Genomic DNA, 56,143 nt, shown 5'->3' with positions numbered 1-56,143 from the left:
CGCGACGACCTGCTGGCCGGCGGTTGCGCGCTGGTGTCCTGTTTCATCCGCGAGCCGGAATTCGTCGGCCAGACCAAGGACCGGCTGGCCACCAGCGAGGCGCAGCGCCTGGTCGAAGGCGCGGTGCGCGACCATTTCGACAACTGGCTGGCCGCGGATACGAAATCGGCCGGCGCCATCCTGGATTTCCTGGTGCTGCGCGCCGAGGAGCGGCTGCGCCGCCGGCAGGAAAAGGAAACCGCCCGCAAATCGGCCACGAAAAAGCTGCGCCTGCCCGGCAAGCTGGTCGATTGCTCGGCCACCAATCGCGACGGCACCGAGCTGTTCATCGTCGAGGGCGATTCGGCGGGCGGCAGCGCCAAGATGGCGCGTGAACGCACCAGCCAGGCGCTGCTGCCCTTGCGCGGCAAGATCCTGAACGTGCTGGGCGCGGCATCGTCCAAGCTTGGCTCGAACCAGGAAATCGCCGATCTCTGCCAGGCGCTGGGGGTCGGCATGGGGTCACGCTTCAATGTCGACGACCTGCGCTATGACAAGATCATCATCATGACCGATGCCGATGTGGACGGCGCCCATATCGCGTCGCTGCTGATGACGTTCTTCTTTACCCAGATGCGGCCGCTGATCGACAAGGGGCACCTGTATCTGGCCTGCCCGCCGCTTTACCGCCTGACGCAGGGGGCGCAGCGCATCTATGTCGCCGACGATGCCGAAAAAGAGGCGTGGCTGGCCAAGGGGCTGGGCGGCAAGGGCAAGATCGACGTGCAGCGCTTCAAGGGCCTGGGCGAGATGGACGCCAAGGACCTGAAGGACACGACGATGAATCCCAGGACGCGCAAGCTGATCCGCGTCTCGATCGACGAGGAGGAAAGCGGCGAAACCGGCGACCTGGTCGAGCGGCTGATGGGCAAGAAGCCCGAACTGCGCTTTCAGTTCATCCAGGAAAACGCCCAATTCGCCGATACCGAGGAACTGGACGTGTGACGCAGGCCCGCCCGGTTGCGCCGCGTATCCCAGGGGGGCGACCGAAACGGACGGTGGCCGGTCAGAACCGCATGCCAAGCGAAAAGCTTGCACCCTTGCTGCCGATGCCGAAGCTGGCGGCGCCAAAGGTGAACCCGACCAATGCGCCGGTCCAGACCTGCTGCGGCGTGTGTTCGCCGGCGTGAACGCGGCTCCAGCCGGTCAGCCCGGCCGCGCCATAGGCCATGGCGCCGGCTTCGGGCTGGTCGTCGAAGCATTTGCCCGCCAGGTCGGCGGCGCCGAAAAAGGCCGCCGCGGTATGGCCCGATGGAAAGCCTTTGCCCCCGCCCGAGGGGCGGCGCGCGACGGGCCGGCCGTCGAACAGTTCCTTCATTCCCCAGACCAATGCCGCCTGAAGAACGCCGCGCACCGCGAAATCTTCCAGCCTGCCCTGGTCTGCGGCGCAGGCGGCAGCCCCCAGCGGCAGGCCGTATTTCATCGCCGTGCCGAATTTCTCGAACGGGTCGGCGGCGGCGGGCGGGGCCGTCAGCGCACAGCCGCAGATCGCGGCCCAGGCCCAGGCGCGGCTCATGCGTCCAGCCGGATCACCCGGTCCATCCGTGCCGCCAGATCCAGGTTGTGGGTGGCGATCAGCGCGGCAAGCCCGGTTTCGCGCACCAGCGCCATCAGCATGTCGAAGACCTTGTCCGAGGTCGCGGGGTCCAGGTTCCCCGTCGGCTCGTCCGCCAGCAGCAGCGCCGGCCGGTTCGCCAGCGCCCGGCAAAAGGCCACGCGCTGCTGTTCGCCCCCCGACAGTTGCGCCGGCCGGTGATCGGCGCGATGCGTCAGCCCGACCTGGCCCAACAGTTCCAGGGCCCGCGCCCGCGCCGGACCCTGCGCCACGCCATTGGCCAGTTGCGGCAACATGATGTTCTCGGCGGCCGAAAATTCCGGCAGCAGGTGGTGGAATTGATAGACGAAGCCCAATTCCCTGCGCCGCGCCTCGGTCCGGGCCCGGTCGCTTTCTTCGGCCATGTCGCGGCCCCTTAGCCGCACCCGGCCGGAATCGGCGGTGTCCAGCAGGCCGGCGATGTGCAGCAGCGTGGATTTTCCCGCCCCCGACGGCGCGACCAGCGCCACGACCTCGCCCGGCGCGATCGTCAGCGACAGGTGCGACAGCACCGGGATCGGCGCGGGGCCGCCCAGGCCATAGGTCTTGCAGATATCTTCAAGCACCAGGATGTCATTCATAGCGCAGCGCCTCGACCGGGTTCATGCGCGCGGCGCGGCGCGCGGGAAAGATGGTGACGATGAATGACAGCACCAGCGACAGGGCCGCGGCGCGGAAGATGTCCCAGGCGCGCAGGTCCGCGGTCAGGTGATAGATGCCGCGCACCTCGGGCTGCCAGGCATTGCCGCCGCTGAGCGCGTTCAGCGCCGCCATGATGTGATCGACGTTCAGCGACAATGCCACCCCCAGCACCACCCCGGCGATGGTGCCGATCACCCCGGTAAAGGCGCCGCAAAGGAAGAACACCCGCAGGACCGAGCCCTCGGTCAGGCCCATGGTGCGCAGGATGCCGATGTCGCGGCCCTTGTTCTTGACCAGCATGATCAACCCCGAGGTGATGTTCATCGACGCGATCAGCACCAGGATCGACAGGATGAGGAACATCACGTCATCTTCCATGTCGAGCGCGGCCAGGAAGGAACCCGAGGCGTCGCGCCAGGTCCAGATCTGCCCGCGTTCGCCCGCCTCCTGCAAAAGCGGCGCCGTCCAGTCGTCGATCCGCTCGGGGTCGGCGACGAAGACGCCGATCTCATCGGCTTGGCCCTCGCGGTTGAAGAAGCTTTGCGCGGCGACCAGCGGCATGTAGATGCGGGTCTGATCGACGTCATAGCGCCCGGCCGAGAAGATATAGACCACCTCGAAGGATTCGACCCTGGGCGTGGTGCCGAACGGGGTCTTGGCGCCATCGGGCGCGACCAGTTGCAGCCGGTCGCCGACGCCCAGCCCCAGATCGCGCGCCATGCCGATGCCGATGGCGATGCCCTGGTCGAAATCGTCCAGGTTCCCCTGCGCGCTTTGCGGATCGGCAATACCCGCCATCCCTCGGAGCGCGTCAAGCGCGATGCCATGGACATCGCCCAGGCCGGCGGCATCGCCTTGCCGCGCCATGACTTGCGCGCGCACCGCCGGAACGGCGCGGGTCACGCCGGGGATCTGCGCGATCCGGGCGGCGAGCGCATCGTAATCCTCGATCCGGCCGGGGGTGACATAGGTTTCCTCGGTCAGTTCGTTATAGATCTGGGTGGGGGCGTAATAGACGGTGCTATGGGCATTGGCGCCCAGGATGGTGTCGACGAATTCGGCACGAAAACCGGCCCGAACCGCCAGGGTGGCGATCAGCGCCATCACCCCCAGGGTGATGCCGATCAGGCTGATCCAGGTCATCACGCTGACCCCGCCTTCGGCCCGGCGCGCGCGCAGATAGCGCCAGGCGATCATGAATTCGTAACGCGAAAACGGGGCGGGGCTGGCCATCGCTCACCTGTCTGTTGGGTGGCGCCTGATTGGCCTTTCGCTGTTGATAATGCAAGCCAACAAGGGCGTGACCGGCGCGCGTGTCACGGCTTGGGGCGATCGTCCCATTCCGAACTGAGGATCCGCGCGGCGTCCCCCTTGGGATCCTCGTATTGCCGGCCGCGCAGCGACCAGATGAAGGCCACAAGGCCAAGCCCGCCAAGGCCCAGCGAAACCGGAATCAGAAGGCCCAGGATTTCCATGCTTCCTCCTTACCGCAGCCGCAGCGCGTTCAGCGTCACGCTGATGGAACTCAGCGACATGGCCAGCGCCGCCATCAGCGGCGTCGCAAAGCCGGCAATGGCGATGGGCACCGCCACGATATTGTAGATCAGCGAAATGGAAAAGTTTTCCTTGATCCGGGCGCGCGCCTGGCGCGCCAGCACCAGCGCCTCGGCCACCGGGGCCAGGTCGCTGCCCATCAGCACCATGTCCGAGGCGGTGCGCGCCGCGTCCAGCGCCGAGGCGGGCGAGATCGAGACATGCGCCTCGGTCAGGGCGGCGGTGTCGTTGAGCCCGTCGCCGACCATCAGCGGATGCAGCCCCTGCCGGCGCATCTCGCGCAGGGTATCAGCCTTTTCGACCGGGGTGACGCCGGCGCGCCATTCCGCGATACCCAGCCGCTGCGCCAGATCCTGGACCACCGGCGCGGCGTCGCCCGAAAGCAGCATCACCCGCCGGCCCGAGCCGAGGATCTGCGCCACGCAAGCCTCGGCGCCCGGCCGCAGCCGGTCCGAGAATTCCAGCCGGATCGGCGCGCCCTGCCCCGCTTCCTGGCCCAAAGACAGCCAGCTTGCCGAAAGCCGCGCATCGCCATGATCGGCGCCCAGCCAGTCGGCACGGCCCAGCCGCACCTCGCGCCCCTGCCAGGTTCCCGAAATGCCGTGGCCGGGCACCTCGCGCAGATCGGCAAGCGCCGCGGCTTCGGTTCCCGCGTCGCGCAGCGCCTGCGTCAGCGCCTGCGACAGCGGATGGCTTGACCCCTGGGCCAGAGCCAGGGCCACGGGCCGCGCCGCAGCGGGGATCGGGTCCAGCGAGACCAGTTGCGGCACGCCCATGGTCAGGGTGCCGGTCTTGTCGAAAACCACCGCATCCACCTCGGCCAGGCGTTCCAGCGCCGAGCCGTCCTTGATCAGCATGCCGCGCCGGAACAGCCGCCCGGATGCCGCCGTAACCACCGCCGGCACGGCCAGGCCAAGCGCGCAGGGGCAGGTGATGATCAGCACCGCCGCCGCCACGTTCAGCGCCAGCCGCAGGTCGCGCGTGGCGAAATACCAGCCCAGAAAGCTGCAAAAGGCCAAGAGATGCACCAGCGGCGAATACAGCCGCGAGGCCCTGTCCGCCAGCCCGGTATAATGGCCGCGCGCCGATTCCGCCGCCGCGACCAGCGCCGTCAGCCGCGCCAGCGAACTGTCGCGCCCGGCCGCCGTCACCCGCATGACCAGCGGGCCGGTCAGGTTCACCTCACCGGCCGACAGGGACAGGCCCGGCGCGGCGGCGACCGGGATGCTTTCCCCGGTCAGAAGCGAGCGGTCGATCTCGCTGCGCCCTTCGGTGATCTCGCCATCGGCGGGGACGCGGGCGCCGGGGCGGATGCGGATCAGGTCGCCCGGCGCCAGTTCGGCCACCGGCACCGGCTCGTCGCCCTGGGCCGTGACGCGAAAGGCGCGCGGCACCTCCAGCGCGGTCAGCTCCTCGGCTGCGGAACGGGCGACGGCGCGGGTGCGATAGTCCAGGTAACGCCCGATCAGCAGGAAAAAGCACAGCATCACCGCCGCGTCGAAATAGGCGTGGTGGCCCGATTGCACCGTCTCGTAGACCGAAATCGCGCTGGCCAGGATCAGCGCCAGCGAGATCGGCACGTCCATGCCCAGCCGCCCATGCCTAAGCGCCCGCCAGGCGCTGGCAAAGAAGGGCTGGCCGGCAAAGGCCACGGTCGGCAGGGCGATGGCGCCGGAAATCCAGTGGAACATGTCGCGCGTCGCGTCTTCGGCCCCCGACCAGACCGCGACAGACAGGATCATGATGTTCATCATCGCGAAGCCCGCGACGCCGATGCGCATCAGGATGTCGCGGCCCTGCCGGTCGGCGGCGCTGGCGGAAAGCGCGGCGGGGTCAAGCTCATGCGCTTCGTAGCCGATGCTTTCGACCAGCGGGATCAGTTCTTCGGCGCTCATGCCCGGCGCATCCACGGTCACGCGGCGCAGCGTCAGGTTGACCCGCGCCTCGCGAACGCCGGGATGGCGGTTCAGCTCCCGCTCGACATCGGTGATGCAGACCGCGCAATGGATGGTCGGCAGCGACAGGACGACATCGCCCTGTCCGCCCTGGGCGCCGGCGATACGCTGCGCCAGCGGCGCGGCGTCGCAGGCCGGACAGGCCGACAGCCGGGCGTCGTGGTCGTGCAGCGTGGCGTCCGTCATCTCAATCCACCCGATTGCCTAGGTAATGGTCGATGCGCTGGCGGAAGACGGTGCCATCCGGCGCCGTCGCGGTCAGATGAATGTTCCACAACCCCGGTTCGAGATCCAGCGGCGCGTGGAACAGCCCGCCGGTATAGGAAAATTCGGGCCGTTGGTCGTCGCGCACATGGGTGGGACGGCCGATCGTCACCTCCAGCGCCTGGACCGGGGCCGGAAGGCCCTGGGCGTCGCGGATCGCCAGCGCCAGTTCGCGCCCGTCATATTCCGGCGTCACGGTCCAGTTCAGCGCCATCTGCGCATCGCGGTCGCGGTCGAAGCTTTGCGAGGCGACATAGCTGTTCTTGACCTCCAGCCCCGGAAAGGTGCCGACGGCCTTGAACGCCATGAACAGGTTGACGGCGATGATGGTGCCAAAGGCGCCCAGGGTGATGATCAGCACATGGCGGCCGGTCAGTTCGCGAGGCATCATTCGCTCCTTCCGTGAAAGACGGTGCCGATATGGGTCTTGCGGCCATCGGTGGCATCCCCGACCCAAAGCGTCAACTCTGTCTGCCCGGCCCTGGCCAGCGCCGAATCGTTTTCCGCGGTGATGTAGACGCGCTGCGTATGCGTGCTGTCGGCGGGCACGCTGACCTTGGCATCGGGCAGCCCTTCCAGCGTCACGGCGACACCTTGCGGCACGGTGCCGTCGGGTCCGGCAACCGAGACGGTGAAGTCACGCTCGCTTCCCTGCTTGTTGCGCAGGCGCAGGGCATAGGTGTTGCGGATCGCGCCATCGGCCATGGTGACGTAAAGCGGATTCCTGACCGGCGTCACGTTCAGGTCAAAGGGCGAGCGCAGGAACAGCGCCACCACCAGCGCCACACCGATCCCCGACCAAAGCGTGAAGTAAAGGATCGTGCGCGGTCGCAGGACATGCTTGAAAAGCGATTTCGGGGCATCGCCGGCACGTTCGGCCGCCTCGTCGCGCAATGCCATGTAGTCGATCAGGCCACGCGGCTTGCCGATCTTGTCCATCACCTCGTCGCAGGCGTCGATGCACAGCGCGCAGGTGATGCATTCCAACTGCTGGCCGTCGCGGATGTCGATGCCCATCGGGCAGACGTTCACGCAGGCCATGCAATCGATGCAATCGCCCTTGGCTCCGCCGTCGGAGCGGGTCGCTTCGCCCTTGTGCAGCTTGCCGCGCGGCTCGCCCCGCCAGTCGCGATAGGCGACTGTCAGCGTGTCCTCGTCCATCATCGCGGCCTGGATGCGCGGCCAGGGACAGGCATAGACGCAGATCTGTTCGCGCGCGAAGCCGCCGAAAACGAAGGTCGTGGCGGTCAGGATGCCCATGGTGATATAGGCGACGGGATGGGCCTGTCCGGCCAGCAGGTTGCCCAGAAGGGTCGGCGCATCGGTGAAATAGAAGATCCAGGCGCCGCCGGTCGCAAGGGAAATCCCAAGCCAGAGCGTCCATTTGGTCATCCGCAGCCGCAGCTTGCGCAGGTTCCACGGCGCGTTCCACAGCCGCAGGCGGGCGTTGCGGTCGCCCTCGACCCAGCTTTCGGTCAGCAGGAACAGGTCGGTCCAGACGGTCTGCGGACAGGCATAGCCGCACCAGACCCGGCCCAGGGCCGATGTGAACAGGAACAGGCCCAGGCCCGCCATGACCAGAAGGCCGGCGACGAAATAGAATTCATGCGGCCAGATCTCGATCCAGAAGAAATAGAAGCGGCGGTTGGCAAGGTCGATCAGCACCGCCTGATCGGGCAGGCTTGGCCCGCGGTCCCAGCGAATCCAGGGGGTGATGTAATAGACCCCCAGCGCCAGCGCCATGATGATCCATTTCAGGTTGCGGAACCATCCGCTGACCTTGCGGGGGAAAATGGGTTCTCTGGCGGCATAAAGACGTGGCGGGTCGATGTCGGGATTCGACATGGTTGGCTCCTGTTGCGCGGGGCTCGGGTATAAAGCCTGGCAGAGAAGGCGCATTGATCTGCGTCAATCGCGGGCGGGGCCGAGCATAGCGATGCGAAATCCGGGGGACATGGGCCGAATTGTCGCAGCCTAGATGACCCCGCGCCGCCACGGCTTGGATGGGGCGAATTGCCGCAGACCGGATAAAAAACAGCCCGAACCGGCTTGCGCACGGCCCGAGCCTTGAGATTTGATAAGAACACCGGCCCCCCTTGGAAACGCGCGAACAGGACGGGGGGCCGGTGCCACCGGGGCCGGTTTCCCGGTCCCGGATCTGGGTGTTCTCTTACTCGCCGCCGCCCAGGCTGTGGACATAGGCGGCGACGGCGACGATATCGGCCTCGGACAGGCGGCCGGTCCAGGACGGCATGACGCCGAAGGGGCCGTCGCGCACGATCCGGGTGACCGTCGCCGTATCGGAACCGTAAAGCCAGACGGCGTCGGTCAGGTCGGGCGCGCCCTGGGAACGGTCGCCGGTCCCGTCCTCGGCATGGCAGGACGAGCAGTTGTCGGCAAAGACCATCTCGCCCTCGGCGGCCAGGGCCGCGTCATGGGGCAGGTCGCCCAGGGCCAGCACATGGTTGACCACCTGGCTGATCTGGGTGGCGTCCAGCAGCTCGTCGATGCCAAAGCGCGGCATTTCCGAATAGCGGGTATCCCCATCCAGCGGATCGCGGATGCCATGCATCACCGTGGTGTGGATATCCTCGACCGTGCCGCCCCACAGCCAGTCATTGTCCAGCAGCGACGGGTAGCCGGTGGCCCCGCCGGCGCCCGAGCCGTGGCACTGCGCGCACCAGGTGCGGAAGATCGCCCCGCCGGCATTGGCGGTATAGTTGGCCAGTTCCGGGTCGGCGGCGATGTCTTCCAGCGGCGTTTCGACCAGCTTGGCCTGGATGGGCGCATTCGCCTCGTTGAAGCGCTGGATTTCGGCGGCCACGTCCGAACGGTAGTTCTTGCCCAGCAGACCCTGCGTCGGCCCGTTCAGCAGCGGGATGGCAGGATAGGCGAAGACATAGAACACCGCCCAGACGATGGTGGCGTAAAAGGTCCACAGCCACCAGCGCGGCAGCGGGTTGTCATACTCCTCGATCCCGTCCCAGCTATGTCCGGTCGAGGGCACCTCGACCACCTGCCGCCCGCCCTTGCGGTTGCGCACCACGCGGGTGGCGCCGGGCCGCGGCGTGACGGGGGGGTGCAGCGGATCGCCGCCGGGTCCCTCGGGCGGATGGGCAAGGATGTCCGCCTTGTGGCCCTGATCGGCGGCCTGGCGCTCCAGCTCGATCCGGTTGTCGGGATTCTGCGGGCTGTTGTGCGGGTCGTCGTTCTCGGCCATCACTCGACCTCCTTCTCGCCCGCCGGTGCGGGTTTCGTCTCGTTGCGAAAGATGCTTTCGGCCGCATCGCGGTGCAGAAGGCGCGAGCCCGGCCGGAGGGCGAAGACGATCGCCCCCAGGAAGAACAGCACCAGCAGCAGAAGCACCCAGCTGTCGGCAAGTTCGCGCAGGAAGGAATACCTGTCCATGGCGGGCCTCAGCGGTTGGGGTCGGGTTCGAAGGTCGAGAAATCGACCATCGTGCCCAACACCTGGAGATAGGCGATCAGTGCATCCATTTCCGACACGCCGGGTCTGCGGTCGAAATTGCGCTGCTGCGCGCCCGGATAGCGTTCCTCCAGGCCCGAGGCATCGGCGTCCGGGTCGGCCTGGGCGCGGAAGTCTTCGACGGCCGAAGCGATCATCACCTCGTCATAGGGCACGCCGACCAGGCTGTCGGTCTTCAGCCGCTGCGGCATGTTCGAGGCGTCCAGGGGACGGTCCAGCAGGAAACCGTATTTGGGCATGATCGATTCGGGCACCACCGCCTGGGGATTGACCAGGTGGTCGATATGCCATTCGTCCGAATAGCGGCCGCCGACGCGGGCCAGGTCCGGCCCGGTCCGCTTGGAGCCCCATTGGAACGGATGGTCATACATCGACTCGGCCGCCAGGCTGTAATGGCCGTAGCGCTCGACCTCGTCGCGCATCGGACGGATCATCTGGCTGTGGCAGACATAGCAGCCCTCGCGGACATAGATGTCGCGGCCCTTCAGTTCCAGCGGAGTATAGGGGCGCATCCCCTGCACCTTTTCGATGGTGTTTTGCAGGTAGAACAGGGGTGCGATCTCGACGATGCCGCCGATGGTAACGACCAGGAAGGAAAAGACCAGCAGCAGCGTGGCGTTCTTTTCCAGGACCTTGTGCTTTTCAAGAATGGCCATGATCCGTCCTCACTCTGCCGGGACCGCGACCGTGGTCGCCTGGGTCTTGGGTTGCCTGGCGACGGTGGCCCACAGGTTGTAGCACATGATCAGCGCGCCGGTCAGATACAGCACCCCGCCCATACCGCGCACCACGTTCATCGGGAATTTCGCGGCGACGGTGTCGGCAAAGGCGTTGACCAGGAAGCCCTGGCTGTCGACCTCGCGCCACATCAGCCCTTCCATGATGCCCGAGACCCACATCGAGGCGGCGTAGAGCACCAGTCCGATGGTCGCGAGCCAGAAATGCCAGCTAACCAGCGCCGTGGAGTAAAGCCGGTCACGTCCCCAAAGCCGCGGCGTCAGATAGTAGAGCGCGCCAAAGGTGATCATGCCGTTCCAGCCCAAAGCACCGGAATGCACATGGCCGATGGTCCAGTCGGTGTAATGGCTCAGCGAGTTGACGGCCTTGATCGACATCATCGGCCCTTCAAAGGTCGCCATGCCGTAAAAGCCCACGGCCACCACCATCATGCGGATGACCGGATCGGTGCGCAGCTTGTCCCAGGCGCCCGACAGCGTCATCAGCCCGTTGATCATGCCGCCCCAGCTGGGCATCCACAGGATGATCGAGAACACCATGCCCAGGGTCGAGGCCCAGTCGGGCAGCGCGGTATAGTGCAGGTGGTGCGGACCGGCCCAGATGTACAGGAAGATCAGGGCCCAGAAGTGGATGATCGACAGCTTGTAGCTGTAGACCGGACGCTCGGCCTGCTTGGGAATGAAGTAATACATCATGCCCAGGAAGCCCGCCGTCAGGAAGAAGCCCACGGCATTGTGGCCATACCACCATTGCGTCATCGCATCCTGCACGCCCGAGAAGAGCTGCACCGATTTCGAACCAAAGGGGCTGACCGGGATCGTCAGGTTGTTGACGATATGCAGCATGGCGATGGTGACGATGAAGGACAGGTAGAACCAGTTCGCCACATAGATATGCGGCTCTTTCCGCTTCAGGATCGTGCCCAGGAACACGGCCAGGTAGACGACCCAGACCACCGTCAGCCACCAGTCGGCATACCATTCCGGTTCGGCATATTCCTTGGACTGGGTGGCGCCCAGGATATAGCCGGTCGCCGCCAGCAGGATGAAGAGCTGGTAGCCCCAGAACACGAACCAGGCCGCATTGCCCCCCCAGAGCCGTGCCGCCGAGGTGCGCTGCACCACATAGAACGAGGTCGCGATCAGGGCGTTACCGCCAAAGGCAAAGATCACCGCCGAGGTATGCAGCGGCCGCATCTTGCCGAAATTGGTGTAGCCCATGGTGATGTCGCTGAGGTTCAGCGCCGGGAAGGCAAGCTGAAAGGCGATGATCACCCCGACCAGGAAGCCCACGACGCCCCAGAAGGCGGTGGCGATCACCCCGGCCCGGACCACGTCGTCCATATATTGCGTCTCGGGATGCGGCTCCAGCGACGGTTGTGCATTGCCCATCTGGCGCAGCACCCGCAGGAACATGATCCCTGCTGCCAGCATGATGATCAGCGCATTCACCAAATACGCGGGATCATCGGGTCGCGCATAGTTGGCCGCGATCGCGGCCAGCACCGCGACCGTCCCAAGCGCGATCAGCTTGATGGTATCCAACATGAATTCGTGTCCTTCATCCTGCGCCAAAGCCGGCCGTTTACGCATGGGGTGCGGTGGAATCGCGGCTCCGACAGCTTGTTCTAACGTCACACGGTTTCGTGAGACTTTGATCTGCGTCAAACGGTCCTTGCTGGATAGGTGTAAAATCCCGATTTACCCGGACAGGATGTCGCAGGTTGCCGGCGCGGCGGTTGTGCTTCTGTCGGATGCAGATGAAACTCGCGACGAAACCGCGAAAGGAGAGGGCCCATGGGCTATAAGACGATCCTGACCGTTCTGACCGCGACCGACCAGCAGCGACAGCTGGATTCGGCCATTGCCATGACCCGGCGCGAGGATGCGCATCTTGACGTGTTCTGCCTGGGGGTGGACCATACCCAAAGCGGTTATTACTACGCGGGCGCCTCGGCCTATGTGTTCCAGGAATCCATCGACAAGGCGGTGGCCGCGGCCGGCGACCTGGAGGAAAGGGTCCGCGACCGGCTCGACCCCGAGGACATCCGCTGGTCGGTCGACTCGGCCGTCGCGCAGGTTGGCGGGCTGTCGACGCTGGTGGGAATGCGCGCGCGTTATGCCGATCTTGTGGTGCTGAACCGCCCCTATGGCGAAGGCGCGCCCGCCGATGCAGAAGCCGTGACCGAGGCCGCGCTTTTCGAAGGGTCGGCGCCGGTGCTGATCGTGCCGCAGGAATTGAAAGAGCCCTTCGGCCGCAAGATCATGATCGCCTGGAACCAGTCGAACGAGGCGCTGGCCGCCGTGCGCCGCGCCCTGCCGCTGCTGGTCGCGGCCGACAGCGTCGAGATCACGGTGATCGACCCCTCGCCCAACGGGCCCGAACGCTCTGATCCGGGCGGCGCGCTGTGCCAGATGCTGACGCGCCACGGCGTCAGGGCGGAAATCGCGGTGCTGGCCCGCACCCTGCCGCTGGTCAGCGACATCCTGAATCGCCGCGCGACCGAGATCGGCGCTGACATGCTGGTGATGGGCGCCTATGGCCATTCCCGGTTCCGCCAGGCGATCCTGGGCGGCGCAACCCGCAACATGCTGGAAAAGGCGCAGGTTCCGGTCCTTATGGCGCGCTAGGCGCGCCTGGCCGCCCTTCGGTGCCCCCTGCCCGGTCGCGGGGCCGAGATCCCGGCGGCCGCGGCCGCCCCAGTGCCGTCAGCTTAACGGCCCGCCGTCCGAATCGTCGCCGCTTTCCGTGACCAGCCGCACGAAAGACGGCACGATCACCCGCCGCTTGCCGTCCAGTTCGATCACCCCTTCGCGCTTGAGCGTGCTCATCTGCCGGCTGACGGTTTCCAGCGTCAGGCCCAGGTAATCCGCCATCGCTTCGCGCGTCAGCGGCAGTTCGATGACGATGCGCCCTTCCGGCCGGCGCTTGACCAGGGCCGCCGCACGCCGGGCCAGGATCACCAGCAGCGAGGCGATCTTCTCGCGCGCGGACTTGCGGCCCAGAAGCAGCAGCCAGTCGCGGGCGGCGTCCAGTTCGTCCAGCGTCATCTCCAGCAGGCGGCTGGCGATGCGCGGATTTTCGATCAGCAGCTTTTCAAAGGGCTTGCGGCGAAAGCAGCACAGCATCAGGTCGCTGGTGGCGGTGACGGTATAGGCCGCCACCTCGCGTCCCGGCCGGCCAAGGAAGTCGCTGGGCAGCAGCAGGCCGACCATTTGCGTGCGCCCGTCCTCAAGCTGCTGGGTCAGCCCGGCCATGCCGGCAATGACCGAGGCGACGAAATCCATGCGGTCGCCGGCCCAGACCACGACCTGTCCCGCCTCGTAGCGGCGATAGAACTTCATCCCCTCCAGCTCGGCAAGTTCATCGCCTTCGCAATGGGCACAGACCGCCCGATACCGGATCGGGCAGATCTCGCAGGGCTGCTGCGTCGCGCAGAGGGCGGCGTCGTGGGGCATTTGATTTGGGTCAAGGTCCTGGCGCGTGGTCAGGGCTAGCTATAGCAACATGGAACAACAATCGCAACTTGAGCGGCTGGGACTGTTTGACGCGCGCGTGCCGCGCTATACCAGCTATCCGACCGCGCCGCATTTCACCCCCGCCGTGGGCGAGCCGGTCTTTCGCGACTGGATTGCCGCGATCCCCGCCGGCGCCGCGATCTCGCTCTATATGCATGTGCCGTTCTGCCGGCGGCTGTGCTGGTTCTGCGCCTGCCGGACCCAGGGCACCCAGTCCGACGAGCCGGTGCGCGCCTATGCCAAGGCGCTGCTCGCCGAGCTTGAGATGCTGAGATCGGCCCTGGCGCCCGGCGTCAAATTGTCGCGGCTGCATTGGGGCGGCGGCACGCCGACCCTGATGCCGCCCGACATGATGCGCCAGGTCGCCGGTGCGGTCCTCGATGTCTTTCCGCTGGCCGAGGGCGCCGAATTCTCGGTCGAGATCGACCCGAACGAGATCGACGAGGCGCGCATGGACGCCCTGGCCGAGGCGGGGCTGACCCGCGCCTCGATCGGGGTGCAGGATTTCGATCCCGAGATCCAGAAGGTCATCGGCCGCGAGCAAAGCTTCGAGGTTACGAAGCGCGCCGTGGACATGATCCGCGACCGCGGCATCGCCAGCCTGAACGCCGACATCCTTTACGGCCTGCCGCATCAGGACCCGCGCCGCATCGCCGAATCGGTGCAGAAGCTTTTGGCGCTTTCGCCCGACCGGGTGGCGCTTTACGGCTATGCCCATGTGCCCTGGATGGCCAAGCGCCAGGTGATGATCCCGTCCGAGGCCCTGCCCGATCCGCATGGCCGGCTGCGCCTGTTCGAGACCGCGCGCAAGCTGTTCCTGGCCGATGGCTATGACGAAATCGGCATCGACCATTTCGCCCGCCCCGGCGACGGGCTGGCCCGCGCCCAAAAGGCCGGGCTGCTGCGGCGCAATTTCCAGGGCTATACCGACGACCGGGCCGAGGTTCTGGTGGGGCTGGGCGCTTCGTCCATCTCGCGCTTTCCCCAGGGCTACGCGCAGAACGCCCCCGCCACCGGCGCGCATCTGGCCAAGATCCGCGCCGGGCGCTTCTCGACCACGCGCGGCCATGCCTTCTCGGCCGAGGATCGCTGGCGCTCGCGCATGATCGAGGCGCTGATGTGCGATTTCGAGATCCGGGCCGAGGAATGCATCCGCGACCACGGTTTCGACGCCGAAAGCCTGGCCCAGGTCTTCGCCCCCGTCGCCGCGCATTTCGGCGAGATGGTGGAAACCGACGCCGCCGGCCTGCGCATCACGCCCAAGGGGCGGCCGCTGACCCGGATGATCGCCCGCATGTTCGACGGCTACGACATGGCGGCATCGGGCCATTCCGCCGCGATATAACGGCAGCGGCGCGGGCCGCCACGGCCCGCCGCCCTTGCCGCTTCGCCGCATACCCCCTGCGGCCGCGCCGCGCCGATCAGGGCGCGCTTAGTGCGCCTGGGCCCAGTTCAGGCCATGGCCGGCATCGACGATCAGCGGCACGTCCAGCCGCACCGCCGGATCGGCCGCGCCCTGCATGATGCCGCGCGCCGCCTCGATCAGCTCAGCCACCGCGCCTTCCTCGACCTCGAAGACCAGTTCGTCATGCACCTGAAGCAGCATCCGCGCCGGCAGGTGGCGGATGGCGTCGGGCATGCGGATCATGGCGCGGCGGATGATGTCGGCCGCCGCCCCCTGGATCGGCGCGTTGATCGCCGCCCGCCGCGCGCCGCCGGCCGCCGGCCCCGACTGGTTGATGCCCGGCGTCATGATGCGGCGGCCAAACAGCGTGCGCACGAAACCGTCCTGCTTGGCCCCGGCCACGGTGCGGTCCATATAGGCGCGGATCTCGGGGAAACGCTCGAAATAGGTGTCGATGAAGGACTGCGCCTCGGCCCGCGGAATGCGCAGGTTGCGCGCCAGGCCGAAGCCTGAAATGCCATAGATCACCCCGAAATTGATCGCCTTGGCGCGACGCCGGACGCTTGGGTCCATGCCTTCGACCGGCACGCCGAACATCTGGCTGGCCGTCATGGCATGGATGTCGATCCCGTCGCGGAAAGCCTGCTTCAGCGCCGGGATCTGCGCCACATGCGCCAGGATGCGCAGTTCGATCTGGCTATAGTCCAGGCTGACCAGCCGCATCCCCGGCCCGGCGACAAAGGCCTCGCGGATGCGCCGCCCCTCCTCGGTCCTGACCGGGATGTTTTGCAGGTTCGGATCGGTCGAGGCCAGCCGCCCGGTCTGCGCCCCGGCGATGGAATAGCAGGTATGGACCCGCCCAGTCTCGGGGTTCACATGCAGGGGCAGCGCATCGGTATAGGTCGATTTCAGCTTGGAAATCGCCCGCCAGTCCAGCACCCGGCCCGGCAGTTCGTGGCCTTCGGCGGCCAGGTCCTCCAGCACCTCGGCGCCGGTGGAATAGGCGCCGGTCTTGCCCTGCTTGCCCCCCGCCAGGCCCATGCGCTGGAACAGGATCTCGCCCAACTGCTTGGGGCTGCCGACGTTGAAGGGGCCACCGGCCAGTTCATGGATCTCGGCCTCCAGCGCCGCCATCTTCTGGGCAAAGGCGCTGGACATGCGGCGCAGGTGATCCGAATCGATGCGGATGCCGGCCATTTCCATATCGGCCAGCACCGCGACCATCGGCCGCTCCAGCCGCTCATAGGCGGTGGCGACATGGTTCGCGGCCAGCCGGGGGCGCAGGTGATGCCACAGCCGCCAGGTCACCTCGGCATCCTCGGCGGCATATTCGCTGGCCTTGTCGATGGCCACCTGCGAGAAATTGATCTGCGCCTTGCCCGAGCCGATCAGTTCCTTGATCGGCAGGCAGCGATGGCCCAGATACAGGTCGGCCAACTCGTCCATGCCGTGGTTATGCGCCCCGGCGTTCAACGCATAGGACAGCAGCATGGTATCGTCCAAGGGCGCCATGCGGATGCCGTGCCGGGCCAGCATCTTCCAATCATACTTGATGTTCTGGCCGATCTTCAGCACCGCCGGATCTTCCAGGACCGGCTTCAGCATCGCCAGCGCCCGCTCGCGCTCCATCTGCCCCGCAGCCCGCGCGCCCGAGCCGAAAAGGTCGGCGGCGCCGTCGACATGGCCCAGCGGCAGATAGGCCGCCCGCCCCGGCCCGGTGCAAAGCGAAACCCCGACCAGTTCGGCCTGCATGTCGTCCAGCCCGGTGGTCTCGGTGTCGATGGCGACCACGCCCTTCTCGGCGATCTCGGCCAGCCATTCGGCCAGCACCGCCTCGTCGCGGATGGTGACGTAAAGGCTGCGGTCGATGGCCGGCAGCTCGACCGCCGGCGCGGCGGCGGGGCCGGCGACGGCAGCCGGCACCGGCGCCGCCTCGGCCATGGTCGGCGCCTCGGTCCCGAAACGTTCGGCCACGCGCTTGGTCAGGCTGCGCAGCTCCATGCGGGCCAGGAAATCCAGCAGCGCCTCGGGTTCCGGCTCGCGGATTTCCAGGCTCTCCAGGTTGAAATCCAGCGCCATCCGGCAATCCAGTTCGACCAGCCGCCGCGAGATGCGGATCTGCTCGGCATGGTCGATCAGCGTCTGGCGGCGCTTGGGCTGCCGGATCTCCTCGGCACGCGCCAGCAGAGTTTCAAGATCTCCGTATTCCTCAATCAGTTGCGCGGCGGTCTTGATGCCGATTCCCGGCGCGCCCGGCACGTTGTCGATGGAATCGCCGGCAAGGGCCTGCACATCCACCACCCGCTCGGGGCCGACGCCGAACTTCTCGCGCACCTCGTCGGGGCCGATGGGCTTGCCCTTGATCGGGTCCATCATCTCGACCCCGCCGCCGACAAGCTGCATCAGGTCCTTGTCGCTGCTGATGATCGTCACACGCCCGCCGGCATCGCGCGCCTGGCAAGCCAGGCTGGCGATGATGTCGTCGGCCTCGAACCCCTCGGTCTCGATGCAGGCGATGTTGAAGGCCCGCGTCGCCTCGCGGGTCAGGGGGAATTGCGGGCGCAGATCCTCGGGCGGCTCGGGCCGGTTCGCCTTGTAGAGCGGATAGATGTCATTGCGAAAGGTCCGCGCCGAATGGTCGAAGATCACCGCGGCATGGGTCGGCTGGTCGGATCCCTTGCCGTCCTGAAGGTATTTCCACACCATGTTGCAAAAGCCCGCCACCGCCCCCATCGGCAGCCCGTCCGAGCGGCGGGTCAGCGGCGGCAGCGCGTGATAGGCGCGAAAGATAAAGGCCGAACCGTCGATCAGGTGCAGGTGATGGCCCTTGCCGAATCCGTCCGTCATATGCGCCCCATCCTATAGCCGACCTTGAAAGGCCCCTTACTGCCACGAAGCGCCGCCGGGGCCAAGGCCGCGGCCCCGCCTTCTTTCGTGCCCAAATATCCCCGCCGGAGGCCGGCAACCGCGCCGCCCCGGCAAGGCCGCAATCCGCAAGCGGCGCGCCTAGTGATCGTCCTGCGCGTGCTCGCGGTCGATCACGAAGCGCTTGTCGCAATAGCCGCAATCCACCCAGCCGGTATCGCGCGGAATCGCCAGCCAGACCCGCGGATGGCCCAGGCCCCGCGCCTCGTCGCCGTCGCAGGCGACCTTCCAGGTGGTGACGGTCTGGATCTCGGGGGCCGGGATGGTCATGGCGGTTCCTTGAGCTTGGAGGACAAACGGGGTTAAACCGGCGGTGATCATAAGGAACGCCAAGAGCCGATGCCAGCCCCCAAGCCCAGCCCGAACGCCATCGAAATCAGCGGTCTGACCAAGACCTATGCCGCCGCCGGCCAGGCGCCGGCCAAACATGCGCTCAGGGGGCTCGACCTGGCGATTCCTGCCGGCTCCATCTTCGGGCTCCTGGGACCGAACGGCGCCGGGAAATCCACCACCATCAACATTCTGGCCGGTCTGGTGCGCAAGACCTCGGGCAAGGTGACGATCTGGGGCTTCGACCAGGACGTGAACCCGCGCCAGTCCCGCGCCGCCATCGGCGTCATGCCGCAGGAACTCAACATCGACCCCTTCCTGTCGCCCCGCGCCAGCCTGGAGGTGCAGGCCGGGCTATACGGCGTGCCCAAGCGCGAACGCTGGACCGACGATCTGCTGGAACTGGTGGGGCTGACCGAACAGGCGGAAAGCTATACGCGCAACCTCTCGGGCGGCATGAAGCGGCGGCTGCTTCTGGCCAAGGCGCTGGTGCACCGGCCGCAGATCCTGGTCCTGGACGAGCCGACGGCGGGCGTGGACATCCAGCTGCGCGAGATGCTGTGGCGCAACGTGCGCAGGCTCAACGACCAGGGCATGACCATTATCCTGACCACCCATTACCTGGAAGAGGCCGAGCAGATGTGCGATCGCATCGCCATCGTCGACCGGGGCGAGCTGGTGCTGTGCGAAGACACCGCCGCCTTGCTGGGGCGGGCCGATTCCAAGACGCTGGTGGTCGATACCGGCGCAGATCGCGCGCTGCCCGCCCTGCCCGAAGGGGTGCGGGCCGAGCGGCGCGACGACGGAAGGCTCGCGCTCAGCTACGCGCCCTCGCGCGTTGCCGCGGACGGGCTGATCGATGCGCTGCGGGCGGCCCATCTGCCGATCCGCGACGTGGCGGTCGAGGCGCCGGACCTGGAGGATGTCTTCGTCCAGCTGACCTCTCGCCCGGCGGCTCAGCCCGGCTGAACCATCCGGCCCATGTCCCGGCCGCCCAGGATATGCATGTGGAAATGCGGGACTTCCTGAACGCCATGCTCGCCGGCATTGGTGATGGCGCGGAAACCCTGCCCGCCATCCAGCGCCACGCCCAGCTCGCGCGTGGCCTGGGCCAGGGCGCGGTGGAAATCGACGATCTCGGCATCCGGCGCATTGGCGGCGAAATCGTCATAGCTGACATAGGCGCCCTTGGGGATCACCAGCACATGCACCGGCGCCTGCGGCCGGATGTCGCGGAAAACCAGCGTATGCTCGGTCTCCAGCACGGTGTCGTTGGGGATCTCGCCGCGCAGGATGCGGGCAAAGATGTTGCTGTCGTCATAGGCAGGCATGCAGGCTCTCCTCAATCGCTGAACAGGTGGTCGGTCCGGGCAAGCGCCAGCCCGGTCTCGGCCGGCACGTCCAGGAAACGCGCCAGTTGCGCGGCGTTCTCCTCGGCATGACGCCAGGGGGCCATGGAATGAAGCCCGGCAAGATCCATGTCGCGCAGCCGCTCGGCCTCGTGCTCCAGATCGGCGCGCACCATGGGCAGCAGCCGCTCGATCACCTCGGGGGCCGTCTCGCTGCCGGCCAGCCCCACGCGGGCGATATGGCCGCGCAGATAGTCGTCGTCGAACTGTGAATCGATCAGCAGGACGCGGGTATCCGCCTTGTCCGAGGTCAGGTCCTGGATCAGGTGCAGCGCCGAAGGGTCAAGGCACAGCACCAGCCGGTGCGATTCGAAATGCTGAAACAGCAGCCGGATCAGCGCCCGGCGGTGGCGGTCGCGCTTTTCCAGGGTGGTTTCGACCCCGCCCAGGTCCGGCAGATGCGCCTCGATCTCGTTGAAGACGAAATCCACCGCCGGGATCGCGGTGTGGCGGCGGATCGCATCGGTCAGCCGCTTGGCCACATGCCATTTCTTGGCCACCACCAGAAGCAGCGAGTTATCACGGCCCAGGCTGCCCTCGGCTTCCCAGAACCGCTGGCCGAAGCGCCGCCCGACCCGGCCGCGGGCGGTGACAAAGCGAAACAGCCCCGTCGCCTCGTTCGAGATCGGGAAATGCACCCCGCCGGCCGTCCACAGCGCCCCCAGCCGCTCGCGCAGGCGGATCGCCTCGGGGCTGATCTTGCGCGCAAACAGGTAGTTCTGCCCCAGCAACAGGTCGTAATGGTCGTTATAAAAGGTGACGGGCATGCCGTAATCGGTAAAGACCAGATAGGTGAGGGTCCGCGAACGGATCTCGCGCCGGGGCACGACATGGGCCACGATGGTCTGGAAAAAGGTCTCGTCCGGGATCCAGGTCGTCGCGAAGAACCCCATCACCTCGGGGCGGCCGGCGCAGAAATTCAGCACCTTCTCGACCGTCTGGCGGCGCAGGCACCACCATTGCGAGCCGATCATGACCTGGATGTCGGCCGGCACCGCGCGGGTCAGGCCGAATCGCTTTTGCAGCTCGTAGCTGGTATAGAACAGCCATTTCTGCGTGCGCTCGTTGAACCAGTGCCGATAGACCAGCCGCTCTTCCTTGAAGCCGGTCTTGATCCAGTCCGATTCGAAGAAATCGAAATTCTCGATATAGTCGCAATCCTCGCCGTCCAGAAAGCCATGGGCGTATTCGGCCGACTTGATCGGCATGCAATCCCCGGACAGCATGTAGAAATGCGTGGCCAGCGGAAAGGCGGCGACGGCGGCGCGCACCGCCTCCAGCGTGGCGCCGACCAGCGACCATTCGCCCCAGCCGCATTTCCAGCGCCGCTGCGCAAAGACCACCGAAGGGTTGTCGGCCAGCGCCGCGCGGATCATCTCGAAATCGCGCATATTGGCCCGGCCGTCGAAATGGATCGAGACGTAATCGCCCGAGCCGGTCAGCCGGCGGGCCTGCGCCACCACCCCCTTGGGATCCTTGTGGCAAAGCAGAATGAAGGCGATACGGGCCATCCAGATACTCATACGGTCCGCGGCGGCGGGAAACGCTCGCCGGCAGTTGAAACTCTGCCGGTGATTTGCTTTGTGTCCTTACCGATTTTGGCCGGGGGAGCAACCCGGCCCTGCCCCCGCTCGGGCCGGGTGCAGGTTTTGTTGAAGGGAAAGATCGAAATGGGTTTTCCGGGAACCTGGATGACGGAAAGCGAAAGCATGGTCTATCGCGTCGTCCCCAAATGCGCCTGCTCCTCCATCGGGCAGATCATGTTCCATTCCGACCACGGCCGCTATTTCGACGGCGACATCCACGATTCCACCACCGGGCTGCACAAGTGGAACCAGCCCGAAAGCCAGGCGCTGATCGAAGAGAACGTCAAGGCGCACAAGGCCCTGACCTTCACCTGCGTGCGCAACCCCTATGCGCGCGTCCTGTCCTCGTTCTTCGACAAGATCGCCGGCATCCAGCGCAACGGCAAGCGCTATCGCGGCAATCTCGTGCCGCAGCTGATGCAGCGCTACGGCGTCGATGTCGGCAGCGCCGAGAACGGTTTCGAATTCGACCAGGTCGCCAGCTTCCGCCGCTTCCTGCTGTTCGCCCGCGACACCATCCGCTGGCGCCGCCCGATGGAACCCGACATCCACTGGTCCGCCATGTCCGGCCATATCGCGACCTTCATCGTGAACGGCGGGCGCTACGACCAGATCTTCTTCACCGAGAAATTCAACGAAGGCATGCAAAAGGTGTTGGACGCGGCACCCACGCCGGTCAAGCTGGACGTGAACGAGGTGCCGAAATTCAACGAGTCCGAAGGCCACGGGCCAAAGCGCGCCCATAAGGTCAGCGACTATTTCGACGACCTGTCGCGCCACCTGGTCTGGGAGATCTACAAGAAGGACTTCCAGCTCTTCAAATACGACTTCGACGATCCCGACAACAAATTCCCCAAGGCCGAGGTCGACCTGGACGAGGTCCATGCAAAGCTGGGCCGCTAGCGGCTGCGGCGCCGCCTCGACCCCGGCTTCTTTCGTGCCCAAATATCCCCGCCGGAGGCAGCGGCGCGGCAGCGCCGCTTCTCTTGCAGTTTTCCCTTGCGCAATACGAAAATCCCGCTATTTTCCCGCCTTCATTCGACCGGCGGGGGTATCCCGGACCGCGGCCCCCGCCTTGTGAGCAGTTTTCGCAACTTGCGGCCCGCGGCTTCCTGGCCTATGCCCGCCCAGAACCGAACCCCGAATCCGGGGCTGCCCAAGCCGGCTGCCCCCCGAACCCTTGAGGTTGAGACATGGCCGTCCCTCAGAACCGAGTTACCCGCTCCCGCCGCAACATGCGCCGTTCGCATGATGCGCTTGTCGCCGGCAACCCGAACGAATGCTCGAACTGCGGCGAACTGAAGCGCCCGCATCACGTCTGCCCGTCCTGCGGCCATTACGCCGACCGCGAGGTCGTGGCCCAGGCCAATGAGGTCGACCTGGACGAAGACGCGGCCTGAGCGGATCGACCGCGGATATGGCTTCGGCAGATTCCAGCACTCCGCCTCGCGCCCCTGGCGACGGGGGCGGCGTGGTGATCTCGGTTGACGCGATGGGGGGCGACCGCGGCCCGGCGGCGGTGGTCGCCGGCATGGCGGAAAGCGCCGGAAAGAATTCCGACATCCGCTTCATCGTCCACGGCCCGCGCGCCGAACTGGAACGGCTGATCGCCCGCCGCGGCGATCTGGCGCAGCGTTGCGACATCCGCGACGCCGGCGGGGTCGTGACCATGGGCGACAAGCCCAGCCAGGTGCTGCGCAAAGGCGAGGGCACCTCGATGTGGTCCGCGCTCGAATCGGTGCGCCAAGGCGAGGCGACCGCCGCCGTCTCCTGCGGCAATACCGGGGCGCTGATGGCGCTTTCCATGCTGCGGCTGCGCAAGCTGCCGGGCGTGAACCGTCCCGCCATCGCCTGTCTCTGGCCCTCGCGCAATCCGCAAGGCTTCAACGTCATGCTCGACGTCGGCGCCGATATCCGCGCCGATGCCCAGGACCTGCTGACCTATGCGCTGATGGGCGCCTCTTATGCCCGCAACGGTTTCGGGCTGGAGCGGCCGCGCGTCGGCCTGCTCAATGTCGGGACCGAGGATCACAAGGGCCGGCCCGAGCTGAAACAGGCGCATGAGCTGATCCCCACCACGGCGCAGGCGGCGAATTTCGACTATGTCGGCTTCGTCGAGGGGGGCGACCTGCCCTCGGCCCGCGTCGACGTGATCGTCACCGACGGCTTTACCGGCAATGTCGCGCTGAAGACCGGCGAAGGCACCGCCAAGCTGGTGGGCGAATTGCTGAAAGAAGCGTTCGGCAAATCGGTGATGTCGAAATTTGCCGCGCTTCTGGCGATGGGTTCGCTCAAGCGGCTGCAAAAGCGCATCGACCCGCGCCGCGTCAATGGCGGCATATTCCTGGGGCTGAACGGGACGGTGGTGAAATCGCATGGCTCGGCCGATGCGACCGGCGTCTCGGCGGCGATCAAGCTGGCCTTCCGGCTGGCGCAGTCGGGCTTTCAGGACCGGCTGGCGGTCCGCGTGGCGCAATCCGTCGCGGCGGCCGGCGAAATCAAAGGCAGCAATGAAAGCGAGGCGTCCTGATGCGGCGTGCGATCGTCCGGGGAACCGGCCATTACCTGCCCGAGCGGGTGGTCGAGAATAGCTGGTTCGAGGACAAGCTGGACACCAGCGACGAATGGATCCGCGCCCGCACCGGGATCGAGCGGCGCCATTTTGCCGCCGACGACCAGCGCACCAGCGACCTGGGCATCCTGGCCGCGCAGGCGGCGCTGGCCGATGCCGGGCTTGAGCCCGGACAGATCGACGCGGTGATCGTGGCCACCTCGACCCCCGACCTGACCTTTCCCTCGGTCGCGACCATGGTGCAGGCCGGGCTGGGCATGCGGCACGGCTTCGCCTATGACCTGCAAGCGGTCTGCGCGGGCTTCGTCTATGCGCTGGCCAATGCCGATGCGATGATCCGCGCGGGCCTCGCGCAGCGAGTCCTGGTCATCGGGGCCGAGATTTTCAGCCGCATCATGGACTGGACCGACCGCGGCACCTGTGTGCTGTTCGGCGACGGCGCCGGCGCGCTGGTGCTGGAGGCGGCCGAGGGCCAGGGCTCCTCCGCGGATCGCGGCATCCTGGCAACCGACCTGAACAGCGACGGGCAATATCGCGACCTGCTTTACGTCGATGGCGGCGTCGCCAGCACCGGCACTGCCGGCCACCTGCGCATGCAGGGCAACCTGGTTTTCCGCCACGCGGTCGAGAAACTGGCTGATACCGCCCATCGCGCGCTGGACCGCGCCGGGCTGGACGCGGACCAGGTGGACTGGCTCGTGCCGCACCAGGCCAACCTGCGCATCATCGAGGCGACGGCCAAGCGCATGCGCCTGCCGATGGAAAAGGTGGTGCTGACGGTGGCCGATCACGGCAACACCTCGGCCGCCTCGATCCCGCTGGCCTTGTCGGTCGCCAATGCCCAGGGCCGCTTCAAGCCCGGCGACGTGCTGGTGGCCGAGGCGATCGGCGGCGGCCTCGCCTGGGGCTCCGTCGTGCTGCGCTGGTAGGCCGGCACCTATTTCAGCTGCGAATCCTTCGATCCGCGCCGGTTGATCCCGGCCCTTGGCCGCCAGGCCTTGTCGCGCCCCGATTGGCAGGCGACGCATAGCCGGACGCCGGGAATCGCCCGTCGCCGCGCCTCGGGGATGGGCTCGTCGCATTCTTCGCAAATGGCTGCGCTTTCCTGCGCGACACGCTGCGCATTGCGCAGCCGCATCCGCTCGATCGCTTCCTGCGTGGAAACCTCGATCTGCTCGTTCACCGCATCGTCGCGCGCCCAACCGCCAGCCATGTCACCCCGTCCCGCTTGCCCTTTCCCTTTCAAGATAGGCGCTGATTGCCGCAGTTCCAAGCAGGCGACCGGCAGCCATACGCGGGTGCTTGCGGATAAAGCGCGAATAACGCGGAACAAAATCCGCCGGCAAGGGAACGGAATCGGGCCGGGGTTGTTGACTCGGGGCCGTAAAGAAATCATCCTTCGCACCATTCAAGAGGTTTCCGAGATGAGCGACTCTACCCTGACCCGCATGGACCTGGCCGAGGCCGTGTTCCGTGAGGTAGGACTGTCCCGACACGAATCGGCCCAGCTTGTCGAAAGCGTGCTTGGCCATATCTCCGATGCGCTGGTGCGCGGCGAGCAGGTCAAGATCTCGTCCTTCGGCACGTTTTCGGTCCGCGACAAGAACGAACGCATCGGCCGCAATCCCAAGACCGGGGAAGAGGTGCCGATCACGCCGCGCCGGGTGCTGTCCTTCCGGCCCTCGCATCTGATGAAGGATCGGGTGGCGGCCGGCAACAGGCGCAAGGGCCGATGAGCAAATCCCCCGACGCCTTCCGCTCGATCGGAGAGGTCTCGCGCCTCGTGGGCGTCGCGCCGCATGTGCTGCGGTATTGGGAATCGCAATTCACCCAGCTTGCTCCGGTGAAACGCGCCGATGGCCGGCGCTATTACCGCCCCGACGACGTGCGCCTGGCCGCCGGGCTTTGCCAGGTGCTGCGCGAGGAAGGGCTCAGCATCCGCGGCGCCAAGCGGCTGATCGCCGCCGATCGCGGCGCCGCGCTGCGTGCCGTGGGCGCCGCCCGCCTAGGAGAGGCGCCGGGCGACGCCGACCCGCCCGCCCCGGCGGTGCGCCTGATGCGGCCCGACCCCCCGCCTGCCGCAAAACCGCCGCAGCGGGTCCGGCAGGCCGAATCGCTGCCGCTTTTCGACGCGCGGCCTGCCCCACCATCCGCCGCGGCCCCATGGCTGGACCGGCTGGTCGGCGCTGCGCTAGCCTTGCGCCAGCATGAATTTCAGGGCAAGCCGCTGCCGCCGCAGGCAAAATCCCTGCGCGATGCGCTCGCCGGCCTGCGCTGACCCGCGTGGCCTGCCACTTTTCGCCCCCCGGCGGCCGCCGGCGCAGGACAATCGAAATTCTTGCCGAATTTTCCGCGCTTGGCCCCTTGTGCTGGCCGCCCGCTTCGCTCTATATGCCCCTCGTCGGGCCGTGGCGCAGCCTGGTTAGCGCGTCCGTCTGGGGGGCGGAAGGCCGCGAGTTCGAATCTCGCCGGCCCGACCATTCCGAAAACGCCCATCCCCAACCGGGGGTGGGCGTTTCCTGTTTCCGAAAGGGTTTCGCGTGAACGGTGTCCTTCCCGATACGACCCTGCGCCAGTTGATCGCCAATGGCGCGATCTCGGCCAGCCGGCCCATCCTGCCCGAACAGGTCCAGCCCGCCAGCCTGGACCTGCGCCTGGGCACCACGGCCTGGCGGCTGCGCGCCTCGTTCCTGGCCGGGCGCGGCCGCAAGGTCAGCGACCGGCTGCGGGATTTCGAGATGCACCGCATGGACCTTGCCGGCGGCGCGGTGCTGGAAAAAGGCTGCGTCTACCTGGTGCCGCTGATGGAGCGGCTGTCCCTGCCCCAGGGCCTGGACGCGGTCGCCAATGCCAAAAGCTCGACCGGCCGGCTCGACCTGCTGACGCGGCTGGTCACGGACGAAGGCACCGAATTCGACCGCCTGCCCCAGGGCTATGACGGCCCGATCTATGCCGAAATCTGCCCGCGCAGCTTTTCGGTCCTGGTGCGGCCGGGGATGCGGCTGAACCAGTTGCGGCTGCGACAGGGCCAGGCCACGCTAAGCGATGCCGAATTGCGCGACCTGCACGGGCGCGAGCCGCTGGTGACGGGCGCGGCGCTGATCGACGACGGGCTGGGCTTTTCGGTCGACCTGCGGCCGCAGTCCGGCGACCTGGTCGGCTATCGCGCCCGGCCGCATAGCGGGGTCATCGATCTTGACCGCATCGGCGCCTATCAGGCGCGCGATTTCTGGGACGCGTTGCGGACCACCGACGGCCAGCTGATCCTCGACCCCGGCGCATTCTATATCCTGGTCAGCCGGGAATCGGTGGCGATCCCCCCCGATTACGCCGCGGAAATGGCGCCTTATCTGGCGATGGTGGGCGAATTCCGGGTCCATTACGCCGGTTTCTTCGACCCAGGTTTCGGCCATGGCAGCGCCGGCCAGGGGGCGCGCGGGGTGCTGGAGGTGCGCTGCCACGAGGCGCCATTCGCGCTGGAACACGGCCAGACCGTCGGCCGGCTGGTCTATGAACGAATGGCCGCGCGGCCCGAGCGGCTCTATGGCAGCGGCATCGCCTCGAACTACCAGGGCCAGGGCCTGAAACTGGCCAAGCAGTTCGCCTGATCCCCAGCCTTTCCATTCTTCCGTGGCGAAATATCCTGGGGGGCCGCGCGCCAGCGCGGTGGGGGCAAAGCCCCCTGCTAACGCAGCCGCCGGGTGATCCGGGCGGCCTGCCGGGCGCGCTTGACCGCTTCGCGCGCGGCCCTTTCGCGGCTTCTTTGCTGCGGCGTCTGCTTTTCCCCCGGCTTGGGCGCGTTCATCCTGCGAATGCCCCAATTCAGCATCCGGTTGCTTGCCATGCGGATCAGCATATTGATAATGCCGTTCATATTCATCTTCTTACGTTCCGTTGTTCATTCACTTTCGAATAAATCCTCGGCCTGGCCGCCGGTCTCTTCGTCCGTTTCGCCATCGAACAGCCCCGGCGCCAAGCCCTCGCCCGGCGGGCGGGAATCCAGCAGGCCGGCGGCCCGCAATTCCGCCAGGCCCGGCAGGTCGCGGGCGCTTTCCAAGCCGAAATGATCCAGGAAAACCTCGGTCACGACGAAAGTCACCGGCCGCCCCGGCGTCTGGCGGCGGCGGCCGATGCGCACCCAGCCCAGTTCGATCAGTTGGTCCAGCGTGCCGCGGCTGACGGCGACGCCGCGGATCTCTTCGATCTCGGCGCGGGTCACGGGCTGGTGATAGGCGATGATCGCCAGGGTCTCGGTCGCGGCGCGCGACAGGCGCCGGCTTTCGACGACGCTTTCCTGCATCAGAAAGCCCAGGTCGGCGGCGGTGCGAAAGGCCCAGGCGTCGCCCGCGCGCGCCAGTTGCACCCCCCGCCCCTCGTAGCGGGCGCGCAGCGCGCGCAGCGCCTCGGCCGCGTCGCAGCCGGCGGGCAGGCGGGCGGCGATCTCGCGCGCGCTCATCGGCTCGGCCGCGGCGAACAGGATCGCCTCGACCATGCGCTCCTGCTCGGCCGGGGGCGGCGGCGGGAAACGCTGCGGATCGGGGGCTGGATCGTCGCGGCTCATTGCGGCCGCCTGCGGATGGTGATCGGCGCGAAACTGCCCGCCTGGGCGATCTCAAGCCTGCCCTGGCGCGCCAGCTCCAGCGTGGCGGCAAAGGTCGCCGCGGTGGCCGAGCGGCGGCGCTGCGGGTCGCCGTCCCAGCCCTCGGGCAGGAAATCGGCCAGTTCCGTCCAGCCCCCGGCATAGCCGATCAGCCCGCGCACCCGCTCCAGCGCCTGTTCCATGCTCAGCACGTCGCGGCGGTCAAAGGCATAGGGCCGGAACTCGTCGCGGGTGCGCAGCCTGGCATAGGCGCGCATCAGGTCGATCAACCCGGCCTGCCAGGCGACCTGGCGCTGGCGGGCAACGGTTTCGGGCGCGCCGCGGGCGAAACGGTCCTGTCCCAGCCGGTCGCGGGCCATCAGCCGCGCCGCCGCCTCGCGCATGGCATTGAGCCGCTCAAGCTGAAAGGCCAGATGCGCCGCCATGTCCTCGGCGCTGGGGCCTTCGGCCTCGGGGTCGGGCGGCAGCAGCAGGCGCGATTTCAGATAGGCAAGCCAGGCCGCCATCACCAGGTAATCCGCCGCCAGTTCGATGCGCAGCGCGCGGGCCTTGTCGACAAAGGCCAGATACTGGTCGGCAAGCTCCAGCACCGAGACCTGCATCAGGTCGACCTTTTGCGTGCGCGACAGGGTCAGAAGCAGGTCCAGCGGCCCTTCGAAGCCGGAGACGTCGACGACCAGCACCTCTTCGGCGCGGCGCTCGGCCGCCGGCTGCGGCGCGAGCCCCGGCAGATGCGGCGCCGGATCCGTCCGGGGATCCGGCTGGGCGCGCGCCTGGGGGTCGGGCACGGGGGTCAGGTAGGGCACCTTGGTCATGTCGCGTCCAGGCAAGGGAACCTGCGCAGAATCCGCCATAGGCCGGGCTTAGTCAACGGGTCAAGCCGCCGGCCCGGCAAGCGCCGCCAGTTCGGCCCGCAGCGCCGCGGCCTCATGCGGCACCGGCGCGTCGCGCAGGGCCAGGGCCGCCTGGCCCCGCGCCACGGCGCGCGGCGCCATGGCGCCGGCGGCCGCGACGATCTCTTCCATCTGCGCCACGGTTTCGTTGCAGGACAGCACCAGGTCGCAGCCGGCGGCAATGGTGGCGGCGGCGCGCGCGGCCAGGCTGCCCGACAGCGCCTGCATGCCGATGTCGTCGGACATCAGCAGCCCCTCAAAGCCGATCTCGCGCCGGATCATCCTGACCACCGGGGCCGAGGCCGTGGCGGGCGCGTCGTCCAGCGCGACAAAGCGGATATGCGCGGTCATCGCCATGGGCAGGTCGGCCAGCGCGCGAAACGGGGCAAAATCCGTGGCGCGCAGTTCTTCCAGCGACGCCTCGACCACCGGCAGGTCCTTGTGGCTGTCCACCCGCGCCCGGCCATGGCCCGGCATGTGCTTGATGACCGGCAGCACCCCCGCGGCCAGCATCGCCTGCGCCGCGATGCGGCCCAGGCGGATCACCGTGCCGGCATCGGCGCCAAGGCAGCGGTCCTTCAGGAAGGGATGCGTGTCGTCGCGGGCGATGTCCAGCACCGGGGCGCAATCGGCATCTATGCCCACGGCGCGCAGTTCCTGCGCCATCAGGTGATGATGCAGCCAGATCGCCCGTTCGCCGCGTCCGGCCTGGACCAGGGGCGCGGGCCAGTCGGTCCAATGCGGCGCGCGCAGGCGTTGGACGCGCCCGCCTTCCTGGTCGACCAGCACCGGCGCGTCGCGGCCCAGGGCATCGCGCAAGTCGCCGGTCAGCCGGCGCAGGCGGTCGGGCGTGTCGACATTCCGCGCAAACAGGATAAATCCCCAAGGGTCGGCGGCGCGAAAGAAATCGCGCTCGGCCCGGCTCAACTCCGGGCCGGCGATGCCGCCAAGAATCGTGGCGCTGGTCACGTCAGCGGCTCAGTTCGCGGTGGCGGGGATGCAGTCCACGCCCTCGGCGATCAGGGCGGCGCAAAAGCGGCGGGCGTCGTCCTTGGAGGCGAAGCCCGCGGCGCGCAGCCGCCAGAAGCTGCGGCCGTTCGCCTTGTGCTCCTGGACCACCAGGCCCTTGCCGGCGAACAGCGCAGAGAACTTGCCCGATACGCGGTCCCATTCGCCCCGCGCCAGCGCGTCGCTGTCAAAGGCGCCGATCTGCACCAGCGGCGCGCCCGGCGCGACCTGGGCCGGGCTTTGGGCCGGGGCTGCGGCTTGCGGCGCGGCATCGGGGCGGGTTTCGGGGGCGGCAGCGGCCGGTGTGGGCGCGGCATCGCTTGCGACCGTCGCCGCGGCGGCCATGCGGCGCGGACGCGGCGCCGGGCGCGAGGATTGCGCGATGGCGGCGGGCGTCGCCCCGGCCTCGGCCAATGCCGTGGTGATGGCGGTGTCGCGGGTCTGGTTGCCGGCCAGGTCGGTCACGACCTCGTTGACCGGGGCCTCGGCCGCCGGGGCGTCCGAGATCACTGCACTGGCCACGGATTGCGCCGCGGGATCGGCCTCGGTCGGGGCCTCGCCGTCGGGGCGGGCGATGACGCGGGCGGTTTCCTCCAGCAGCGGCAATTCGACGGGGTGCGAAGGCTCTTGCGCCGTGGCGCCGAACTCGCCCATGGCCACGTCCTGCGGCTCCAGCCCGGCGGGCTGCGGCGCGATGGCCACGCGGTCCACCGGCTGCGCGTCGGCGCCGGCTGCGACCGAGTTCACGGCCAGGCCGGTGCGATGGGTCAGTTCGCCGCCCGGATTGTCGGGCGCGGTGCGGGCCTCGCCCTCGACCGCGCGGATCACCGGCACGCCCGAGACGTCGCGGACCACAAGCTTGTAGCCCCAGACCGCCAGGATCACGATCAGCCCGACCGAGACCAGCGCCCCCAGGTAATGCGTCAGCCGCGTGACCCGCCCCAAAAGTGACGGCGAATCGACCAGCGACTCGGCGTCCGAGCGATAGGGCTGGTCGTCCCAGCCGCTTTCCTGCCAGTCCTGATCCTGCCAGTCGCCGGAATGGCCCTGTTGCCCATCGGCATGGGAATAGTCATGCGACAGCCCATGGGGCTGCGACCCGTCAAACCCGCCCGAAGAGCGGAAATCTACTACCGTCATTCCTGCCTGCCTGCCGGTTGTCCCGACGCTGCTTGTTCAACTGCTCGCCCCGGCAGGCGCCGTTTCTCAGCGCATTTCCTTGGCCGGAGTGACACCCAAGATACCAAGACCGGCCGAAATGACAACGCCGACGGACCGCAGCAGGGCGATTTTCGCCGCCGTGGCCTGCATGTCGCCCTCTTGCAGGAAACGCAGGGCCGGTTCGTCATTGCCGCGGTTCCAAAGCGAATGCAGCTCGGACGCAATATCGTAAAGGAAAAACGCGATCCGGTGCGGCTCGTGCGCGCGAGCGGCGATCTCGACCGTGCGTGGCCATTCTGCAACTTTGCGCGCCAGTTCCAGCTCGGCCGGATGCGCAAGCTGCGCCAGATCCGCCTGCGCCAGCGCCGCGTCCAGGGTGTCGACGCCCATCTCGGCCGCCTTGCCCAGGACCGAGTTCACCCGCGCGCTGGCATATTGCACATACCAGACGGGGTTGTCCTTGGACTGTTCCAGCACGCGGGCAAAGTCGAAATCCAGCGCCGCGTCGTTCTTGCGCGTCAGCATGTGGAAACGGGTCACGTCCGCGCCCGCCTGCTCGACCACGTCGCGCAGGGTGACGAAGGTGCCGGCGCGCTTGGACATCTTGAAGGGCTCGCCGTTCCTGAACAGCCGCACAAGCTGGATCAGCTTGACGTCCAGCGGCACCCGGCCGTCCGACAGCGCCTTGACCGCCGCGGTCATGCGCTTGACATAGCCGCCATGGTCGGCGCCGAACACGTCGATCAGCGCGTCATAGCCGCGCTCGATCTTGTCCCAGTGATAGGCGATGTCGGGGGCGAAATAGGTCCAGGCGCCGTCCGATTTCTTGACCGGCCGGTCCACGTCGTCGCCATGCGCGGTCGAGCGGAACAGCGTCTGTTCCCGCGGCTCCCAATCCTCGGGGGTCTTGCCCTTGGGCGGCTCCAGCACGCCTTCGTAGATCAGGCCCTGCTGGCGCAGCCGCTCGATCGCCGCCTCGATCCGGCCGGTGCCGTAAAGCGCCTTTTCGCTGGAAAACACGTCCATATGGACGTTGAGCAGCGCCAGGTCGGCGCGGATCATCTCCATCATCGCCTCGGTGGCGAAGCTGCGGATCTCGGCCAGCCATTCGGATTCCGGCTTTTTCAGCAGGCTGGTGCCGTATTTCGCCTTCAGCGCCTCGCCCACCGGGATCAGGTAATCGCCGGGATAAAGCCCCTCGCGGATCTCGGGCTCCAGCCCGTTGGCCTCTCGGTAGCGTTCATAGGCGGAACGCGCCAGCACATCGACCTGGGCACCGCCGTCGTTGATGTAATATTCGCGCGTGACCTCGTGCCCGGCGAAATCCAGAAGCGCCGCCAGCGCATCGCCAAAGACCGCGCCGCGGGTGTGGCCGACATGCATCGGCCCGGTCGGGTTGGCGCTGACGAATTCCACGTTGATGCGCTGGCCCCGGCCCATGTCCGAACGGCCGTAATCGCCGCCCTGGGCCAGCGCCGCGCGGATCACCGCCTGCCATTCGCCCGGCGCCAGCCGCAGGTTCAGAAAGCCCGGCCCCGCCACCTCGGCCAAGGCGATGCGGGGGTCGGCGGCCAGGCGGGCGGCCAGCGCCTGGGCAATGTCGCGCGGCTTCAATCCCGCGGGCTTGGCCAGCACCATGGCGGCATTGGTGGCCATGTCGCCATGCGCGGCGTCCCGCGGCGGCTCGACCGTCACATTGGCGGTGTCGAGGCCCGCGGGCAGATCGCCCGCCCGCTCCATCTGCGCCAGCGCGTCAAGGACCAGCGTGCGGATATCCGAGAAAAGGTTCATGGTTTCCATCCGTAAGATCGTCCGGGGATAGCGCCTGGCCAAGGGGGCCGTCAACCGGGCGGCCAAGCCGCGTTTTCGCATCAGATTGACGAAGGGCAGGTTTTCGGCTAGGCCCGCCCTGTCTGCATCCGGCAGGCAAGGCGAGGGGCGTGCGGAAATTGCGTCCCGACCCGCCGCGAACCCCCCGGTTTCCCGGTTGGGCGGCGATGGACGCAAGCACGGCGCGGCGACCCCGCGCATTGATACGAAAGCCCTGAATGACCAAGTTTTCCGATCTGAAGCTGGACCCCAAGGTTCTGAAAGCCATCGCCGAAGCGGGCTATGAATCGCCCACGCCGATCCAGGAGGGGGCGATTCCCCCGGCGCTGGAAGGGCGCGACGTGCTGGGCATCGCCCAGACCGGCACCGGCAAGACCGCCAGCTTCACCCTGCCGATGATCACGCTGCTGGGCCGCGGCCGGGCGCGGGCGCGGATGCCGCGCAGCCTGGTGCTGTGCCCGACGCGCGAACTGGCCGCCCAGGTGGCCGAGAATTTCGACATCTACGCCAAGCACACGCGCCTGACCAAGGCGCTGCTGATCGGCGGCGTTTCCTTTGGCGAACAGGACAAGCTGATCGACCGCGGCGTCGATGTGCTGATCGCGACGCCCGGCCGGCTGCTGGATCATTTCGAGCGCGGCAAGCTGCTGCTGACCGGCGTGCAGATCATGGTGGTGGACGAGGCCGACCGCATGCTCGACATGGGTTTCATCCCCGATATCGAGCGCATCTTCCAGCTTACGCCCTTTACCCGGCAAACGCTGTTCTTCAGCGCCACCATGGCGCCCGAGATCGAGCGCATCACCGACACCTTCCTGCATGCGCCCGAGCGTATCGAGGTCGCCCGCCAGGCCACCACCAGCGAGACGATCACCCAGAAGCTGGTCGAGATCACCCCCTCGCGCCGCGACCAGACCGCCAAGCAAAAACGCGAATTGCTGCGCGCCATGATCCGGGCCGAGGGTGAGGGGCTGAAAAACGCCATCATCTTCTGCAACCGCAAGACCGAGGTGGACATCGTCGCCAAGTCGCTGAAAGCGCACGGTTTCGACGCCGCGCCGATCCATGGCGACCTGGACCAGCGCCACCGCACGGCGACGCTGGACGGGTTCCGCGAAGGCACGCTGCGCTTCCTGGTCGCTTCGGACGTGGCGGCGCGGGGCCTGGACATCCCGGCGGTCAGCCATGTGTTCAACTTCGACCTGCCCAGCCATGCCGAGGATTACGTCCACCGCATCGGCCGCACCGGCCGCGCCGGGCGGCTGGGCACCGCCATCTCGATCGCGACGCCTGCGGACGAAAAATACCTGGGCGCCATCGAATCGCTGGTCAAGCAGGCCCTGCCCCGCGCCCCGGTGCCCGAGGGCTTTACCCTGTCCAGCGCCGCGCAGGACGCGCCCCGGCCGGCGCGCGAAAGCGGCCGCAAGGACCGCGGCCGCGAGCGTCGCGGCCGCCGCGACGACAGCGAGCAGCGCCCGCCCGTCCCCGCCGCCGAACCGCGCGCCGAGGCCAGCCCCGCACCCGAGCAGGTCGACCGCCGGCCAGAGCGCGCCCCCCGCGACGAACGCAGGGACGAGCGCCGCGAGCGTCATGGCGACCGCCATGACCGGCGCGACGACCGCCGCACCGACCGCCACCCGGTCATGGGCATGGGCGATCACATGCCCGAATTCATGACCCGCAGCTTCCGCCCCGGCTTTACCGAACCGGCCGATGCCGCACCCGCCGACGACGTCGTGGCCGCCCAGCCGGATGCGGAAACGCCGCGCGCCCGTGCCGATACCGACAGGCAGGCACCAGCCAGGCGGCAGCGCGCGGCGCGAAACCGCCCCGAGCAAGGCCAGGACGAGAAGCGGGCCGAGCCCATCCAGGCGGAACCCGTCCAGCCGGAACCCGTCCAGGCAGAGCCGGAACCGATCGAGCCGAAACAGGCCCAGCCTGAACAAGGCGCGGAAAATACCGAGGCCGCCGCATCCCAGCCAGAGCCTGCCTCGGCAGCCGAACCGCAGGCCGTGCAGGCGGCGGAAACGGCCGACGCGGCGCCCGGCGAACCGGCCCAGGAAAAGCCGGTCCGCAAGCGCAAGCCGCGCGTGACCAAGCCCAAGGCCGAGCCCGCCCCGGCCGAGCTTTCCGGCGCGCGAGCCGCTGATCCAAGCGCGGCCGAGCCCGCAACCGACGGCGAGCAGCCCGAAGCCGCGCCGGCCGAGGCCCCGGCCAAGCCTGCGCGCAAGACCGCCCGGACGCCCGCCAAGCCGCGCGCTCCGCGCAAGCCCAGGGCCAAGGCGGCCGCGCCGGCAGAACCGTCGGCGGCAGAACAACCCGCGGCAGAACAGCCGGCTGCGGAAACGGCTGGCGGCGCGGCTGCGGCCCCGGAAACCGGCCCCGACGACAGCGCCGCCGGGACCTGAGACCGCGCCCATGGCCGTTCCGGCCTGCATGTCCCCGGCACGACGCGGCCGCCTTTCCTGGGCGGCGCTCGGCCTTGACGCGGGGCTGGGGGCCATGGCTGCGCTGGGTCAGGCGCCCTGGGGTCTTTGGCCGCTGACGCTGCTGGCGCTGGCGCTGCTTTGCCATCGCATCGCCCGCGCCGCGACGCCCGGCGCCGCAGCCTGGCACGGCTTTGCCGCCGGGCTGGGCCATTTCGCGCTGGCCATGTCCTGGATCGTCGAACCCTTTCTTGTCGAGCCCGAGACCTATGGCTGGATGGCCCCCTTTGCGCTGCTCTTCATGGCCGCCGGGGGGGCGCTGTTCTGGACCGTTCCGGCTTGGCTCGCCGGCCGCCTGGCGCCCGGCTTTCCCCGGCAGGGCCTTGCCTTCGCGGCGCTGATGGTGCTGTCGGACTGGCTGCGCGGCTGGATCTTCACCGGCCTGCCCTGGGCACTGACCGGCCATGTCTGGATCGACACCCCCGCCGGCCAGGTCGCGGCGACGCTGGGTGCGATCGGGCTTTCCGGCCTGACCATGCTGGCCGCCGCCCTGCCCCTGTGCTTTCGCCGGCCCGGCCGGTTCCCGGCGCTGCCCGGCACGGTGCTGGCCCTGCTGGTCGTCGCCACGGCCTGGAGCGCGGGGCTGGCGCGGCTGGCCCAGCCCCTGCCGCCCGATACCGGAATGCGGCTGCGCCTGGTCCAGCCCGATGCCACCCAGGCGCTGAAATGGGATCCCTGGTGGTCCGAGGTGTTCTTCCGACGCCTGCTCGACCTGTCGGCCATCCGCGACCCCGACATGCCGCCGCCCGACGCGGTGATCTGGCCCGAAACCGCGGTGAACTTCCTGCTGGAACAAGCCGGCACCGCACCGCAGGACATCGCCGCCTATGTCGGCGCCCCGGTCGTGCTGGGCATCCAGCGGGTCGAGGGCGAGCGTTACTTCAACAGCCTGACCGAATTTTCGGCCCAGGGCATCGGTCCGATCTACGACAAGTTCCACCTGGTGCCCTTTGGCGAATACACGCCCTGGGGCGACATGATGGCGCAGCTTGGCATCCGCGCCTTTGCCGCCCAGCACGGCTTCGGCTATTCCGCCGGCCCCGGCCCGCAGGTCATGCGCCTGCCCGGCCTGCCGCCGATGCAGCCGCTGATCTGCTACGAGGCCGTGTTCTCGGACCACCTTGTCAGCGGGGAAAACCGGCCCTCCTGGCTTTTGCAAGTCACCAACGACGCCTGGTTCGGTCAATGGTCGGGACCCTGGCAGCATCTGGCCCAGGCCAGGCTGCGCGCCATCGAATCGGGCCTGCCGCTGATGCGGGCGGCCAATACCGGCGTCTCGGCGGTAATCGACGCCCGCGGGGGGCTGCGCGCCACGCTGGGCCTGAACCGCGCCGGCCGCATCGACGCGGCGCTCCCCGGCGCGCTGCCGCCGACGCCCTGGTCGCGGCTTGGCGATTGGCCGGCCTTGGCGCTGGCGCTGGCGGCCTTGCTGCTGGTCGCGGCGCGCCGGCCCCGCGCGTTGCGCAGTTGACGCCGCCCCCCGCGTCCACTAACGCTTTGCCTGACCGTCACAACGGCTTCCTGGCGTGGCGGCGTCATTTCAACGGAGCAACTTCATGGCCAGACAGGACTATGTGTTCACCTCGGAATCCGTCTCCGAGGGCCACCCCGACAAATTGTGCGACCAGATCTCGGATGCGGTCCTGGACGCGCTCCTGGCCGAGGACCCGGCCGCGCGCGTCGCCTGCGAAACCTTCGCCACCACCGGGACGGTGGTCGTCGGCGGCGAGATCGGGCTGACCGACCAGAAAAAGCTGGGCGAATATATGGGCCGCATCACCGAGATCGCCCGCAATACCATCCGCGATATCGGCTATGAACAGGAAAAGTTCCACTGGAACACCTGCCATGTCCACAACTACCTGCACGAGCAATCCGCTCATATCAGCCAGGGCGTGGACCGCGACGGCGCGGGCGACCAGGGCATCATGTTCGGCTATGCCGTGGACGAGACGCCGGAACTGATGCCGGCGCCGATCCAATATGCCCACGCGATCCTGCGCCGCCTGGCCGAGGTGCGCAAATCCGGCGCCGAGCCGACGCTGGGCCCGGATGCCAAATCGCAACTGAGCCTGCGCTATGAAAACGGCAAGCCGGTCGAGATCACCAGCCTGGTCCTGTCGCACCAGCACAAGGACGAAGGCCAATCATCGGACGATGTCCGCGCCATCGTCGAGCCCTATATCCGCGAGGTTCTGCCCGCGGAATGGCTGACCGAGAACACCGAATGGTGGGTGAACCCCACGGGCACTTTCGTGATCGGCGGGCCGGACGGGGATACCGGCCTGACCGGGCGCAAGATCGTCGTCGATACTTATGGCGGCGCGGCCGCGCATGGCGGCGGTGCCTTTTCCGGCAAGGACCCGACCAAGGTGGACCGCTCGGCCGCCTATGCGGCGCGCTACCTGGCCAAGAACGTGGTCGCGGCCGGGCTTGCGACGCGCTGCGTGATCCAACTGTCCTATGCGATCGGCGTGGCAAAGCCGCTGTCGATCTATGCCGATACCTTCGGCACCAGCGAAGTCCCCGAAGCCGAGATCGAGCGCGCCGTTTCGCGTGCCATGGACCTGACGCCGCGCGGCATCCGCGAGCATCTGGCGCTGTGCCGCCCGATCTATCGCCGCACCGCTGCCTATGGCCATTTCGGCCGCACGCCGGATACCGATGGCGGCTTTTCCTGGGAGCGGACCGACCTGGCCGAGGCGATCAAGCGCGAGCTGTAAGGCCGCAGGGGGGGCTTTGCCCCCGCGCGTTCCGCGCTCCCCCAGGATATTTAGGCACGAAAGAAGCCGGGCGGGCGCGGCTTTTCTTCGCTTCTTTCGTGGAAAAATATCCTGCGGGGGAAGCCCGGCGGGCCTGCCCGTCGGGCGTGGGGGCGCAAAGCCCCCATTCTTCAATCCCTGAAGCTGCGGCTGTCCTTGATCTGGTCCCAGGCCCAGACCACTTCCTGCAAGCGATCTTCGTCCGAACGGTCGCCACCATTCATGTCGGGATGAAGATCCTTGACCAGGGACTTGTATTGCTTGCGGATTTCCGCGCGGCTCCAGCTGTCCTTGGCTTCAAGGATCTCCAGCGCCCGGCGCTCGGTCGGCGGCAGCTTGCGGGCCGTGCGCGTGCGCAATTCGGGGTTGGTGCCGTTGGTCCCCAGGATCTCCAGCGGGTCGTCGATGCCGTGCCGCGCCCATTTCTGTTCCTGCGTCGCGCGGCCAAAGGGCTTGGTCGGGCGTTCCCAGACCGTGGCATTGTCCAGAAACTCCTGGAATTCGGCTTCGGACTGGCCCTGGAAATAGTTCCAGTTCAGGTTGTATTCGCGGACATGTTCCTTGCAGAACCAGTAATATTCGTCCAGCGCACGCGGCGATTTCGGCGCGCGATACTGGCCGGGCTCGTTGCAGCCTTCCTTGTCGCATTGCCGCGTCGAGGTCTCGAAGGCGCCGGACATGCCGCGTCGCCCGCGTGAGCGGCGCTTCTTGTCCGCGGCCGCGGAAATGTCGAAACCGAACGGGTCGCTGTTGCTCATCTGCCTGCCTTGTCCTCAACGGGACAGGCAGTTTAGGCTATTTCGCGGGACATGAAAGGGGAAACGGACATGATTGCCGACGAGATGCGCCAAAGGCTGGAAATACTGGAGCCTTCGCGGCTGGACATCATCGACGAAAGCGAAAGCCATCGCGGCCATGGCGGCTGGCGCGAGGGCGGCCAGACGCATTTCCGCATCCGCATGGCCAGCGCCCGCTTTGCCGGGCTGGGCCATGTCGCGCGTCACCGGCTGGTGCATGGCGCCCTGGGCGACATCGTGCCGCGCATCCACGCGCTGGCGCTGGAACTGGCCGAAAGCTGAACCGTTAGCGCGCCCAGTCTTGCCGGGCCCGAACGGGGCGCGTAGAAGCCCGCAAAGCCGCAAGCACAAGGAATTTCCGCATGACCTCGCCCAAGGATTTCAATGATCGGATGCTGTCGCTTGGCCTTGCCCGCGTCAGCGAGGCCGCCGCCCATGCCTCGGCGCGGCTGATCGGCCGCGGCGATGAGAAGGCGGCCGACCAGGCGGCCGTCAACGCCATGCGCGAACAGCTCAACAAGCTTGACATCCAGGGCGTCGTCGTCATCGGCGAGGGCGAGCGCGACGAGGCGCCGATGCTGTTCATCGGCGAAGAGGTCGGCACCGGCCAAGGCCCCGCGGTCGATATCGCGCTGGACCCGCTGGAGGGCACGACGCTGACCGCCAAGGACATGCCGAACGCGCTGACCGTCATCGCCATGGCGCCGCGCGGCACGCTGCTGCATGCGCCCGATGTCTATATGGACAAGCTGGCCATCGGTCCGGGCTATCCCAAGGACGTGGTCAGCTTGGACATGACGCCTTCGGAACGGGTGCGGGCGCTGGCCCAGGCCGGCGGCGTCAAGGACAGCGACATCACCGTCTGCATCCTGGAACGGCCCCGGCACGAGGACCTGGTGGCCGAGGTCCGCTCGACCGGGGCCGCCATTCGCCTGATCACCGATGGCGACGTGGCGGGCGTGATCCATTGCGCCGAGGCGGAGCTGACCGGGATCGACATGTATATGGGGTCCGGCGGCGCACCCGAAGGGGTGCTGGCGGCCTCGGCGCTGAAATGCATGGGCGGGCAGATCTGGGGCAAGCTGCTGTTTCGCAACGACGATGAGCGCGGCCGCGCCGCCAAGGCCGGCATCACCGACCTGGACCGCATCTATTCGCGCGACGAAATGGTGACGGCCGACGTGATCTTTGCCGCGACCGGGGTGACGAACGGCTCGATCCTGGCCGGGGTCAAGCGCGAGCCGCATTACCTGCAAACCGAGACCATCCTGATGCGTTCGAAGACCGGCTCGGTGCGGCGCATGATCTATCGCAACCCGATCCGCTGAGCGGCCGGGCTTGAACAGCGGGCGGTCATGGGGGATGAAGCCCGCATGACCGCCTTTCTTTCCGTAGAATCTTCGCTGACCGGCCGGCTGTGGCGCGGTCCCGATCCCGCCCTGGAACGCGCCGCCGCGGCGCTGGCCCAGGACAGCCGCCTGCCCCTGCCCGTCGGCCGGGTGCTGGCCGCGCGCGGCGTGCCCGCCCATGAAGCGCCGCTTTACCTTGATCCCAAGCTGCGCGACCTGCTGCCCGATCCCGCCAGCCTGCGCGACATGGACAAGGCGGCCGAGCGGCTGGTCGCCGCCGTGCTGGCCAGCCAGCGCATCGCCATATTCGCCGATTACGACGTCGATGGCGGCGCCTCGGCCGCGATTCTGCTGGACTGGCTGCGCCGGCAGGGGCGCGATGCGACGCTGTATATCCCCGACCGCATCGACGAAGGCTATGGCCCGAACGCCCCGGCCATCGCGGCGCTGTCGCGGGATCACGACCTGATCGTCTGCGTCGATTGCGGCACGCTGAGCTTTGACGCCCTGGCGGCTTCGACCTGCGACGTGATCGTGCTGGACCACCATCAGGGCGGCGAAACCCTGCCCCCGGTCTTGGCGGTGGTGAACCCCAACCGCGCCGACGAGGATGGCAGCCTGGGCCATCTTTGCGCCGCCGGGGTGGTATTCCTGACCCTGGTGCGCTGCAACAGCCTGCTGCGCCGGGACGGCCACGCGACGCCCGACCTGATTCCGCTTCTGGACCTGGTGGCGCTGGCGACGGTGGCCGATGTGGCGCCGCTGGTTGGCGTGAACCGCGCCTTCGTGCGCCAGGGGCTGCTGATCATGGCCCGGCGCGAGCGGCCGGGCCTGGTGGCGCTGTCGGATGTGGCGCGGCTCGATTCGGCGCCCAATGCCTTTCACCTGGGCTTTCTGCTGGGGCCGCGCATCAATGCCGGCGGGCGGGTCGGGCGCGCCGACCTGGGGGCGCTGTGCCTGTCATGCGCCGACGGCCGTCAGGCCGAGCGGCTGGCGGCCGAGCTGGACGCGCTGAATCGCGACCGCCGCACCATCGAGGCCGCCGTGCGCGACGAGGCGCTGGCCCAGGTCGAGGCGCGCGCCAGTGACGGCCTGGTCGCCTGGGCCGCGGGCGCGGGCTGGCATCCCGGCGTGGTCGGCATCGTCGCCGCGCGGGTGAAAGAGGCCACCGGCCTGCCAGCGGTGGTTATGGGGGTCGAGGGCGGCATCGGCAAGGGTTCGGCACGCTCGATCCCTGGCGTGGATTTGGGCCGCGCCATCCAGCGCCTGTCGGCCGAAGGCCTGCTGCTGAAAGGCGGCGGCCATGCCATGGCCGCCGGCCTGACCATCGAAGAGGCAAAGATCCCTGCGGCGATGGATCGCCTGTCGCAACTGCTGGCGCGCGAGATGGCCGAGCGGTCGGGGGCGGGCGAGCTGCGCATCTCGGGGCTGCTGGACCCTGCCGGGGCCACGGTCGAGCTGATGCAGATGCTGGAGCGCGCCGGCCCCTTCGGCCAGGCGGCGCCGGCGCCGCGCTTTGCCTTTGCCGAGCAGCTGATCGACAGCGCCGGGGCGATGGGCGACAGCCACCTGCGGCTGCGATTCCGCAGCCCCGGCAGCCCGGTTCTGGAAGCCGTCGCCTGGGGCGCGATGAGCGGTCCGCTGGGCCCGGCCCTGCTCGGCGCCAAGGGCCGGCGCTTCCATCTGGCGGGGCGGCTGGAGCTTTCGCATTGGGGCGGGCGCGAGCGTGTGCGGCTGCGGCTGGACGATGCGGCGCCCTTGGGCTGAGCCCTTGGTCCGCCCCGGAAAAAACTTTCCGGGGCCGCGTTTTTTCCGCTTGCAACCCTCGGACGGAAATCCTAGATACCGCCTCACGCCGCGGGGCAAGGCCCGGCGGAGACAGAAAGTGGCCCGTTCGTCTATCGGTTAGGACGTCAGGTTTTCAACCTGAAAAGAGGGGTTCGACTCCCCTACGGGCTGCCACTTCCCCCTCTCATCATGATGACATGCTTGCCGCTTATCGCCCTTGGGCAAAGGCGTCTTGCCGGTCCGACCGGGCATGGCGGAGGCTTGCCGGGAACATCGCGCGGCGCCGGGCGTTCAGGAAGCCCGTTCCCGATGCGAGGCCAGGATGCATGCCCCGACCCCCTTTACGATCCGCGCCGGGATGATGCGCGCCGCCGCCGCGACCGGGCGGGCGATGACGAGGGGCCGCCCGGCATGAAGGCGGCCCGGCAGGTGGCCGATTGCCTGGTCATCGGCGCAGGCCCGGCGGGGCTGCTGGCGGCGCTTTACCTGGCGCGGTTCCGCCGCCGGGTCGTCGCCGTGGATGCCGGCGACGGCCGCGCCCTGGGCATTCCCCGGCTGAACAATTGCCCCGGTTTCCCCGACGGGATCAGCGGTCGCGAATTGGTCGACCGGCTGCGCCGGCAGGCGACGCATTACGGCGCGGATATCGTCCCCGGCCACGCCACCGCCATCGCGCGCCAAGGCACCGGCTTTGCCGTCACCTGCGGCGGAACGCCGCTGCCGGCCCGGCGGCTGCTTTTGGCCACCGGGGTCACGGATTTCCTGCCCGACCTGCCCCGGATCAAGGAAAACATCGCGCGCCGGTCCTTGTGCCTGTGCCCGGTCTGCGATGGCTATGAAGCCAGCGGCAAGCGCATCGGCGTCTTCGGCCAGGATGCGCATGCGCTGCGCGAGGCGATCTTTCTGCGCAGCTTTTCCTCCGAGGTGTTTTTGCTGGTGCAGGATCCGGCGGCGCTTTCGGATGCATCGCGCGCCCAGGCCGCCCAGGCCGGCATCGGGATCTGCGAGGACATTCGCGCCATCCATTCAGGCCACTCCGGCTATGTGGCCCGGCTGCTTGACGGGCGCGAAATCGCCTTTGGCGTGATCTATGCGGCGCTGGGTTATGCCGTTCGCGCCGAGCTGGCCGCGGCGCTGGACATCCGCCGCGACGACAAGGGCCATATCCGCGTGGACGCCCATCAGCAGACCAATGCCAGGGGGGTCTATGCGGCGGGCGACGTGGTCCATTCGCTCAACCAGATCGCGGTGGCCCTGGGACAGGCGGCCACCGCGGCGACGGCCATCCATAACGACCTGCGCCAAGAGGATGAGGGCAGCAGCGCCGCGCAGCCCGGCACGGAGACGGGGATCACCGGCGGCTGAGCGCGCGCGGCTGAGCGCGCGCGGCTGAGCGCGCGCGGCTGCGCGAGGCGGCTTTAGCGGCGCGGCGCCGGGGCCTGTCCCGGCTTCAGCACCACCTTGGTCCATTCGTTCTGGTTGCCATGGAAGTTGCGATAGCCCTCGGCCGCATCCTCCAGCGGCAGCCGGTGCGAGATCAGGAAGGTCGTGTCGATCTGCCCCTCCAGGATGCGCTGCAAAAGCGGCCTTGTATAGCCCTGGACATGGGTCTGGCCGGTGCGGATCTGAAGGCCCTTCTGCATCAGCGCGCCCAGCGGAAACTGGCTGGCAAAGCCGCCATAGACGCCGGGGATCGACACCCGGCCGCCCTTGCGCACCGCCAGCAGCGCCATGCGCAGCGCATGCGCGCGATCCGCGCCGGGAAGCATCTTCTGGCGGGCGGAGTCCAGCAGGTTGTCGGGGGCAAAGCCGTGGCTTTCCATCCCGACCGCGTCGATCACCGCATCCGGCCCGATGCCCCCCGTCAATTCCATCAGCGCATCAAGGACGTGGCTGTGGCGATAGTCGATCACCTTGGCCCCCAGGTCGCGCGCCAAGGCCAGCCGGTTGGGGTGATGGTCGATGGCGATCACCTGCCCCGCGCCCATCAGCAGGGCGGCCTGGACGCTGAACAGCCCCACCGGCCCGCAGCCCCACACCGCCACGCTGTCGCCCGGCTCGATCTGCGCATTCTCGGCCGCCATCCAGCCGGTGGGCAGGATGTCTGACAAAAACAGCACATCTTCGTCGGCGACCCCATCGGGGACCACGATCGGGCCCACATCGGAAAACGGCACCCGCACATAGTCCGCCTGCCCGCCCGGATAGCCGCCGGTCAGGTGCGAATAGCCGAAAAGGCCGCTCATCGCATGGCCGTAAAGCGGCTCGGTCGCGGCCTGGGTTTCGACCGGGTTGGAATTGTCGCAGGCCGAGAACTGCCCCTTGCGGCAAAAGAAACAAGCCCCGCAAGAGATGGTGAAAGGCACGACCACCCGCTGTCCGACCCTTAGCGTCGATCCCGGCCCGGTCTCGACCACGCGGCCCATGAATTCGTGGCCCAGGATGTCGCCCGCCTGCATGCCGGGGATCACCGCGTCGTAAAGATGCAGGTCCGAGCCGCAGATCGCGGTCGACGTGACCTCGATGATGGCGTCGCGGGGGTTGAGGATGCGCGGATCGGGCACCTCCTCGACGCGAACATCGTGCTTTCCGTGCCAGGTCAATGCCCGCATCACAAGGTCCTCCCTTGGCCCGAGGTCGCTATTTCGCCGGTTTCCAGCAGCATTTTCAGCCGCTTCAGCGCCTGGCTGCACAGCGTTTCGGGATCGGTGCCGCCCAGATGCGCCGCCCATCGCCCCGCCGCGCCCCAGCGCGGACGCCAGGCCACATGCGCCTCGACCTCGGTGCCGCGGCCGGCGGGGGCGTCGCGCAACTGGACCTTGGCCTCGACCTCGATTTCGGCATCCTCGACCGAACGCCAGGCCAGGGCCTCGTCCTCGCGATCCTCGACCAGGCGCGTCTGGATCTCGACCTCGCCGGCGGGCAGCGCGACGGTCCAACCGAAGCCCTCCGTCCCGTCCTGCCGCACGGCCAGCGCGTCGCCCAGGATGCGGTTCAGCAGCGCCGGGTCGCGCCATTGCGCATAGATGCGGCTGCGGGGGGCGGCGATGGTGACGGTGCGGCCCACCACCTGATAGCCGCCGAAATCCCGCCGCCGCGCCGTCCGGCCCGGCGCGTCGTCCGAACGGCGCGGGCCGGCCGCGCGCTTCCACATCCAAAGCCCGATTGCGATGGTCAGCGCCGCCGCGCCCGCCGTTACGGTCAGTTCTGCATGGCGTTTCGTCATCCTGCCTCCGCTGCGAAAATCAGGCCGCCCAGGCCGGTCCAGTTGCGGCGGGAAACCCGCGGACCGGCGAATTGTTCCTGCATTCACCCCGCGTCGCGCATCGACGCGGCCGGAACAATCCGCCGCCGGCCCGGTTGCCATGCAAGAAAGGAGCCGCGCCATGCCGCCACGCGACGACCAGAAGAAACATCCCCGTCCGCGGCGCGGCCATGTCTGACGCCGAGGTCGAGGCGGCATCGCTGGACGCGCTGGCCCTGGCCGAAGCGGCCTGCACCCGTTGTCCGCTTTATCGCCATGCCACGCAGGTGGTCCCCGGCGAAGGCCACCGCCAGGCCCGGATGATGGTGGTGGGCGAACAGCCCGGCGACAAGGAGGACCTTGCCGGACGCCCCTTTGTCGGACCGGCGGGGCGGCTGTTCGACAGCATTCTGGACCAGGCCGGCATCCCGCGCGACCAGATATTCGTCACCAATGCCGTCAAGCATTTCAAGTTTCAGCCCCGCGGCAAGCGCCGCCTGCACCGCAGCCCCAATGCGGGTGAAATCGACCGCTGCAACTGGTGGCTTGGACAAGAGCGCAAGCTGGTCGCACCGGCGGTCCTGGTGGCGATGGGGGCGACGGCGCTGCGCAGCCTTTTGGGCCGGCCGGCCACGATCTCGTCCCTGCGCGGCACCATCCAGCGGCTTTCCGACGACACGCCGATGGTCGCGACCGTCCACCCGTCCTGGCTTTTGCGCATTCGCGACAGCGCCCAGCGGGCCGAGGAAGAGGCGCGTTTCCTGGCCGACCTGCGCCGCGGCTGGCAGGCGCTGGACCGATGAAACGGCGGCGCATCCGCCCCTTGCGGTTCCGACGAAACGGGCAGTTCACGCCGAAGCGGATGGCAATGATAACCAAAACGTGAAACCCTGGAGGTTCGCCAGGCGCATGACGCGCCGAGTCGAAGCTTTCGGCGCCCGATCGAACCAAGAATGAGAAAGGGATGCATGTCAGAGACACCCCCGCATGAGACCCCCCATCGTCCCGGCGACGAGGGCCGCCCCGACCAAGCCCTGCCGGACCAGGATGCGACCGATACCGGCGTCGAGGCCCTGCCCCCGCCCGAGGGGGCGACCGAGATCATCGAGACCGATTATGAGATCGGCCAGGACAATATCGAAGGCGTCAAGCCGGTCGCCTTCGACATCCACAACCCGGTCTTCATGATCTCGGCCGTGGTCGTGGTGCTGTTCACCGCCTCGACCCTGATGTTTCCCGCCGTCCTTGGACCGTTCTTCGCCGGGTTGCGCGACATCGTGACCAGCAGGTTCGACTGGTTCTTCATGATCGCGGGCAATATCTTCGTGCTGCTGAGCCTGGGGCTGATCCTGTCGCCGCTGGGCTCGATCCGGCTGGGCGGCCCCGAGGCCACGCCGGATTTCAGCCTGACCGGCTGGTTCTCGATGCTGTTTGCCGCCGGCATGGGGATCGGGCTGATGTTCTATGGCGTCAGCGAACCCTTGGGCCATTTCACCGCCGCCTTGGGCGGGCCGGTGGTCGAAGGAGGGGTGCGCACCGACTGGGCGCCGCTGGACGGCGCGCCGGACGATCCGCTGGCCGCCCGCCGCCTGGCGATGGCCGCGACGATCTTTCACTGGGGCCTGCACCCTTGGGCGATCTATGCGGTGGTGGCGCTGGCCCTGGCGCTTTTCGCCTATAACAAGGGGCTGCCCCTGACGCTGCGCTCGGTCTTCTATCCGCTGTTCGGCGAAAGGATCTGGGGCTGGCCCGGCCATGTCATCGACGTGGTGGCGGTGATGGCCACGCTGTTCGGGCTGGCCACGTCGCTGGGCATCGGGGCCGAGCAGGCTTCGGCCGGCTTCGGCTTCCTGTTCGGATGGAGCGCCACCGACACTTCGAAGATCATCCTGATCGTCGCCATCACCGCGGTGGCGACGGCTTCGGTGGTCCTGGGCGTCGAAAAGGGCGTCAAGCGGCTGTCCGAGATCAACATGGTCCTGGCCATCATCCTGCTTTTCTTCGTGATCTTCGCCGGCCCGACCTGGCAGATCATCAGCGGGTTCTTTGGCAACCTGGGCGCCTATGCCACCAATCTCTTGCCGCTGTCGAACCCGTTCGGGCGCGACGACGACAATTTCCGGCAGGGCTGGACGGCCTTTTACTGGGCCTGGTGGATCAGTTGGTCGCCCTTTGTCGGCATGTTCATCGCCCGTGTCAGCCGCGGCCGCACCGTGCGGCAATTCCTGGTCGCGGTGCTGATCGTGCCCTCGATGATCTCGATCCTGTGGATGACCGCATTCGGCGGCACCGCGATCTCGATCACGCTGGCGGGCTATGCGGGCGTGGCCGATGCGGCGCTGGAATTGCAGCTGTTCCAGATGCTGTCGCAACTGCCGCTGACCGCGATCACCAGTTTCGTCGGCATCGTGCTGGTCATCGTGTTCTTCGTGACCTCGTCGGATTCCGGCAGCCTGGTGATCGACACCATCGCCGCCGGCGGCAAGATCGACGCGCCGGTGCCGCAGCGCATCTTCTGGTGCAGCTTCGAGGGGCTGGTCGCCATCGCGCTGCTTCTGGGCGGCGGGCTGACGGCGTTGCAGGCCATGGCGGTTTCGACCGGGCTGCCCTTTACGCTGGTGCTGCTGGGTGCCTGCTGGGCCATCGTCAAGGGCCTGCTTGCCGAGCGGCGCGAGCTGCGCTGACCGGGCGACAACTCAGCCGGCTGGCCCCGGCGCGGGGCCGGCCGGCGGTCCGCCCTGCGCCCCTGGCGCAGCCGGGCGGTTCGCATCCTCGATCAGGCGGCGATGGCGGCGGGCTTCGGCAAGAACATCCTCGAACTGCGCCAGCCCCTTGGCCTCCAGCGCCGCGATCAGCCGCAGATAGGCATCGGCGGTGGCGCGGGCATCGCCCATGGCGGTATGGCGCGCCTCGGGCTCGATGGTGATGCCAAGCCGTCCGGTCAGCGCATCCAGCGAATGCGGCGCCGACTGTCCCCACAGCATCGCCGACAGCAGGATCGTATCCAGCACCTGGTTGTCGAAATGCACCCCCGTCTCGGCCGCGGCGTGCCGCAACAGGCCCATGTCGAACGGCGCATTATGGGCGACCAGCAGCGCCTCGCCGGCGAAATGGCGAAAGGCGGTCAGCGCCGCGGTCATGTCCGGGGCGTCCTGCACCATCGCGTCGGTGATGCCATGCACGGCGGTAGCGCCGGCAGGGATCGGCCGGCCGGGATTGACCAGGGTTTCGAAGCGTTCGCCGGTCAGCCGGCCGCGGGCGATGCGCAGCCCGGCGATCTGCACGATACGGTCCGACGCCGGATCAAGGCCGGTGGTTTCGGTATCGAAGACCACGCAGGTCCGATCCGCCAGGCGCGCCTGTCCGGCGCCGCGCCGCGCCAGGGCGAAGTCATAGGTCAGCCCGGCGCTGTCGGCGCGATCCGGCACGACGGGCAGCGGCAGGACCAGCCGCGCCTGTCCGTCCTGCACCTCGGACCAGATGGCGGTGGCGTGGGCGGCCAGGATCTCGTGGCCGGTCAGTTCGGGCTGCGCCGGGTCTGGCGGCTCGGCCAGCCAGGTTTCCAGCCGGTCCATGGGCAACGGCGCGCCGGCCCAGGATAAAAGCAGCCGCGCCTCGGATGTCTCGGCTTCGGCGGCAAGTCGCGGGGCCAGGCCCTGCTGGCGCAGCCGGCGGTCCAGATGGCGCAGCAGCCCGTTGACCCCGGCCGCATCGGCCAAAAGCGCCAGCCGGGGCTGGTCGGGGGCCTGATCCAGCCCGGCGCCCAGCTCGTTCAGCCCCGCCCGACCCTGCGAGGCGTCGTCGGCGCCGGTCGCCGCGGCCAGTTCGCGCAGGGCTTGGGCCAGCCCCTGCCCCTCGGCCCGGATCGCCTGCGCAAGCGCGGGCGGCATCGGCCCGTCCAGCGCGCCCAGCATCGGCACCAGGGTCGCGGCGCGGCGGCGTAGCGTTTCGATCAGGGCGCGCGGCGCCGGGCGCAGCGGCGCGCGGTCATGCAGGATCAGCAACATGCCGTCGTCGACGCGCCGCATCCGCCCCCGCAGCCGCTGCCCCTGGGCGGTCAGGCAGGTCAGGTCGGTGGCCGAGGCCCCCGCGGCAAGCCGCGCCGCGCCCGCCTCTAGCGCAGCGGCGGGAAGATGGCGGCCGATTTGGCGGTCCAGCGCGATGCCAGGCAGCAGATGCGCGGCCGATGCATTGTAGAACACCACCCGCCCCGCCGCATCGGTCATCACCGCGCCGGCGCCGATATCGGCCAGAATCGCCTCAAGCGTCTCTTTCTCGCGCTGCAACTCGGTCGCGTGTTCGGCGATGGCCTCGGCCAGCGCCTCGGCCGAGCGCGCCCGCGCGCCGGCGGCATCGCGCGCGGCGGGGCCAAGGTCGGCCAGATAGCGGGCTTCCTCGATCTCGGGTGTCTGGCCGGTGCGCAACCCGCCGGCCAGAAGCTCGATCGGGCGGGCCATGTTGCGGTCGAACAGGAACCAGATCCAGGCGATCGCCCCCAAGGCGCCCAGGCCGGCCACCAGCGCCGCAAGCGCCAGCGCGTCCAGCATCGCCGGCATCGGGACGCCACGGCCCGAAAGGCTGGCCCCCGCCACCCAAAGCGCCGCGGCCAGCGCGGCCAGGATCGCAGCCGCAAGCCCGGCAAAGACCAGCAGAACCCGGACCCTTAGCGACAGCCGCGTCAGCATCACCCCTCCAGCAGCCGCGACAGCTCTGCGCGCAGTTCTGACAGTTCGAACGGCTTGGCGATGAACCCGTCCGCCCCCAGCGCCAGCCCCTTGCGGCGTTCCACGACCGAGCCGCGCGCCGTCATCAGCAGCACCCGCACATCGTTCAGCGCCGGATCGGCCCGCACGTCCTGCACGATCTGATAACCCGAGACGTCGGGCAGCATCACGTCCAGCAGCACCAGGTCGGGATGGCTGGCCCGGATTTCCGTGACCGCGCCGGCGCCGGTGGCCAGCCGCCGGTGGCTGTGGCCGTCGCGCGACAGCAGGAAATCCAGGGCAGTGGCGATGTTGTCCTCATCCTCGACCACCAGGATCCTTGCCATCAGCCCCCTCCTTTGCAGACGACGGAATAGGCCGGATCCGACGGGCCGGGCGGCGACCACGCGCCGCGCGCCGGCCGGACCAGCCCTTTCGCGCAATCGAATTCCTGCGGCACGACCAGCATGGGGCCGCGCCGCTCGACCAGGATGATGCCGGCCCGCCGGTTGCCCTCGGCCGTGTCCGAGATGCCGGCCGGGTCGATGGCGGCAAAGCGGATCGCGGCCGGGGCCAGATAGGTCCAGGGCGCCCAAAGCTGGCTGTCCCGGCCGACCAGCAGGACCTGCGCCCCCGGCGGCAGCCGCGCCACCGCGCGGTCATACCAGGCATAATCGTTCCAGATGGCATAGCTGATCATCGCCAGGCCGATGCCCGCGGGCATGAGCCAGCGCGCCGGCGCCGGGCCCAGTTTGCGCAGCAGGTGCATCCCCGCATAAAGCAGCGCCGCCGCGCCGATGCCCACCGCGGCCACGCCCAGCAGTTCGATCCCGATCCCGGTCATGCGCCTCTCATCCCAACATTCCCTTGCCATGGCCAAGCGCCGCTTGCATCCCGCGCACCACGACGAAGGCGTCGCGCAGGTGGCTGCGCTGGAAATCGGGCAGCGCGGCCGGCGCCAAGCCGTTTCCCGGCCGCTCACCCGCGCGGATCTGCGCCGCCTGGTTTTCCAGCCGCGTCGTCTGGATCAGGTCGTAGGCCGCGATCAGGTCGCGCGCGCCGCGCCCCGAGATGATGGCCGCGGCCTGCGCCTCGACCAGGCGGGCGCGGGTATTGACCGGCGTTAGCTGTCCCTGCAACGCATAGATGCGGGCAAGGTCCGTCACCGGCACGACACCGTTATGCTTCATGTCGATCTGGTTGCGATATTCGCCGCTGCGCGCGGTCGCAAAGCCGCCGATCAGCCCCAAGGGCGGGCGATGCTTCATCGCATTCGCGATCATATGCGCCACGAAGATCGAGTTCTTCGCCGCCATCCCCAGCGTTTCCGCCTGAAGCCCGTCAAGCAGCGCCGCGTCGCCGCCGATGGCGCGCAGGTCGAACATGACCGAGGCCAGCATCTGCGCCTGCGGGCTGGGATGGGCGATCCAGTCGCGGAAATAGCCGCGCCAGACCCGGCGCGGCTGGCGCCAGCGCGGGTTGATGGCCATCATTTCGCCGGGACAATAGACATAGCCGCAAGCGTTCAGCCCGTCGCAGACATGGCGTGCCAGATCCGCGAACCAGGGATCGTCGGGGTCGCAATCGTCGCCCAGGATCAGGCAATTGTCCTGGTCCGACAGGCCGGTCTGTTCCTGCCGCCCCTGGCTGCCGCAGGCCGCCCACAGCCAGGGACCCGGCGGCGGGCCCAGCCGCGTCTCGGCCAGGACCAGCAGGCGGCGGGTGACGGCATCGGCGATGTCGGTGATCATCCGGGTGACGGTTTCGTGCCGGTGATGCCCGTTGACCAGTTGCACCAGCAGTTCGGGAATGCGCGCGGTGGCCGCGACCATGCCGGCGATATCCTCGGCCTGGGCGATGTCGCGGATCAGCGCCGAGGCCGAGATCGCCTGCACCCGCGTCAAATCGGTCTGGCTGACCATGCCGACGAAGCGGCCCTTGTCGATCACCGGCAGATGGCCGATGCGGCGTTCCAGCATGATGTTGAGCACGTCATAGCCCAGGTCCGCGGGCGAAAGCGTGATCGGATCGGGCGTCATCACCTGCGCCACCGGCACATTGGCGTCGCGCCCCTCGGCGACGATGCGGTTCGACATGTCGCGGATCGTGACCAGCCCGACCAGCCGGTCCCCGTCCAGGACGCCGATGCTGCTGACGCGGGCGTCGCGCATGGCAAGGGCGGCGTCGATGGCCGGGGTCTGGGGGGTGCAGCTCAGCGGCGCCTTTCGCCCGATCAGGTCGCCCACCTTCAACAGGGCCAGGTCGCTGCCGCGGCTGCCGGGCAGCCCGACGCGGTCAAAGAAGCGCGCCACCGCGCGATGGCTGCCGATCAGCCTTGTCAGTTCGGCGCGCGGCAGCATCAGCACGGTCGCGTCATCCACCGCCGTCGCGGTGGTCACGGCCACGCCGTCTCGCAGCAAGCCCCTTTCGCCAAAGGAATGGCGCGTCGCCAGTTCGGAAACGGAATCCCCGGCGGAATCGGAAACGCGGACAAGCCCGCTTTCGATCAGATAAAGCCCCGCCAGCCTGTCGCCCTGGTGATAGATCACGCTGCCCGCCGGATAGGTGCGGCGCACGAATGCAGCGGCCGCCCGCGCCAATTCATCCGGCGACAGGCTGTCATAGGGATGGACCGAGGCGATGAAGGCGGCGATGTCGTTCATGAACCTGCCCTGCCGGCTGGGGGAAAGCCGCGCCCCCGCAAAGGGGCGCGGCCATTGGTCAATGGGCCTGCGCCGCGCCGGCCCCGCGCGGGACGCGGATGGATTCGACCAGTTCGCGCACCTCGGCCGGCGGTTCCTTGGTGGCCTGTGCCACCAGATAGGCCACCACGAAGTTGATCAGCGCGCCGACGGTCCCGAACGAGGCCGGCGAGATGCCCAGCAGCCATGCATCCGCCGTATCCGGCAGCATGTTGGTCCCCGAGATGAAGAACCAGCCCTTGTAGGTGAAGATATAGACCAGCGTCGCAATGACGCCGGCCAGCATCCCCGCGATCGCGCCTTCCTTGTTCATGCGCGTCGAGAAGATGCCCATCATCAGCACCGGGAAGATCGAGCTTGCCGCCAGGCCAAAGGCCAGCGCCACGGTCTGCGCGGCAAAGCCGGGCGGGTTCAGGCCCAGGATCGTCGCCACCAGGATCGACACCCCCATCGAGATGCGGGCGGCCAGAAGTTCGCCCTTTTCGCTGATGCCGGGGTTGATCGCGCCCTTGATCAGGTCGTGGCTGACCGCGCCCGAGATCGCCAGAAGCAGGCCCGCCGCGGTCGACAGCGCCGCCGCCAGGCCGCCGGCGGCGACGATGGCGATGACCCAGGCTGGCAGGTTGGCGATTTCCGGGTTGGCCAGGACCATGATGTCGTTGTTCACCGTGGTCAGTTCGTTGCCCTGAAGCCCCTGTTCGGCGATCACCGCCGCCAGCGGCTCGTTGGTGGCGGCCCCTGCCTCGCTGTAATACTGGATCAGGCCGTCGCCGTTCTTGTCCTCCCAGTTCAGCAGGCCGGTCAACTGCCAGTTGCGCATCCAGTGCAGGTCCTCGCGGGTCTCGATGTCGCTCAGCGACACCGCGGGCTGGCTGAACGTCTCGCCCGTCTCGGCGCCCGGCCACATGGTCGCGGTCAGGTTGAAGCGCGACATCGACCCAACCGCCGGCGCGACGGTGTAAAGCAGCGCGATGAAGACCAGCGCCCAGCCCGCCGATTTGCGCGCATCGGCCACCTTCGGCACGGTGAAGAAGCGGATGATGACATGCGGCAGGCCCGCGGTGCCGATCATCAGCGCCATGGTGAACAGCACCATGTCCAGCATCGAGCCGTGGTGCCCGGTATAGGAACGGAAGCCCAGATCGGTCACCACCTGGTCCAGCTTGGCCAGGAACTTGAGACCCGAGGCGTCATGCGTGCCGAAAAGCCCGGTCTGTGGCAGCACATGCCCGGTCAGTTGCAGCGCGATGAACATCGCCGGGATGGTATAGGCGATGATCAGCACGACGTATTGGGCAACCTGGGTATAGGTGATCCCCTTCATCCCGCCCAGCACCGCATAGACGAAGACCAGCGCCGCGCCGATCCACAACCCGGTCGAGCTGGACACTTCCAGATAGCGCGAAAAGGTCACGCCGACGCCGGTCATCTGGCCGATCACATAGGTGATCGAGATGATCAGCAGGCAGATCACCCCGATGATGCGGGCGGTCTGGGAATAGAAGCGGTCGCCGATGAATTCCGGCACGGTGAACTTGCCGAACTTGCGCAGATAGGGCGCCAGCAGCATCGCCAGCAGCACATAGCCGCCGGTCCAGCCCATCAGATAGGCCGAGGTGTCATAGCCGCCGAAGGCAAGGATCCCCGCCATCGAAATGAAGCTGGCGGCCGACATCCAGTCGGCGGCCGTGGCCATGCCGTTCATGACCGGGCTGACGCCGCGGTTCGCAGCATAGAATTCCGCCGTGGAACCGGCGCGGGTCCAGATGGCGATGCCGATGTAAAGCGCGAAGGACGCACCGATGACGATCAGGTTGAGGGTAAACTGGCTCATTGGATGCTCCTCACTCGTCCACGCCGTGTTCTGCGTCCAGCTTGTTCATGCGCCAGGCGTAGAAAAAGATCAGCACGATGAAGACCAGGATCGAGCCTTGCTGCGCGAACCAGAATCCCAGATCCGTCCCCCCGACCGAAATACCTGCCAGCACCGGCCGCAGGATGATCCCGAAACCATAGGACACCACGGCCCAGATGATCATGCATAGCCAGATCAGCTTAAGATTGGCCTGCCAATATGCGTTTGATGATTGCCTGTCACTCATGTCCTTCAAATCCTCCCATTTACAGACATGTCGTTTCCGTCTTTTCCCCCGGCGAAGGGCCCGCGCCGTTTCAGGCGCGATTCATCCTGTTTTCGATGAGGTCGTCGACGACGCCTGGATCGGCCAGGGTCGAGATGTCGCCCAAGGCTGCGAAATCGTCCTCGGCGATCTTGCGCAGGATGCGGCGCATGATCTTGCCCGAACGGGTCTTGGGCAGCCCAGGCGCCCATTGGATCAGGTCCGGCTTGGCGATCGGGCCGATCTCGGTGCGTACCCATTTCTCCAGCTCGGCGCGCAGGCCGTCGCTGGGCTCGATGCCGTTCATCAGCGTCACATAGGCATAGATGCCCTGCCCCTTCAGCGGGTGCGGATAGCCCACCACCGCCGCTTCGGCCACCTTCTCATGCGCAACCAGCGCCGATTCCACCTCGGCCGTGCCCATCCGGTGGCCGCTGACGTTGATCACGTCATCCACCCGCCCGGTGATCCAGTAATAGCCGTCCGCGTCGCGCCGGCAGCCGTCGCCGGTGAAGTAATAGCCCGGATATTGCTGGAAATAGGTCTCCATGAAGCGCTCGTGGTCGCCCCAGACCGTGCGCATCTGCCCAGGCCAGCTATCGGCGATGCACAGCACCCCCTCGACCCCGTCGCCGTCCAGCGCCACCCCGGTCTGCGCATCCAGCACCACCGGCTTGACCCCG

52 protein-coding genes, 2 tRNA genes, 1 pseudogene and 1 riboswitch (1 of these 56 cut by a window edge) are annotated in these 56,143 nt (G+C 67.9%); of the genes and pseudogenes, 22 read left to right on the top strand and 33 right to left on the bottom strand.

The genetic code is table 11. The features are described from left to right. Positions 1-984, top strand: partial view of a DNA topoisomerase IV subunit B gene (gene parE / locus F3H32_RS01685; RefSeq protein ID WP_149763847.1) — the 3' portion only. It extends 987 nt beyond the left edge of the window; only the last 984 of its 1,971 coding nucleotides appear in the window; the start codon falls outside the window, past its left edge; the stop codon is at positions 982-984. A gap of 61 nt (positions 985-1,045) precedes the next feature. On the opposite strand, the gene F3H32_RS01680 is transcribed toward parE, so the two are convergent. The 11 genes from F3H32_RS01680 to ccoN all read right to left on the bottom strand — a co-directional run bounded on the left by F3H32_RS01680 (position 1,046) and on the right by ccoN (position 11,819). Beyond that, complete coding sequence (locus tag F3H32_RS01680; protein ID WP_149763844.1) at positions 1,046-1,555, bottom strand: phosphatase PAP2 family protein; 510 nt, start codon at positions 1,553-1,555, stop codon at positions 1,046-1,048. Then, a complete protein-coding gene (locus F3H32_RS01675; protein WP_149763842.1) occupies positions 1,552-2,214 on the bottom strand; it encodes an ABC transporter ATP-binding protein in 663 nt (220 codons plus the stop codon). Before F3H32_RS01675 ends, F3H32_RS01680 begins: the two co-directional genes overlap by 4 nt. Then, entirely contained in the window at positions 2,207-3,508 is a 1,302-nt protein-coding gene (locus tag F3H32_RS01670; RefSeq protein WP_149763840.1) for an ABC transporter permease, read from the bottom strand. Before F3H32_RS01670 ends, F3H32_RS01675 begins: the two co-directional genes overlap by 8 nt. An 83-nt stretch (positions 3,509-3,591) precedes the next feature. Beyond that, positions 3,592-3,750, bottom strand: a complete 159-nt coding sequence (gene ccoS / locus F3H32_RS01665; protein ID WP_115755172.1) for a cbb3-type cytochrome oxidase assembly protein CcoS — start codon at positions 3,748-3,750, stop codon at positions 3,592-3,594. A 9-nt stretch (positions 3,751-3,759) separates the two neighbouring features. Further along, positions 3,760-5,970 carry a heavy metal translocating P-type ATPase gene (locus tag F3H32_RS01660; protein WP_149763838.1) on the bottom strand — a complete coding sequence of 737 codons (2,211 nt, stop codon included), beginning with the start codon at positions 5,968-5,970 and terminating at the stop codon, positions 3,760-3,762. Between the two features lies 1 nt (position 5,971). Further along, on the bottom strand, positions 5,972-6,436 hold the full coding sequence (locus F3H32_RS01655; protein WP_115755196.1) for a FixH family protein: 465 nt from the start codon (positions 6,434-6,436) through the stop codon (positions 5,972-5,974). After that, entirely contained in the window at positions 6,436-7,893 is a 1,458-nt protein-coding gene (ccoG, locus tag F3H32_RS01650) for a cytochrome c oxidase accessory protein CcoG (protein ID WP_149763836.1), read from the bottom strand. Before ccoG ends, F3H32_RS01655 begins: the two co-directional genes overlap by 1 nt. A 325-nt stretch (positions 7,894-8,218) precedes the next feature. Then, positions 8,219-9,268, bottom strand: coding sequence for a cytochrome-c oxidase, cbb3-type subunit III (gene ccoP / locus F3H32_RS01645; protein ID WP_188128558.1), 1,050 nt, complete (start codon positions 9,266-9,268; stop codon positions 8,219-8,221). Beyond that, on the bottom strand, positions 9,268-9,456 hold the full coding sequence (locus F3H32_RS01640) for a cbb3-type cytochrome c oxidase subunit 3 (protein WP_115755170.1): 189 nt from the start codon (positions 9,454-9,456) through the stop codon (positions 9,268-9,270). The genes ccoP and F3H32_RS01640 overlap by 1 nt, the downstream gene beginning before the upstream one ends. A gap of 8 nt (positions 9,457-9,464) precedes the next feature. Continuing rightward, positions 9,465-10,190, bottom strand: a complete 726-nt coding sequence (ccoO, locus tag F3H32_RS01635) for a cytochrome-c oxidase, cbb3-type subunit II (RefSeq protein WP_149763834.1) — start codon at positions 10,188-10,190, stop codon at positions 9,465-9,467. Positions 10,191-10,199: 9 nt separating this feature from the next. Further along, positions 10,200-11,819 (bottom strand): cytochrome-c oxidase, cbb3-type subunit I, encoded by a 1,620-nt coding sequence (gene ccoN / locus F3H32_RS01630; protein ID WP_149763832.1) that lies wholly within the window; start codon positions 11,817-11,819, stop codon positions 10,200-10,202. A gap of 249 nt (positions 11,820-12,068) precedes the next feature. On the opposite strand from ccoN, the gene F3H32_RS01625 reads away from it, so the two are divergent. Next, positions 12,069-12,902 carry a universal stress protein gene (locus F3H32_RS01625; protein ID WP_149763830.1) on the top strand — a complete coding sequence of 278 codons (834 nt, stop codon included), beginning with the start codon at positions 12,069-12,071 and terminating at the stop codon, positions 12,900-12,902. A gap of 78 nt (positions 12,903-12,980) precedes the next feature. Here the strand turns inward: F3H32_RS01625 and fnrL are convergent, their stop codons facing one another. Continuing rightward, entirely contained in the window at positions 12,981-13,730 is a 750-nt protein-coding gene (fnrL, locus tag F3H32_RS01620) for a transcriptional regulator FnrL (RefSeq protein WP_149763828.1), read from the bottom strand. Between the two features lie 49 nt (positions 13,731-13,779). Between fnrL and hemN the strand changes: the two genes are divergently transcribed. Continuing rightward, complete coding sequence (gene hemN, locus F3H32_RS01615; protein ID WP_115756304.1) at positions 13,780-15,135, top strand: oxygen-independent coproporphyrinogen III oxidase; 1,356 nt, start codon at positions 13,780-13,782, stop codon at positions 15,133-15,135. An 87-nt stretch (positions 15,136-15,222) separates the two neighbouring features. Here the strand turns inward: hemN and polA are convergent, their stop codons facing one another. After that, positions 15,223-18,042 (bottom strand): DNA polymerase I, encoded by a 2,820-nt coding sequence (gene polA, locus F3H32_RS01610; protein ID WP_149763826.1) that lies wholly within the window; start codon positions 18,040-18,042, stop codon positions 15,223-15,225. Positions 18,043-18,201: 159 nt separating this feature from the next. After that, positions 18,202-18,390 carry a zinc-finger domain-containing protein gene (locus F3H32_RS01605; RefSeq protein WP_149763824.1) on the bottom strand — a complete coding sequence of 63 codons (189 nt, stop codon included), beginning with the start codon at positions 18,388-18,390 and terminating at the stop codon, positions 18,202-18,204. A gap of 69 nt (positions 18,391-18,459) precedes the next feature. Here F3H32_RS01605 and F3H32_RS01600 point away from each other — a divergent pair, with 69 nt between their 5' ends. Then, positions 18,460-19,419, top strand: a complete 960-nt coding sequence (locus tag F3H32_RS01600; RefSeq protein ID WP_149763822.1) for an ABC transporter ATP-binding protein — start codon at positions 18,460-18,462, stop codon at positions 19,417-19,419. Here F3H32_RS01600 and F3H32_RS01595 read toward each other — a convergent pair. After that, a complete protein-coding gene (locus tag F3H32_RS01595) occupies positions 19,407-19,781 on the bottom strand; it encodes an HIT domain-containing protein (RefSeq protein ID WP_149763820.1) in 375 nt (124 codons plus the stop codon). The genes F3H32_RS01600 and F3H32_RS01595 overlap by 13 nt on opposite strands. Positions 19,782-19,792: 11 nt before the next feature. Beyond that, positions 19,793-21,370, bottom strand: a complete 1,578-nt coding sequence (locus tag F3H32_RS01590) for a DUF5928 domain-containing protein (protein WP_149764205.1) — start codon at positions 21,368-21,370, stop codon at positions 19,793-19,795. A 159-nt stretch (positions 21,371-21,529) separates the two neighbouring features. On the opposite strand from F3H32_RS01590, the gene F3H32_RS01585 reads away from it, so the two are divergent. The 4 genes from F3H32_RS01585 (at position 21,530) to F3H32_RS01570 (ending at position 24,946) form a co-directional block, all read left to right on the top strand. Continuing rightward, positions 21,530-22,348: a sulfotransferase family protein gene (locus F3H32_RS01585; RefSeq protein WP_149763818.1), complete on the top strand. Its 819-nt coding sequence runs from the start codon at positions 21,530-21,532 to the stop codon at positions 22,346-22,348. Between the two features lie 290 nt (positions 22,349-22,638). Then, positions 22,639-22,845 carry a 50S ribosomal protein L32 gene (gene rpmF / locus F3H32_RS01580; protein WP_011748153.1) on the top strand — a complete coding sequence of 69 codons (207 nt, stop codon included), beginning with the start codon at positions 22,639-22,641 and terminating at the stop codon, positions 22,843-22,845. A 17-nt stretch (positions 22,846-22,862) separates the two neighbouring features. Further along, entirely contained in the window at positions 22,863-23,975 is a 1,113-nt protein-coding gene (gene plsX, locus F3H32_RS01575) for a phosphate acyltransferase PlsX (protein WP_149763816.1), read from the top strand. After that, complete coding sequence (locus F3H32_RS01570; RefSeq protein WP_149763814.1) at positions 23,975-24,946, top strand: beta-ketoacyl-ACP synthase III; 972 nt, start codon at positions 23,975-23,977, stop codon at positions 24,944-24,946. The genes plsX and F3H32_RS01570 overlap by 1 nt, the downstream gene beginning before the upstream one ends. A gap of 8 nt (positions 24,947-24,954) precedes the next feature. On the opposite strand, the gene F3H32_RS01565 is transcribed toward F3H32_RS01570, so the two are convergent. Further along, on the bottom strand, positions 24,955-25,230 hold the full coding sequence (locus F3H32_RS01565) for a DksA/TraR family C4-type zinc finger protein (RefSeq protein WP_149763812.1): 276 nt from the start codon (positions 25,228-25,230) through the stop codon (positions 24,955-24,957). A 211-nt stretch (positions 25,231-25,441) separates the two neighbouring features. Here F3H32_RS01565 and ihfA point away from each other — a divergent pair, with 211 nt between their 5' ends. The 4 genes from ihfA to F3H32_RS01545 all read left to right on the top strand — a co-directional run bounded on the left by ihfA (position 25,442) and on the right by F3H32_RS01545 (position 27,625). Next, on the top strand, positions 25,442-25,753 hold the full coding sequence (gene ihfA, locus F3H32_RS01560) for an integration host factor subunit alpha (RefSeq protein WP_115756313.1): 312 nt from the start codon (positions 25,442-25,444) through the stop codon (positions 25,751-25,753). Next, complete coding sequence (locus F3H32_RS01555; protein ID WP_149763810.1) at positions 25,750-26,295, top strand: MerR family transcriptional regulator; 546 nt, start codon at positions 25,750-25,752, stop codon at positions 26,293-26,295. The genes ihfA and F3H32_RS01555 overlap by 4 nt, the downstream gene beginning before the upstream one ends. Before the next feature lie 124 nt (positions 26,296-26,419). Then, positions 26,420-26,497: transfer RNA gene (locus F3H32_RS01550), tRNA-Pro, on the top strand. Positions 26,498-26,557: 60 nt separating this feature from the next. After that, on the top strand, positions 26,558-27,625 hold the full coding sequence (locus F3H32_RS01545; protein WP_149763808.1) for a 2'-deoxycytidine 5'-triphosphate deaminase: 1,068 nt from the start codon (positions 26,558-26,560) through the stop codon (positions 27,623-27,625). Positions 27,626-27,702: 77 nt separating this feature from the next. Here F3H32_RS01545 and F3H32_RS01540 read toward each other — a convergent pair whose 3' ends face one another. The 6 genes from F3H32_RS01540 to argS form a co-directional block, all read right to left on the bottom strand. Beyond that, the gene (locus F3H32_RS01540; RefSeq protein ID WP_223191315.1) at positions 27,703-27,891 is read right to left on the bottom strand and encodes a hypothetical protein; all 189 of its coding nucleotides are present in this window, start codon (positions 27,889-27,891) and stop codon (positions 27,703-27,705) included. A 24-nt stretch (positions 27,892-27,915) separates the two neighbouring features. After that, complete coding sequence (gene scpB / locus F3H32_RS01535; RefSeq protein ID WP_149763804.1) at positions 27,916-28,578, bottom strand: SMC-Scp complex subunit ScpB; 663 nt, start codon at positions 28,576-28,578, stop codon at positions 27,916-27,918. Beyond that, on the bottom strand, positions 28,575-29,432 hold the full coding sequence (locus F3H32_RS01530; RefSeq protein WP_149763802.1) for a segregation and condensation protein A: 858 nt from the start codon (positions 29,430-29,432) through the stop codon (positions 28,575-28,577). Before F3H32_RS01530 ends, scpB begins: the two co-directional genes overlap by 4 nt. A gap of 60 nt (positions 29,433-29,492) precedes the next feature. Further along, positions 29,493-30,479 (bottom strand): beta-N-acetylhexosaminidase, encoded by a 987-nt coding sequence (gene nagZ / locus F3H32_RS01525; protein ID WP_149763800.1) that lies wholly within the window; start codon positions 30,477-30,479, stop codon positions 29,493-29,495. A gap of 9 nt (positions 30,480-30,488) precedes the next feature. Continuing rightward, on the bottom strand, positions 30,489-31,658 hold the full coding sequence (locus F3H32_RS01520) for an SPOR domain-containing protein (RefSeq protein WP_149763798.1): 1,170 nt from the start codon (positions 31,656-31,658) through the stop codon (positions 30,489-30,491). A gap of 66 nt (positions 31,659-31,724) precedes the next feature. Next, entirely contained in the window at positions 31,725-33,470 is a 1,746-nt protein-coding gene (gene argS, locus F3H32_RS01515) for an arginine--tRNA ligase (RefSeq protein WP_149763796.1), read from the bottom strand. Positions 33,471-33,727: 257 nt separating this feature from the next. Here argS and F3H32_RS01510 point away from each other — a divergent pair. From F3H32_RS01510 to metK, 3 genes and pseudogenes are all read left to right on the top strand, one after another. After that, positions 33,728-35,207, top strand: a pseudogene (locus tag F3H32_RS01510) (DEAD/DEAH box helicase); the annotation flags it as partial. Positions 35,208-36,011: 804 nt separating this feature from the next. Next, on the top strand, positions 36,012-37,466 hold the full coding sequence (gene lnt, locus F3H32_RS01505; RefSeq protein WP_262494976.1) for an apolipoprotein N-acyltransferase: 1,455 nt from the start codon (positions 36,012-36,014) through the stop codon (positions 37,464-37,466). 31 nt (positions 37,467-37,497) lie between these two features. Continuing rightward, a riboswitch (SAM-SAH riboswitch) is annotated at positions 37,498-37,546 on the top strand. 5 nt (positions 37,547-37,551) lie between these two features. Continuing rightward, complete coding sequence (metK, locus tag F3H32_RS01500) at positions 37,552-38,718, top strand: methionine adenosyltransferase (protein ID WP_149763790.1); 1,167 nt, start codon at positions 37,552-37,554, stop codon at positions 38,716-38,718. 170 nt (positions 38,719-38,888) lie between these two features. On the opposite strand, the gene F3H32_RS01495 is transcribed toward metK, so the two are convergent. Continuing rightward, positions 38,889-39,515 carry a DnaJ domain-containing protein gene (locus tag F3H32_RS01495; protein ID WP_149763788.1) on the bottom strand — a complete coding sequence of 209 codons (627 nt, stop codon included), beginning with the start codon at positions 39,513-39,515 and terminating at the stop codon, positions 38,889-38,891. Positions 39,516-39,584: 69 nt separating this feature from the next. Between F3H32_RS01495 and F3H32_RS01490 the strand changes: the two genes are divergently transcribed. The 5 genes from F3H32_RS01490 to F3H32_RS01470 all read left to right on the top strand — a co-directional run bounded on the left by F3H32_RS01490 (position 39,585) and on the right by F3H32_RS01470 (position 44,056). Next, positions 39,585-39,836 carry a BolA family protein gene (locus F3H32_RS01490; RefSeq protein WP_149763786.1) on the top strand — a complete coding sequence of 84 codons (252 nt, stop codon included), beginning with the start codon at positions 39,585-39,587 and terminating at the stop codon, positions 39,834-39,836. 80 nt (positions 39,837-39,916) lie between these two features. Beyond that, the gene (gene glpX / locus F3H32_RS01485; protein ID WP_115756647.1) at positions 39,917-40,882 is read left to right on the top strand and encodes a class II fructose-bisphosphatase; all 966 of its coding nucleotides are present in this window, start codon (positions 39,917-39,919) and stop codon (positions 40,880-40,882) included. A gap of 45 nt (positions 40,883-40,927) precedes the next feature. Further along, entirely contained in the window at positions 40,928-42,670 is a 1,743-nt protein-coding gene (recJ, locus tag F3H32_RS01480) for a single-stranded-DNA-specific exonuclease RecJ (protein ID WP_149763784.1), read from the top strand. Positions 42,671-42,790: 120 nt separating this feature from the next. After that, positions 42,791-42,865: transfer RNA gene (locus F3H32_RS01475), tRNA-Glu, on the top strand. Between the two features lie 135 nt (positions 42,866-43,000). Continuing rightward, positions 43,001-44,056: an NAD(P)/FAD-dependent oxidoreductase gene (locus F3H32_RS01470; protein ID WP_188128557.1), complete on the top strand. Its 1,056-nt coding sequence runs from the start codon at positions 43,001-43,003 to the stop codon at positions 44,054-44,056. Positions 44,057-44,109: 53 nt separating this feature from the next. Here the strand turns inward: F3H32_RS01470 and F3H32_RS01465 are convergent, their stop codons facing one another. Then, complete coding sequence (locus F3H32_RS01465; protein ID WP_149763780.1) at positions 44,110-45,303, bottom strand: zinc-dependent alcohol dehydrogenase; 1,194 nt, start codon at positions 45,301-45,303, stop codon at positions 44,110-44,112. Then, a complete protein-coding gene (locus tag F3H32_RS01460) occupies positions 45,303-45,917 on the bottom strand; it encodes an SRPBCC family protein (RefSeq protein ID WP_149763778.1) in 615 nt (204 codons plus the stop codon). The genes F3H32_RS01465 and F3H32_RS01460 overlap by 1 nt, the downstream gene beginning before the upstream one ends. Positions 45,918-46,126: 209 nt before the next feature. On the opposite strand from F3H32_RS01460, the gene F3H32_RS01455 reads away from it, so the two are divergent. Beyond that, positions 46,127-46,738, top strand: a complete 612-nt coding sequence (locus F3H32_RS01455) for a UdgX family uracil-DNA binding protein (RefSeq protein ID WP_149763776.1) — start codon at positions 46,127-46,129, stop codon at positions 46,736-46,738. Between the two features lie 165 nt (positions 46,739-46,903). Next, positions 46,904-48,619 (top strand): BCCT family transporter, encoded by a 1,716-nt coding sequence (locus F3H32_RS01450; RefSeq protein WP_149763774.1) that lies wholly within the window; start codon positions 46,904-46,906, stop codon positions 48,617-48,619. Between the two features lie 12 nt (positions 48,620-48,631). Here the strand turns inward: F3H32_RS01450 and F3H32_RS01445 are convergent, their stop codons facing one another. The 7 genes from F3H32_RS01445 to F3H32_RS01415 form a co-directional block, all read right to left on the bottom strand. Beyond that, the gene (locus F3H32_RS01445; RefSeq protein ID WP_149763772.1) at positions 48,632-50,620 is read right to left on the bottom strand and encodes a 3'-5' exonuclease; all 1,989 of its coding nucleotides are present in this window, start codon (positions 50,618-50,620) and stop codon (positions 48,632-48,634) included. Next, positions 50,620-50,985 carry a response regulator transcription factor gene (locus F3H32_RS01440; protein WP_115757090.1) on the bottom strand — a complete coding sequence of 122 codons (366 nt, stop codon included), beginning with the start codon at positions 50,983-50,985 and terminating at the stop codon, positions 50,620-50,622. The genes F3H32_RS01445 and F3H32_RS01440 overlap by 1 nt, the downstream gene beginning before the upstream one ends. After that, complete coding sequence (locus tag F3H32_RS01435) at positions 50,985-51,482, bottom strand: hypothetical protein (protein WP_149763770.1); 498 nt, start codon at positions 51,480-51,482, stop codon at positions 50,985-50,987. Before F3H32_RS01435 ends, F3H32_RS01440 begins: the two co-directional genes overlap by 1 nt. A 7-nt stretch (positions 51,483-51,489) precedes the next feature. Continuing rightward, the gene (locus F3H32_RS01430; RefSeq protein ID WP_149763768.1) at positions 51,490-53,301 is read right to left on the bottom strand and encodes a DUF294 nucleotidyltransferase-like domain-containing protein; all 1,812 of its coding nucleotides are present in this window, start codon (positions 53,299-53,301) and stop codon (positions 51,490-51,492) included. A gap of 58 nt (positions 53,302-53,359) precedes the next feature. Beyond that, the gene (locus tag F3H32_RS01425; protein ID WP_149763766.1) at positions 53,360-55,174 is read right to left on the bottom strand and encodes a sodium:solute symporter family protein; all 1,815 of its coding nucleotides are present in this window, start codon (positions 55,172-55,174) and stop codon (positions 53,360-53,362) included. Between the two features lie 10 nt (positions 55,175-55,184). Then, entirely contained in the window at positions 55,185-55,442 is a 258-nt protein-coding gene (locus F3H32_RS01420) for a DUF4212 domain-containing protein (protein WP_115757098.1), read from the bottom strand. 70 nt (positions 55,443-55,512) lie between these two features. Further along, the coding region (locus F3H32_RS01415; RefSeq protein WP_149763764.1) for an AMP-binding enzyme at positions 55,513-56,143 on the bottom strand (631 nt) is incomplete at its 5' end.

The organism is Paracoccus thiocyanatus (genome assembly GCF_900156255.1).
GTDB lineage: Bacteria > Pseudomonadota > Alphaproteobacteria > Rhodobacterales > Rhodobacteraceae > Paracoccus > Paracoccus thiocyanatus.
This window is presented reverse-complemented; position numbering and strand designations above follow the sequence as displayed.

Coding starts and splice junctions, on each gene's coding strand:
- F3H32_RS01680 (WP_149763844.1), bottom strand. CDS start 1,555: ATGAGCCGCGCCTGGGCCTGGGCCGCGATCTGCGGCTGTGCGCTGACG.
- F3H32_RS01675 (WP_149763842.1), bottom strand. CDS start 2,214: ATGAATGACATCCTGGTGCTTGAAGATATCTGCAAGACCTATGGCCTG.
- F3H32_RS01670 (WP_149763840.1), bottom strand. CDS start 3,508: ATGGCCAGCCCCGCCCCGTTTTCGCGTTACGAATTCATGATCGCCTGG.
- ccoS (WP_115755172.1), bottom strand. CDS start 3,750: ATGGAAATCCTGGGCCTTCTGATTCCGGTTTCGCTGGGCCTTGGCGGG.
- F3H32_RS01660 (WP_149763838.1), bottom strand. CDS start 5,970: ATGACGGACGCCACGCTGCACGACCACGACGCCCGGCTGTCGGCCTGT.
- F3H32_RS01655 (WP_115755196.1), bottom strand. CDS start 6,436: ATGCCTCGCGAACTGACCGGCCGCCATGTGCTGATCATCACCCTGGGC.
- ccoG (WP_149763836.1), bottom strand. CDS start 7,893: ATGTCGAATCCCGACATCGACCCGCCACGTCTTTATGCCGCCAGAGAA.
- ccoP (WP_188128558.1), bottom strand. CDS start 9,268: ATGGCCGAGAACGACGACCCGCACAACAGCCCGCAGAATCCCGACAAC.
- F3H32_RS01640 (WP_115755170.1), bottom strand. CDS start 9,456: ATGGACAGGTATTCCTTCCTGCGCGAACTTGCCGACAGCTGGGTGCTT.
- ccoO (WP_149763834.1), bottom strand. CDS start 10,190: ATGGCCATTCTTGAAAAGCACAAGGTCCTGGAAAAGAACGCCACGCTG.
- ccoN (WP_149763832.1), bottom strand. CDS start 11,819: ATGTTGGATACCATCAAGCTGATCGCGCTTGGGACGGTCGCGGTGCTG.
- F3H32_RS01625 (WP_149763830.1), top strand. CDS start 12,069: ATGGGCTATAAGACGATCCTGACCGTTCTGACCGCGACCGACCAGCAG.
- fnrL (WP_149763828.1), bottom strand. CDS start 13,730: ATGCCCCACGACGCCGCCCTCTGCGCGACGCAGCAGCCCTGCGAGATC.
- hemN (WP_115756304.1), top strand. CDS start 13,780: ATGGAACAACAATCGCAACTTGAGCGGCTGGGACTGTTTGACGCGCGC.
- polA (WP_149763826.1), bottom strand. CDS start 18,042: ATGACGGACGGATTCGGCAAGGGCCATCACCTGCACCTGATCGACGGT.
- F3H32_RS01605 (WP_149763824.1), bottom strand. CDS start 18,390: ATGACCATCCCGGCCCCCGAGATCCAGACCGTCACCACCTGGAAGGTC.
- F3H32_RS01600 (WP_149763822.1), top strand. CDS start 18,460: ATGCCAGCCCCCAAGCCCAGCCCGAACGCCATCGAAATCAGCGGTCTG.
- F3H32_RS01595 (WP_149763820.1), bottom strand. CDS start 19,781: ATGCCTGCCTATGACGACAGCAACATCTTTGCCCGCATCCTGCGCGGC.
- F3H32_RS01590 (WP_149764205.1), bottom strand. CDS start 21,370: ATGGCCCGTATCGCCTTCATTCTGCTTTGCCACAAGGATCCCAAGGGG.
- F3H32_RS01585 (WP_149763818.1), top strand. CDS start 21,530: ATGGGTTTTCCGGGAACCTGGATGACGGAAAGCGAAAGCATGGTCTAT.
- rpmF (WP_011748153.1), top strand. CDS start 22,639: ATGGCCGTCCCTCAGAACCGAGTTACCCGCTCCCGCCGCAACATGCGC.
- plsX (WP_149763816.1), top strand. CDS start 22,863: ATGGCTTCGGCAGATTCCAGCACTCCGCCTCGCGCCCCTGGCGACGGG.
- F3H32_RS01570 (WP_149763814.1), top strand. CDS start 23,975: ATGCGGCGTGCGATCGTCCGGGGAACCGGCCATTACCTGCCCGAGCGG.
- F3H32_RS01565 (WP_149763812.1), bottom strand. CDS start 25,230: ATGGCTGGCGGTTGGGCGCGCGACGATGCGGTGAACGAGCAGATCGAG.
- ihfA (WP_115756313.1), top strand. CDS start 25,442: ATGAGCGACTCTACCCTGACCCGCATGGACCTGGCCGAGGCCGTGTTC.
- F3H32_RS01555 (WP_149763810.1), top strand. CDS start 25,750: ATGAGCAAATCCCCCGACGCCTTCCGCTCGATCGGAGAGGTCTCGCGC.
- F3H32_RS01540 (WP_223191315.1), bottom strand. CDS start 27,891: ATGAACGGCATTATCAATATGCTGATCCGCATGGCAAGCAACCGGATG.
- scpB (WP_149763804.1), bottom strand. CDS start 28,578: ATGAGCCGCGACGATCCAGCCCCCGATCCGCAGCGTTTCCCGCCGCCG.
- F3H32_RS01530 (WP_149763802.1), bottom strand. CDS start 29,432: ATGACCAAGGTGCCCTACCTGACCCCCGTGCCCGACCCCCAGGCGCGC.
- F3H32_RS01520 (WP_149763798.1), bottom strand. CDS start 31,658: ATGACGGTAGTAGATTTCCGCTCTTCGGGCGGGTTTGACGGGTCGCAG.
- argS (WP_149763796.1), bottom strand. CDS start 33,470: ATGAACCTTTTCTCGGATATCCGCACGCTGGTCCTTGACGCGCTGGCG.
- lnt (WP_262494976.1), top strand. CDS start 36,012: ATGGCTGCGCTGGGTCAGGCGCCCTGGGGTCTTTGGCCGCTGACGCTG.
- metK (WP_149763790.1), top strand. CDS start 37,552: ATGGCCAGACAGGACTATGTGTTCACCTCGGAATCCGTCTCCGAGGGC.
- F3H32_RS01495 (WP_149763788.1), bottom strand. CDS start 39,515: ATGAGCAACAGCGACCCGTTCGGTTTCGACATTTCCGCGGCCGCGGAC.
- F3H32_RS01490 (WP_149763786.1), top strand. CDS start 39,585: ATGATTGCCGACGAGATGCGCCAAAGGCTGGAAATACTGGAGCCTTCG.
- glpX (WP_115756647.1), top strand. CDS start 39,917: ATGACCTCGCCCAAGGATTTCAATGATCGGATGCTGTCGCTTGGCCTT.
- recJ (WP_149763784.1), top strand. CDS start 40,928: ATGACCGCCTTTCTTTCCGTAGAATCTTCGCTGACCGGCCGGCTGTGG.
- F3H32_RS01470 (WP_188128557.1), top strand. CDS start 43,001: ATGCGAGGCCAGGATGCATGCCCCGACCCCCTTTACGATCCGCGCCGG.
- F3H32_RS01465 (WP_149763780.1), bottom strand. CDS start 45,303: ATGCGGGCATTGACCTGGCACGGAAAGCACGATGTTCGCGTCGAGGAG.
- F3H32_RS01460 (WP_149763778.1), bottom strand. CDS start 45,917: ATGACGAAACGCCATGCAGAACTGACCGTAACGGCGGGCGCGGCGGCG.
- F3H32_RS01455 (WP_149763776.1), top strand. CDS start 46,127: ATGTCTGACGCCGAGGTCGAGGCGGCATCGCTGGACGCGCTGGCCCTG.
- F3H32_RS01450 (WP_149763774.1), top strand. CDS start 46,904: ATGTCAGAGACACCCCCGCATGAGACCCCCCATCGTCCCGGCGACGAG.
- F3H32_RS01445 (WP_149763772.1), bottom strand. CDS start 50,620: ATGCTGACGCGGCTGTCGCTAAGGGTCCGGGTTCTGCTGGTCTTTGCC.
- F3H32_RS01440 (WP_115757090.1), bottom strand. CDS start 50,985: ATGGCAAGGATCCTGGTGGTCGAGGATGAGGACAACATCGCCACTGCC.
- F3H32_RS01435 (WP_149763770.1), bottom strand. CDS start 51,482: ATGACCGGGATCGGGATCGAACTGCTGGGCGTGGCCGCGGTGGGCATC.
- F3H32_RS01430 (WP_149763768.1), bottom strand. CDS start 53,301: ATGAACGACATCGCCGCCTTCATCGCCTCGGTCCATCCCTATGACAGC.
- F3H32_RS01425 (WP_149763766.1), bottom strand. CDS start 55,174: ATGAGCCAGTTTACCCTCAACCTGATCGTCATCGGTGCGTCCTTCGCG.
- F3H32_RS01420 (WP_115757098.1), bottom strand. CDS start 55,442: ATGAGTGACAGGCAATCATCAAACGCATATTGGCAGGCCAATCTTAAG.